Origin of the sequence: Mesorhizobium shangrilense (assembly GCF_040537815.1) — a bacterium.
Lineage (GTDB): Bacteria > Pseudomonadota > Alphaproteobacteria > Rhizobiales > Rhizobiaceae > Mesorhizobium > Mesorhizobium shangrilense.
The window spans coordinates 111,769-165,794 of sequence record NZ_JBEWSZ010000005.1 but is presented as its reverse complement, the minus strand read 5'-3'; the positions used below and the strand labels follow the sequence as shown (position 1 = coordinate 165,794).

Below are 54,026 nucleotides of genomic sequence, written 5' to 3'. Positions count from 1 at the left end.
ATGACGGCCATGATGCCAACCGACGTCCAAAGCAACCATTTGCGAACCGGCGATCCGACAAGGGCCCGCCAGATCGTCGCTACCTGGTCACGCAGGCTGGTTTCGATGGGCGTCGCGGCCGGTCGAACGTTCACCTCGTCCGGTTGGTCATCCATGGGCGGGCTTCCTTGCGATCAGAAACGGCGCGGGCAGCGGCATTGCGGTTGGCGGCGCGCGACGCCCGGGCAGTGAACGCGCCCTCGACAGATAGGCTGGCAAAGCCCCGAACACGCAAGACGCCACTCCGATCACGAACGTGTCACCCGGCGGATCGATGGCATCCCGGCCTCGGGTGCCCGGCCGAGGCGGGTGGCGCCATGCGGCGAGAAAACCGGAACGAAGACACGGCGCGACGCACGCTGGGCAACCGGCACACCCTGATAGAGCCGCTTCTGCGCCTCGACAACGATGACGCCGGAAAAGATCGGCCACAGCCGCCGGCCGGCGCGCTCGAGTATGTTGTGGAACCGCATCATGAAGCGTCGCCGTGACGGCGGGAAGAACAGCGCATCGGACCAGGCGGCCGGCGTGAAGTTCGCCTCGCGCAGCAATTCGGTGAGCTGCCCGCGCGAAAACGGGCGGCCATTGCCGAAGGGCGTATGTTCGAAGCGCGCCCAGACACCACGCCGGTTGGGCACGACGATGACGACGCGGCCAGCGGGTGACAGCACCCGCCAGATTTCGTTCAGCGTCTCGCGCGGATTTTCGACATGTTCGAGCGAATGGACCAGCAACATGCGGTCGATGCAGGAATCGACCAGCGGCAGTTCCTCGTCGAACACAAGTGCGGTCGCGGTCGGCCCGGTTGCCGGCCAGACCACGGCGCCTTGCGTTGCCGGCATGAAGGCGAAGACGCGCTCCGCGTCAGCACCGAACCGCTCCAGCCAGGGCAGCGTATAGCCGAGGCCAACCAGCCGTTCGTTGGGCACGGTCGCCCATATCGAAGACAGCGCCATGGTGATCGAACGTTCGGCGAACCGGCCGAGCGTTGTCGAATAGAAGGAGCGAAGATCGACGATGTCGGAATGCATGTGAGGGATGTAGCTGTGATATCGGCGGGTTTCAACAAAAGGCGCCCCGATGCTGCCGACATTGCGGATGACATCCGCGTGCCAGCGCCCTATGTCTGCGGCGACTCCTGCATCGGCCCGAAAATCGGTTTCGATTTCTGAAAGCACGATGCAGCAGATAAAAAGTGTTTGAGCGACCTTTGTGCGTCCAAATGGACGCACGGCGCTCTAACGGAGAGATGCGATGCCGGTCGAGATCGAACAGTTCATGTGCCGGACAGACAATTTCGGCGTGCTGGTCCATGATCCAATAAGCGGCCAGACCGCGATCGTCGATGCGCCGGAGGAGGCCGCGATCCTCGCCGCGATCAAGCGCACCGGCTGGACGCCGACGATGATCCTGACGACTCACCACCACATGGATCACGTCGAGGCCAATCTGGCGCTGAAGGAGCGCTTCAAGCTGCGCATCGTCGGGCCGGAGGCGGAGAAGGCGAAGATCCCCGGCATCGACGAAACCGTCGAGCAGGGTTCGGTCATTCACCTCGGCGACGAGAGGATCGAGGTCATCGCCACACCCGGACATACGGCTGGCCATGTTTCCTATTATCTGCCGGCATCGAACGTCGCCTTCACCGCCGACACGCTGTTTGCGCTCGGCTGCGGGCGGCTGTTCGAGTGCAAGCCGCCGGTGATGTATGAATCGCTGAAGAAACTCGCCGCACTTCCCGCCGATACCGTCGTCTATTGCGGCCACGAATACACGCTCGCCAACGCCCGCTTCGCCCTGAGCGTCGATCCAACCAATTCGGCGTTGAAGGAACGCACCCGGAAGATCGAGGCGCTGCGCGCCGACAACAAGCCGACGCTGCCGACCACCATCGGCGAGGAATTGTCGACCAACCCGTTCCTGCGCTGGCACGATCCGGCCATCCGCAAGCATCTCGGCATGGAGAAGGCCGGGGATGTCGAGGTGTTTGCCGAAATCCGCAAGCGCAAGGACAATTTCTGAGCATCGGAAACGGGGTAGAAGCCATGACCAGCTCCGCTGAAATCATCGCCACACTCGGCATGAAGCCGCATCCGGAAGGCGGCTGGTATGCGGAAACCTTTCGCGATGCAGCGGAGGGTGGGCGCGGCCATTCGACGGCGATCTATTTCCTGCTCGAGCAGGATCAGCTGTCCGCCTGGCATCGGGTCAAGGACGCCGCTGAGGTCTGGCACTTCTATGCCGGCGATCCGCTGGCGCTGTCGATATACGAGGAAGGCGGCACTGTGGCTAACCAGGTCATCGAGCAGGTGCTCGGAACCGGGCTGACCGCCGGCGAGCGGCCGCAGATTGTCGTGCCGGCAGGCTGGTGGCAATCGGCGCGCAGTCTTGGCGAATGGACGCTGGTCGGCTGCACCGTGGCGCCGGGCTTCGATTTCGCGGTATTCGAACTGGCTGAGCCTGGTTGGCAGCCGAGAAAGTCTTAGCCAAGCAGAAAGCCCAGGGTGATCCCCAGCTGGGCAGCGTAATACAGCACCCAGACCGCGTAACGCATCCACACACGATGCGGCGAGATGGCAGGCGCCAGGAATTTCTCCGCGGCCAGCAACCCGTCTGACGCCATGAACAGGATGGCGCCGCCGATGACCCAGAGATTGTTCAGGGTGAGCGCCGAAACGCCCATGCCCAGTATGGCCACGATGTAGACGCTGACCGGCACGCGCAGTTCGGGACCGACGCGACGCCACAGCGCCACCAGCATGACGAGCGCGAACAGCGCCATCGCCAGAGCGATCGCGCCGCGCCACGGCTCGGCGGCAAGCAGTCCAATGCCGCTGCCGGAGCGCACAAACAGCGCGACAAAAACAACATGAGCGGCGAGAAAACTGGCCAGCCCACCAAGAAAAGCCTTTTCGCCATCGCGCGACAGGAAGGCGTCGCCGATGGCGCTGAGCGCCAGTGCCGTAACCAGCAACAGCGGACCGCCCTGCAGCAAAGCCAGCACGGCAAGCATTGCCACGGCCAGCGTCTTTGCCGCCGAGCGGGCGAGCCTTGGCGGCATGCCAAGTGCAAAGGCGTAGATCACCGCCGCCGCCAGCGAAAACACCAGTGTCGCATTGGCGTTGGCGTCGATACCGCCCGGGAACGGCATCATGCCTCCGCTCCGTTCGCCGCCGGCTTGCGCAGGAACAACGACTTTGCTGCGAGCGCGGCGCCGCCGGTGATGAGCACGCAGGCAGCGAGGATGCGCAAGGACGGCTCGGCGACGCCCGCCGCGATCAAGACAAGCGTCGACAGCAGCGGCGCGGCATAACTCGCAGCGCCCAGCACCTGGATGTTGCCGCGCTTGACGCCGATATCCCAGGCATAGAAGGCCGCGCCCACCGGCATCAGGCCGAGACCGAGCACCGCCAGCCACTGGCCGGCGCCTTGCGGCAGCACGGTTTGCTCAAGCGCCAGATGGCAGGCGAGCGAAAGCACCGCTGTGGCGGCACAGAACCAGGTGACGATGCTGGTCGGCACCGAGGGGAACCGCCTAGACAACAGCGAATAGGACGACCACAGCACGGCACAGACGGCGGCCATCGCATAGCCGAAGGCGTAGCGCGCGTCGAAGGCGAGGCCGCCGCCCTTGGTGACGATCAGGACCGTGCCGGCAAGGCCGAGCAGCGCGCCGACGACATGGTTCCAGGCCAGGCGCTCGCCCGGCATCAGCGCCGAGCCCAGCACGATCAGCAGCGGCCACAGATAGGCGATGAGGCTCGCCTCCACCGCCGGCGCGTTGCGCAACGCGGTGAAGTAGAAGAAGTGGTAGCCGAACAGGCCGGCAATGCCGATGACCCACACCTGCGGCGGAATTTTCTGGTTCCTGTCGGCAGCCGGCATGAACAGCCGCGCGACAAGGCCGACGCCGGTGCCGATGGTGAAGGTGATCGCCGAGAGCAGGAAGGGCGGCACCTTGCCCGACGCATCCGTCAACAGGGCCAAAAGCGACCACATCGCGACCGCCGAAAAACCGATCAGTGTTGCGCGCCCCATGCCCCCTCCGGCGGCGCGCCATGGCGCCTAGTTCACAGCCTCGAACCGCCCCGCGCTGATGGTCAGTGTGCCAATCTGCGTTCCGACCGTAGCGTGGATCGGGGCATATACGCCGGTTTGGCCAAGCGGTGCAAACGTCACCATCATGCGGCTGTGGTTCTTGAGATAGTTCAGTGCCTTGCGACCCTTTCGGTAGCCCGCGACCGGCTCGAAGCCCATTCTGCAGGTGACCGTGTCGCCCTTGTAGCCGGGCACCGAGATCGTTCCCTTGGAATCGTAGGTCAGCTTCAGGTCGGCGCGCATCTCTCCATCGTAGATTTTCACCGTCCGCCCGCAGACCTTGTCGGGACTGTCGGCATGGATGACGGTAGCGGCCATCGGATCGAGGACGGATTTCAGATCGCTGGCGCCGAGAAACACCCAGTCCTTGGGGTCGCGCTTTTCTGGCGCGGGGATCACCTTGGTCGAGGTGACGGCGCCATCGGCAAAGCGGATATCGATCATCGATGCTTTCTTGCCGGATGTATAATCGGCGCGAAATGCCTGCGGCTGCATCTGTTGGCCCGCAATCGTGCCCTTGGACGAGATCGTGCCACGCGTATCGTCGAACAGCTTGGCCAGGCCCGCACTGCTGACGGTGCCGTCGATCGAATAGGCGCCGTTCTCATAGCGACTTGAGAATGTCGACTTGGCTATCGAGAGGCCAAGGAACGATACTGTGTACTCGCCCTTGAACGATTGCGGCGAGGCAGCCGTCGCGGCCGTCGGCAGCGCGATGGCTAGCAGGCAGGAGAGAGCACGTGACGCACGAAGCATGCGGGGATCGATCCTCGATTTTTCCGCCAGAGATTTGCGGCTCCGGCCTGGCATGTCTCTATGCGATCGCTTATAGGCTCAAATCCGGCGTTTATATGAAGTGCCCGTCATGCCCATAGGCGAGCCGGAGCTTGACGCACCGGCGAAATGCAACTATGGAACGCCAACTTTTTCCATAAGGCCGCCTGACCAGAACCGCGCGCCACCCGGCGTGGGCACAAAGGTTTGGCAAGTCCGAGAACTGAGGTTAGAAAATGTCCCGCACCTGCGAACTCACTGCCAAGGCAGTCATGTCCGGCAACAATGTGAGCCACGCCAACAACAAGACCAAGCGTCGCTTCCTGCCGAATCTCGTCAATGTGACGCTGATCTCGGAAGCGCTGAACCAGAATGTGCGCCTGCGCATTTCGGCCAACGCCCTGCGTTCGGTCGAGCATCGCGGCGGTCTCGACGCTTTCCTGGCCAAGGCCGATGCCAAGGAACTGTCGCAGCGCGCCCGTCTCCTGAAGAAGCAGATCGCCAAGAAGGTCGCCGAGCAGTCGGCCGCCTGATTTTCCGGGCAACCGTTCTTCGTATCGGGCCGGAAATCGCCTGGCGGTTTCCGGTCATTTCGTTGAAATAAACGACAATGGAGCGTGATCCGGCTTTCGGATGATGCTGCACTGGTTCCATTACCCAGGATAAAAAAATGACGTCCTTCTCGCGATACCTGCCCTTCGTGGTCGCCATGGCGCTTGTCGTCGTGGCATCGAACATCCTCGTCCAGTTCCCGATGCAGGGCCAGATCGGCGGCCTGTCTCTGGCTGACCTGCTCACCTGGGGCGCTTTCACCTACCCGTTCTCCTTCCTGGTCACCGACCTTGCCAACCGGCGCTACGGTCCGGCCGTGGCGCGCAGGATCGTCTTTGTCGGCTTCATGACGGCGGTGGTCTGCTCGATCCTCGTGCCGCCCTTCCTGTTTCGCCATGGCCTGATCGAATTCGACACGGCGGCCAGCCGGCTTGCGCGCATCGCCGCGGCTTCCGGCGCGGCATTCCTCACCGCGCAATTGCTCGATGTGACCGTGTTCAACCGGCTGCGCCGACAGAGCTGGTGGCGCGCGCCGATCATCGGCACGCTGGTCGGCTCGGTGTTCGACACCCTGGTTTTCTTCAGCATCGCCTTTTCGGCCGCCTTCGCCTTCGCGGGGCCGAACGACAGTTTTGCGCTGGAAACCGCACCGCTGATGGGCGTGTTCCATGTCGACACCATGCGCTGGGTCTCCTGGGCGCTCGGCGACCTCAGTGTGAAGCTGATCATCGCCGTCGTGGCGCTGATCCCCTACAGGCTGCTTGCCGCCCGCTGGAGCCAACCCGCGGTCGCGGTCTAGGCCATGATCCCTTGGGTCCAGCTAGACTCAGCGAAGACGCCCGACGGACAGCAAGAGCTTCGCCTGAAGCGGCGCGGCGCCGAATTCTCGATCATGCTGGGCACCAACGAGCTGATGAACAGCCGCCTCAGCGGCTCCGAGGAAGCGCTGGCGAAACTGTCCTGCCAGCGGATTGCCAACCATCGGCAACCGAAGATCCTGATTGGCGGGCTCGGCATGGGTTTTACATTGCGCGCCGCCCTCGCCGAGCTGAGCGCGGATGCCAGCGTCGTTGTCGCGGAACTGATCCCTGCGGTCGTCGCCTGGGCGCGCGGGCCGATGGCCGAGGTTTTTGCCGGCTGCCTTGATGATCCGCGCGTCAGCATTCGCGAAGTCGATGTCGGCCAGCTCATGCGGTCGCAAGCGTCAAGCTATGACGCCATCCTGCTCGATGTCGACAACGGCCCCGAAGGCATCGTCCACAAGGCCAACGACGCCCTCTACAGCGTGGCGGGCCTGAATGCCGCACGGGCGGCGCTCAAGCCGGGCGGCATGCTGGCGGTCTGGTCGCAAGGGCCGGACGCCGGCTTCACCCGGCGGCTCGGCCAAGCCGGCTTTGCCGTCGAGGAGGTCAAGACCCGCGCCAACGGCAAGCGCGGCGCGCGTCATGTCATCTGGATCGCGACCAACGGGCAGCGAACCGCAGCTGGCCGATAGCCATCCTGAATTTCCGATACGACAAGGCCTTCGACCTGGCAGGATCAGCAAGGGCCTATTTCGACTTCTGCAGGTGGCTGGCAAGCGTTTCAAGCAGGCCGCGGGTGCCCTCCTCGCGCCCTTTCACCGAATCGGCGCCATCAAAGAAAGCGCCCTGTTCGGTATAGGTCAGGCGCGTGCCCTCGCCCGACGGGGTCAGTTCGATCGTCGTCAGCGACGCCGACAGCGGCTGAGTGCCGATCGCCATCCTGTAGGAGAACACGATGCGCTGGTTGGGGACGATATCCTGGAACTGCGCGTCGAGCCTGATCTCCGGTCCGCCGCCAAAGCTGAAGCGCGACACCTCGCTACCGCCGACACAAAAGTCGAAGCTGAATTCGGCGATCGTAAAGCCATCGCCTTCGATCCGCCATTGCCGCACCATCGCCTTGTCGGCGAAGGCGAAGAACACGCGTTCGGGCGATTGCGGATAGGTTCGCTCAATGGTGAAGGTGGAATGGATGACGGAATGCTCGTCTTTGACGGGGGCGATCTGGTTCATTGCTTTTCGTCCTTTTGCTGGTCCTGACTTTTCGGGGGCGATGGGTCTGTCTCGGCCAGAAGCTGGCCAAGACGGTCGAGGTGGCGTTCCGCCGGTATGCGGCGCTCCGCGATCCAGTCGGCGAGCGGAGCAAGCCCGCCCGGCTCGATCCGGCAGGTCCGTACCCGCCCGATCTTTTCGCTGCGGATCAGCCCGCAGGCCTCCAGCGCCTGCAAATGTTGCAGAACGGCTGCGAAGGTCATGCCGAACGGTTCCGCCAGCTGGCTGACGGTTGCCGGTCCGCAGCTCAACCTTTCCAGGATCTGCCGGCGTGTCGGCTCGACAAGTGCGCGAAGGATGCTGTCGATCTCGGAATAGTTAAGCATGGACTTGAGTATCGCGTCGTCGGTGCCAATTGTCAAGTCTGGACTAAAGTATTCTGGCGAGCGTCGAGTGATGGCCAGTCGTCCCCCACTTCGTCGAGCTGCGCTCGCCACCTCTCCCCCGATCGACGGGGCAGAGGTGGCGCCGCGAAGCGATTCCGCTCGAACCCGCCGTTGAAAACCCTCAACTTCAGGTTCGCAGTTGGAGCGTTGATCAATCCTGATGCAGGATGAATTCCAGATAGAGATTGCGCTGCAGGATCGAGTGGTTGTCGTCGGAGATCAGCGACACCATCAGCGCGCCATCCTCGCGCGTCCAGATGTCGAGACCTTCCATATTGTCGATCTGGTAGCCCATGTCGGCTTCCACCAGCACCGGCCCATCGGCCACCGCGCCCTTCTCGATGCCCTCGCCGTGAATGCGCCGCAGCCGCATCTTGACCCCGCTGGCCATGGAAAAGCTGCGCTCGAGCAACAGCAGGTCGCCATCGGGCAGGAAGGCGCCATCCGTGATGTCGAAACCGCCGTCGCGCTTGACAGTGAAGACGCCCTTCTTCGGCCCTTCAAGGATGGCCGCGTAGACGTTGCCGGCACTGTCGAGGCTTCTCTCGGAGACGACAACCAGCGCGCCCTCCAGCCGTCCGTCCGGATTTGCATGGGCAATGGTTTCGAAGCCGCGATTCTGCCGAAGCTCCCGGGCCGGTATCAGGAAGTCCAGTTGCTTGAACGATGCCCTCATATCGGCTGGATCGATCGTGTATTGGGCGACGCGATGGTTGCGCTCGAAGCCGACAGTGGCGATGCCGTCCTTGACCGCGAGGCTTTCGGCGTCGACCTCCCATTTCTGCGCGAACGGCTTGCCGGTCTCGTCGACCATCTGCTGCATGCGGAAATTCTGGATGCCCGACGGGCGGCCGTCGGCATTGCGGGCCACCGTGCCGAAGAACCAGAAGCCGGTGTCGGCGACGCCGATGAAATCGCTGCCCGGCTTCAGGAACCGAAAAGCCGACAGTGCGCCGAAATCGCGCGAGCGCGAGGTCATCTCCAGCCCGCCGACGAATTCGAGCGGACCAAATCTGGTTTCCGGACGGCCGATATGGAACTCGGTGATCGGGCGGGCCGAGATTTCGACCGGCTGGACGGCCGCTGTGTCGGCGGCAAGCGCCGGCGCCAAGGCAATGCCGAACAACAGATTGGCGGCGCAGAAAGCTAGCCGAACACCGCCGCGCGAAAAAATCATCCGGCGCGTCGGATGCCGCCGCGCCGCGTTTCCCGCGCGCTTTCCTCACCGAACAGCGAGGCCAGCTGCTCAGTCATCGCGCCGGCGAGTTCCTCGGCGTCGACGATGGTGACGGCACGGCGATAATAGCGGGTGACGTCGTGGCCGATGCCGATGGCCAGCAATTCGACCGGCGAGCGCGTCTCGATCAGTTCGATCACCGCGCGCAGATGCCGTTCGAGATAATTGCCGGGGTTCACCGACAGCGTCGAATCATCAACCGGCGCGCCGTCCGAAATCATCATCAGGATCTTGCGCTGCTCGGGCCGCGCGATCAGGCGGTTATGCGCCCACAGCAGCGCCTCGCCGTCGATGTTTTCCTTGAGCAGGCCTTCGCGCATCATCAGGCCGAGATTCCGCCGCGCCCGCCGCCACGGATGATCAGCGGATTTGTAGATGATATGGCGCAAATCGTTCAGCCGGCCGGGGTTCGGCGGCTTGCCGTCCTTCAGCCACTTCTCACGCGCCTGCCCGCCCTTCCAGGCCCGCGTGGTGAAGCCGAGAATCTCGACCGAAACGCCGCAGCGTTCCAGCGTACGCGCCAGAATGTCGGCGCAGGTGGCGGCGACCGTGATCGGCCGGCCGCGCATCGAGCCCGAATTGTCGAGCACCAGCGTCACCACCGTGTCGCGGAATTTCGTGTCGCGCTCCTGCTTGAAGGACAGCGGCTGCATCGGATCGATGACGACGCGCACCAGCCGCGCCGGGTCGAGATAGCCCTCTTCGAGATCGAAATCCCAGGAGCGATTCTGCTGCGCCATCAGGCGGCGCTGCAGCCGGTTGGCCAGCCGGCCGACGACGCCGGACAGGTTGGCCAGCTGCTTGTCGAGGAAGGCACGCAGGCGGTCGAGCTCTTCCTCTTCGCAAAGCTCCTCGGCGCCAACCGTCTCGTCGAAGGCGGTGGTGAAGACCTTGTAGTCGATGTCCTTCGGCAGATTGGCGAAGGGATTGTCGTTGCGGCGCGCCTCGCCGGGCGTCTCGGCATCGGCGTCGTCATCGTCCGACAGATCGTCGGCGGTGGCGTCGGACGCCTCCGTTTCGGACGACTGCTCATCGTCGGCCGAAGACTCGGCATCCTCGGACTGCGACTGCTCGGAGCCGGAATCGTCCTCGCCGCCCTCCTCGCTCTGCTCCTCACCTTGCGGCTGGTTGTCGTCATTGTCCTCGGAGTCTTCCGTCTCCTGGTCGTCGCCGAGTTCCTCGGCCATTTCCATGGAGGCCAGCATCTCGCGAACGACCCGGGCGAAAGCCTGCTGGTCATCGAGCTTTGCCGAAAGTCCGTCGAGATCGGCGCTCGCCTTTTCCTCGACCCAGGGGCGCCACAGCTCGACCAGCCGCTCGCCGCTCTTCGGGATCGGACGGCCAGTCAGCTTCTCGCGCACCATCAGCGCCAACGCTTCCTCGATCGGTGCGTCGGCCTTGTCGCGGACGTCGGTGAGGTTTGCCTTGGTGTATTTGTCCTCGAGCATCGAGCCGATATTATCGGCGACGCCCTGCATGGCGCGGCTGCCGATTGCCTCGACGCGGGCCTGCTCGACGGCGTCATAGATGGCGCGGGCCGCCTTACCTTCCGGCGCCAGCTTGGTGTGGATGCGCGCGTCATGGCAGGCGCGTTTCAGCGCCATGGAATCGCCAAGGCCACGGGTGATGGCGATGTCGGTCTTCGATGCCTTCTTCGGCAGTTCAGGCAAGCGCGCGCGGCTGCCGGCGAGCGCCGGCCTGTCCTTGGCGAACCCAACCTCAAGTTCCTTGTCGCCGGCAATGGCGCGCATGCACACGGTTACGGCGCGCTTGAAGCTGTCGGCTTCAGAACCCGTCTTCGACTTGTTGCGCGTATTGTCGCCCGGACCCGCCATTATCTATCTCTATTTCGTCACTGGCTGTTGGCTAAGCTGAGTGCGTAGGAGGCCGACAATCTCTTCCACCGAGATTGTAAAGTAACCGCCCTTGCCACTGTCATATGCCTGTCTCCACAGACTATATCCGTGGTCAAATCCATCAGGAATTGGGCCAACTCCCTCAAGCCCAACCACACTTTCTCTCAGTACGTCAGCGGCTACAGGGAGGTGCGGAACCGTTCGTAACTGCTTTCCATCATCAGGTATCGGCGCATCGGTGACTGAAATCGAAACGATTGGGTGGCTTTCGCCCTCCAAGCTATCAACCGCGCCTATGATCACCCGCGATGAAAGTGGTATCGCTCCGTTATAGGTCCAAATCTGCCCAGGTTTGAATGGTTCGTTCTGGGCCATAGCCGCCTGACAGATACCGAAGCAGAAGATCGAAAAACTCCATAGGAACGTCCAACGCGTCGTTCCCATGGAGTGGTGTCACCCCAGCACGACGTTGGCAGCGCTTTCCGGCAGATCCTGGCCGAAGGCGCGCTGGTAGAACTCGGCAACCACCGAGCGCTCGAGCTCGTCGCATTTGTTGAGGAAGGTGAGCCGGAACGCCATGCCGATATCGCCGAAGATCTCGGCATTCTCGGCCCAGGTGATCACCGTACGCGGGCTCATCACGGTCGACAGATCGCCATTGATGAAGGCCGAACGCGTCATGTCCGCGACGCGCACCATCTTGTTTACGATGTCCTTGCCCTTGCCGTCGCGATAGTGCTTGGCCTTGGCCAGCACGATGTTCACTTCATTGTCGTGCGGCAGGTAGTTCAGCGTGGTGACGATCGACCAGCGGTCCATCTGCGCCTGGTTGATCTGTTGCGTGCCGTGATAGAGGCCAGTGGTATCGCCGAGCCCAACCGTGTTGGCGGTCGAGAACAGGCGGAAGGCTGGATGCGGACGAATGACACGGCTCTGGTCGAGCAGCGTCAGCCGGCCCGACGATTCCAGCACGCGCTGGATGACGAACATCACGTCCGGACGGCCGGCGTCATACTCGTCGAAGCAGAGCGCGACATTGTGCTGGTAGGCCCAGGGCAGGATGCCATCGCGGAATTCGGTGATCTGCAAGCCGTCCTTGACGACGATCGCGTCCTTGCCGACGAGATCGATACGGCTGACATGGCTGTCGAGATTGACGCGCACGCAGGGCCAGTTGAGGCGGGCGGCGACCTGCTCGATATGGGTCGACTTGCCGGTGCCGTGATAGCCCGACACCATGACGCGGCGGTTGTAGGCGAAGCCGGCGAGGATCGCCATCGTCGTCGCCTTGTCGAATAGATAGTCCGGATCGATGTCGGGCACATGTTCTGATGTCACCGAATAGGCCGGCACCACCATCTTGGACTCGAAACCGAATTTTTCCTTCACCGACACGGTGGTATCGGGCAGGTTGGCGATGTCGCGATCGACCTTGTTCATCTCTATCAACGTCTCCACGGGCGAAACGCCGAGTTTCGCCGGCAATCGATTTTGTTCGGGGGCGGTCTTAAAGCCTTTTCCAACCTTATGAAAGTTGGAAAACAGCCCAAACCCTAAGTTCGCTCAGCACAGGCCCGCCTGCTTGAGCACGCGATAGGCCTGAAGCACATCGCGGAACCGGTCTTCCGAACCTCTGTCGCCACCATTCGCATCCGGATGGTGGAGTTTCACCAGTTCCTTATAGCGCGCCTTGATATCCTTGCCAGTCGCCTTTGTATCAAGGCCAAGCGTTTCCAGCGCCTTGGCCTCAAGCGGCTTGGCCTTGCGCTCGCGCGCCTCGCGTGGATCCTTCGGGCCCTTGAACAGGTCGAACGGGTCGCGCATGCGGTTGTAGTAGCCGGCGCGGCCGGAACGCAACTGGGCCATATCGGGCGACGAACGCGTCGAGGCGCCGTTTGCCCCCATCTTCCAGGTCGGGCGATGGCCGGTCATCGCTTCCTTCTGGAAGCGCGCGACCTCGGTGTCCGGCACGCCGGAGAAATAGTTGAACCCCTTGTTGTACTCGCGCACATGATCGATGCAGAAGCGGAAATACTCGCCCTCCTTCATGCGCCCGACGGGCGCGCGATGCGTGCCCGCCTCCTTGCAGCCATCCCACTGGCAGATCGGCGAATGCGATTTCACCTCCGCATCCTTGTCGGGGCGGACGCGAATCTTTTCGAAATATTTGGGGTACGGCTTCATCTCACCCATTTATGGGGCGTTCGCGGATGCGAAACAAGAATTGACATTTTCGCGCTGATCGCCCTAACCGCTGAATCGCGGCTTAATGCAGGCGATTGACAGATTTTGTCGCGGGACGCGCGGCATTTTGATCGCGCATATGTGGTGAAGGGAGTTGGCGATGTCCATACAGGCAACGATGGAAGACAAGCTGAAGAAGGCGTTTTCGCCGGAACGGCTGGTCATCATCAACGAAAGCCACCTCCATGCCGGCCACCATCACCAGGACTCCGACCACCACGGCACCTATGACGGCACCGGCGAGACACATTTCCGCGTCCGCATCGTCTCGCCAAGTTTTACCGGCATGAGCCGCATCGACCGCCACCGTTCCGTCAACGAATTGTTGGCCGACGAGCTGAAAGCCGGCGTGCATGCGCTGGCAATCGAGCCGGCGGCGCCCGGTGAAGCGACGCGCTGGTAGATTCAAGCCGACTGCCGGCTGCCGAAGCCGGTCAGATCACCGCTTCGATGAGAAACGGCCCACGCCTGGACAGAGCGCTGTCCAGCAGCGCGTCGAACCGCTCGCAGGTATCGGCTCGTGCCGCTTCCACGCCCATGCCTTTGGCCAGGCAAACCCAGTCCAGCGCGGGATGGTCGAGGTCGAGCATGCGCCTGGCATTCTCGCCGATCGCATTCACGCCGACATTGCGCATCTCGCCATGCAGGATCGCGTAGGTCCGGTTGGAGAACACGATCGTCACCACGTCGAGATTTTCCCGTGCCTGCGTCCACAATCCCTGCACCGTGTACATGCCGCTGCCATCGGCTTCGAGATTGATCACCTTGCGATGGGGACAGGCGACCGCCGCTCCGGTCGCCATCGGAATCCCGCCGCCGATCGATCCGCCGGTGCCCATCATGTAGTCATGCGGCGCGGCAAAGGCGGACAGGGCGAAGAAGCGCCGTGCCGAGGTGACCGCTTCGTCGCAGACGATCGCATCCGCGGGAAGCTTTCGCGCCACCGACAACGCGATGGCATCGTCCGTCAGCTTGCCGCTCGGCGTTGATTCGTCAGGAAAGGCGGTTGCGAACACCGTCTGCTGCGACGGTTTCACGCCAAGCTCGTCGCGAAGCGCTTCCAGCGCCGCATGCAGGTCTTCGCCATGGGCGGCCAGCGTCAGCACCTGGCAGCCTTCACGCACGAGCCGGCCCGGCTTTCCCGGATAGGCGAAGAAAGCGACCGGCTCTCTTGCCCCGACCAGCACCAGCACGTCGATATCCTTGAGCACCGCGATCGCGGCATCGACCGGATAAGGGATGCGTGTCGGCGCCGCACGCCCGCGGCCACGTTGCATCCGCGCGATCAGAACCTCGCTGAACAGACGGACGTCACCGGCTGCCGATATCTGGCCGGCGATTTCAAGCGCATCGGCCCGCGCCGCGCGCCCGCTAACGATCATGCCGACACGGCCCGGAGCGGCACGGATAGCATCGGCAACCTTTCGCACCACGTCCAAGTCTGCAACTGGCGGCGGCGGCAGGACGACACGGCCCGGCGAAGCCGGGCTGGCGCCGCCCCAGGCTGCGTCCGCGGGCAGGATCAGCGTCGTGACGCCCGGCGGCGTGAGCGAGGCGCGAAAAGCCGCCTCCGTCGCCGGCTGGACATCGGCTGGCCCCTCGATGCGGCGAACCCATTTGGACATCGGCGCCGCAAGACCCTCTATATCGCTGGTGAGCGGGGCATCGAGCGGCAGATGATAGGACGCATGGTCGCCGACAATGTTGATCATCGGCGTCTTTGCGCGCCGGGCGTTGTGCATGTTGGCGAGACCATTGGCCAAGCCCGGACCGGTATGCAGCAGTGTCGCGGCGGGACGGTCGGTCATGCGCGCATAGCCGTCGGCGGCACCTGTCACCACGCCCTCGAACAGGCCAAGCACGCAGCGCATCTCCGGCTTGCGGTCGAGCGCCGCGACAAAATGCATTTCCGAAGTGCCGGGGTTGGCGAAGCAGACATTCACATCGTTCGCCAGCAGCACGTCACACAGGACATCGGCACCATTCATGAGAATTCTCTCCCGTCGACGATCAGGAACAATTCCAGGAAAAGTCTGAAGCGGCTTTCCGTCCGGAATTGCGTCAAAACAAACAGACGGAGCAATTGCACCCGCACATGCCCCAGCAGCAATATCCCGCCGGCACTTTTGGTCTGATCCAGCTCCGAGGCGCGGATCACCCCACCGTCGATTTCAGGAACGCCAGCGCGGCGGCCGTCAGCGCGTCGCCGTCCTTGCCGAAATCGCTGTTGATCGACATGTGCGTATAGGCGCTGCCATCGAACAGCGTGACCTTGGTGCCCGTGGCCCGCAGCCGATCCGCGAAGGCCCTGGAGTCCTCGCCGCGCCCCGACGCCCCCGAATAGGCTATGAATGTCGGCGGATGCTTGCGACCGTCGACATAGGTGGCCGGCGACAGTGCTACCCATTGCGCCGGATCGGAAAAGACACGGGCATAGGCCCGCACCATGCCGCCATTCTTGGAAAGTGCCGCGAGGTCATAGGCCCTTGTATCATCGAGAAGCAGCGCCGCGACGCCAAGCAGGCCGCCGCGCATGCCGGTCAAGGCAATGAGATGGCACCCGGCCGAATGGCCCATCGCCACGATGCGGTTCGGATCGCCGCCATGCTCGGCGATGTTGGCCCGCACATAGGCATAGGCCTTCTCGACATCGCCAGCCTGGGTGGCCACGTCGGCGTCCGGCAGCATGCGGTAGTCGATCGACACGAAGCAAAAGCCGTTGGCGAGCAGGAAGGCGGGCTTGTCATGAACTTGTGAGCGCTTGCCGAATTCCCAGGTGCCGCCATGGACGAAAAACACCACAGGCAGGCCGCGCGCGCCATCGGGTGCATAGATGTCGAGCTTTGCCGGCCCATAGTCGAAGGTCTGTGGGGTTGGAGACGGTTTGCCCAGGGCAGCGAACGCTCTAACCGGCAGCAGCGTCGTCATCGAAGCCAAAAGCAGCGTTCGCCTGTCGATCATCGTCATCTCCCGGCTATGCCCTCGGTGAAAATGCACCTTGGCGCCGCGAAGTTCCAATGAATGATTTGTAACGTACTGGCTGTCGTCCCTTATGCGACCGGCCTGATCCTCAGCCTGGCGATACGGTTCTTGTCGCGCTTCATGACGATGAAGCGCTTGCCGTGGAACGTAAAAGCCTGCTTCTCGTCCGGGATCGACTGCGTCTCATGGATCACAAGGCCGGCGATGGTCGTGGCTTCCTCGTCCGGCAGGTTCCAGTCGAGCGCCCGGTTGAGATCGCGGATCGGCACGGTGCCGTCGACGACCACCGAGCCATCGGCCTCCTGCTTGACGCCCTGGATATCGACATCGTGCTCGTCAGCGATCTCGCCGACGATCTCCTCGATGATGTCCTCCAGCGTCACCAGCCCTTCGACCTCGCCATATTCGTCAACGACGACAGCGAAATGCGCCTTGCGGCGCAGGAAGGCGTTGAGCTGTTCCTGCAAGGTCGTGGTGTCCGGCACGAACCAGGGTTTCGAGGCGATCTTCATCACGTCGATCCGCGAGAAATCGTTGCCGACATCGTTCAGTGCCCGCAGCAGGTCCTTGGCGTGCAGCACGCCCACGATGTTGTCGAGCGACCCCTTCCACAAGGGCATGCGGGTGTGCGGGCTCTGCAGGATCTCGCGCACCACCGCTTCCGGCGGATTGTCGGCATTGACCGAACGCATATTGGTGCGATGGACCATGATATCCGACACTTCGAGCTCGGCGAGGTCGAACAGGCCGCCGACACGGTCGCGGTCTTCCCGGACCACCTGGCCGTCACGCCGGAAATCGTCGACCGCGCCGCGCAATTCGGCCTCGCTCGAGCGATGTGGCTCGATGCGCAGCAATTCATATCCGAAGATGGCAAGCAGACGCGTGCGAAAGATGCAGGCCAAAAGGATGAGGCCGGCAAGGACAGCGACGACGATCCAGCCGGTCTCGTTCATCCCGGACAGCTTCCTTGCTGGCCCCTACGGCCCTGCTGGCCCGGATGGTTCTCTTTCAGGAAGGACAGCACTTCGGACGCCGGCACGTCCTTGGCGATGAAGGACTGGCCGATGCCACGCGTCAGGATGAAAGTCAGCGCGCCGCGCGACACCTTCTTGTCCTGGGTGATGAAGGACAGCAGCATCTCGGCGTCCGGCAACTCGCCGGGAATATCGGCCATGCGCCAGGGCAGCCCGACGGTGCGCAGATGCGCCTCGACCCGCGCCGCGTCATCGGGACTGGCCAGGTTGAGCCGTGACGAAAAGCGATGTGCCAGCGCCATGCCGATGGCGACGCCCTCGCCATGGACGAGGCGGGCGCCGTCATACTGCGTGGCGGCCTCAAGCGCATGGCCAAAGGTATGGCCAAGATTGAGCAGCGCCCGGTCGCCGGTCTCGAACTCGTCGCGGGCGACGACATCGGCCTTGGCGCGGCAGGCCTCGGCGATGGCCTCGACCCGCTCCGGCCCGCCGGCGAAGACTTTTGACCAGTTCTGCTCCAGCCAGGCGAAGAAATCAGGACGGTCGATGAGCCCGTATTTGGCGAGCTCGGCATAACCGGCGCGGAATTCGCGGATCGGCAACGTGTCGAGCACTTCGGTATCGGCAAGCACCAGCTTGGGCTGAAGGAAGACGCCGACGAGATTCTTGCCGCGCGGGCTGTTGATGCCGGTCTTGCCGCCGACCGAGGAATCGACCTGCGCCAGCAGCGAGGTTGGTATCTGCACGAAATTCATGCCACGACGCACGATACCGGCGGCAAAGCCGGTGAGGTCGCCGATGACGCCGCCGCCGAGCGCGATGACGACATCGCCGCGCTCCAGTCTGGCCGCCAGCACGCCGTCAACGACCTCTTCGAGATGCGCAAAGCTCTTGGTCTTTTCGCCCGGCGGCATAGTGATAACGGCGGGCTTGATGCCGCCCTTCGCAAGCCCGGCCTTCAATGTCTCGAGATGCGCGGCCGCGACATTGTCGTCGGTGACGACAGCGGCGCGCGTGCCCGGCAGGCGCAGTGAGATCTCGCTGCCGGCGCGCGACAACAGGCCGGGGCCGATCAAAATGTCGTAGGTCCGGTCGCCAAGCCCGACTTTCACGGTGACGGGTGTAACCTCGCTCATGACTCCACCTCACCAGTCGTGGCGGTTTCGGCAACGCCGAGATGGCTGCAAAGCGCGTTCACCACCTCGGCCGCGATGACCTCCTTGCGGTCGTCGCGGGTCGGCACGGTGAGATCGGCTGTCGCATAGACCGGATAGCGCTCGGCCATCAGCCGTTCCAGCACTGCACGAGGATCGGCGCTTTTCAAAAGCGGCCGGTTCTGCTTCTTGGACACCCGTTCCATCAACAGGTCGAGCTCCGCCTTCAGCCACACCGAGATGCCGTGAGCGGCAATGGCCTCGCGCGTCTGCGGGTTCATGAAGGCGCCGCCGCCGGTCGACAGCACCTGCGGGCCATTCTCCAGCACGCGCAGGATGACCCGTTGTTCAAGCGCCCGGAACTCGGTTTCGCCATAGCGCTCGAACAGTTCCGGAACGGTCATGCGCGAGACGCTTTCGATCTCATGATCACTGTCGAGAAAGGGCAGCGACAGCATCGTCGCCACCTTGCGGCCGATCGCGGTCTTGCCCGCGCCCATCAAGCCGACAAAGACGATGGAACGGTTGCCCAGCCGACCGAGCAGCGCGGCATGGCTCTCGCCAGGAGGATTTGCTGGTAGCGCGTTCATACGGGCCCTCTTTGCCGGCGTATCGACATCAAAAGCCTGTTTGCGTCAAGCGTCGTGCTGGCCACGCTTCGTCCTTGAATTGGCCGGAATGGCGTCCCATAAGGGCACAGGGTTTGGAAACACAGAACAAGAAGACGGGCGAAGATTGATGCCGACACTGTTCCGCTTTGTCGTGACAACAGCGATTCTGGCCGGCATTGCCTATGGCACGATGTTCGCGCTGGCCATGTTCGTCGAGCCGAAAAAGGCGGAGATGAGCGTGCGCATCCCGCCGGAAAAGCTCAATCCCAAGAAAAGCTGACAAAGAAAAGCTGATCCCGAAGAATGAACAGCGCCGCCCGCATCGAAGCCTTCCTGGAAATGATGAGCGCCGAGCGGGGCGCTGCCGAAAACACGCTGTCTTCCTATCGTCGCGACCTCGAAGACGCTTCGCAGGAGATCAAGGGCGGACTTGCAGGCGCCGCCTCCGACGATATCCGCGCCTATCTCGATGAGATCGCCGCGCGCGGCTTCGCTGCCACCTCGCAGGCGCGCAAACTGTCGGCCATCCGGCAATTCTTCAAGTTCCTCTATGCCGAGGGCCTGCGCGGCGACGATCCGACCGGCACGCTGGACAGTCCGAAGAAGGGCCGGCCGCTGCCAAAGACGATGAGCGAGGCTGATACCGGCAGGCTCATCGACCGTGCCGCGGCCGAAGCCGGCGACGCCTCATTGAGCAACAGCGACAGCCTCGCGGCCTTGCGCCTGCACGCGCTGGTCGAAGTGCTCTATGCCACGGGTCTGCGCGTTTCCGAACTTGTCGGCCTGCCGGTGACGGTGGCGCAGCGCGACGACCGCTTCTTCATGGTGCGCGGCAAGGGCGACAAGGAGCGCATGGTGCCGCTCTCGGTCAAGGCGCGCGTCGCGATGCGGGCATGGCTCACCGCCCGGGCGACGGTGCCGGCCTTCGCCAACAGCCCGTTCCTGTTTCCGGCCGCGTCCGACAGCGGCTTTCTCTCCCGCCAGGTTTTTGCCCGCGATCTGAAGGGGCTGGCGGCCAGGGCCGGTATCGCGGCCGCCAGGATATCGCCGCACGTGCTGCGCCATGCCTTTGCCAGCCACCTCCTGCAGAACGGCGCCGACCTGCGCGCCGTGCAGCAATTGCTTGGCCACGCCGACATTTCAACCACCCAGATTTACACCCATGTGCTGGAGGAACGGCTGGTGCGGCTGGTCAACGATCATCATCCGCTTGCCGACTAGACCTCATATCGCTATGTGAGGGCGACGTTCCACCGCTCGGAACCGCCAATTCCAGGTTCCTACAATCCATAGACTTCCGGCGTATCGGTCCGCTCAAGAATGTACAATTACCTCGATTTCGAAAAACCGGTTCAGGACCTTGAGGGCAAGATCCTCGAGCTGAAGAAGCTTGCCGAGAACGGCGAGGCCGTCGATGTCGGCGACGAGATCAGCCGCCTAGAGAAGCGTTCGCGCGATGCGCTGCGCGATGCCTACAAGGCGCTGACGCCATGGCAGAAGGTGCAGGTGGCGCGCCATCCCGACAGGCCGCACTGCGTCGACTACATCAAGGGACTGTTCACCGATTTCACGCCGCTGGCCGGCGATCGCAATTTCGGCGAGGATCAGGCGATCGTCGGCGGTTTCGCGCGTTTCCGCGGCGAGCCGGTGGCGATCATCGGGCAGGAGAAGGGCTCCGACACGGCCAGCCGCCTGAAGCACAATTTCGGATCGGTGCGCCCGGAGGGTTACCGTAAGGCGGTGCGGCTGATGAAGCTGGCCGACCGCTTCAATATCCCGTTGCTGACGTTGGTCGACACGGCGGGCGCCTATCCCGGTGTCAACGCGGAAGAGCGCGGTCAGGCGGAAGCTATCGCTCGTTCAACCTCGACCTGTCTCGGCCTGAAAGTACCGTCGATCTCGGTGGTCATCGGCGAAGGTGGCTCGGGCGGCGCCATCGCGATCGCCACCGCCAACCGCGTCTACATGCTTGAACACGCCATCTATTCGGTGATCTCGCCCGAGGGTGCGGCTTCGATCCTGTGGCGCGACACGACCAGGTCGAAGGACGCGGCGACCAACATGAAGATCACCGCGCAGGATCTCCTTGAACTGAAAGTCATCGACGCCATCATCCCCGAGCCGCTCGGCGGCGCCCATCGGGGCGCCGACACGGTGATTGCCGCCACCGGCGACCTCATCGCCAAGACGATGAAGGAATTTTCCGGCGCCAACACGGATTTCCGCGAGCAACGCCGCGAGAAATACCTGGCGATGGGCCGCAGCCTGTAGGCTGCGCCCCCGAAGCTCGAACCTTATCCATACGACAATGTGACGCGCACGCCCGGTCGCATCGCGGCCTGCCGATTGCAATGTGGCATCGCGCACCAATTTCGCCACAAAAATGCCGCCGCCTTCAGCTCAATGAGATTGCCGTTAGGGGACACGCTGGCGCTTGCGGTAAGGAATTTTCAAGGTTAACGAGCTTAAGGTCGTTAATGTTCAATGAAGCAGCCTGGTTTGCAGAAGCCGTGGCGCCAGACAAGAGACGATAGCGATACCCATGCTTGCCAAGCTTGCCCGCACCGGAATCCTGATCGCCGCGCTTGGCGTCGCCGGCTGCAACGACTCCTCGATGAAGAATTTCGCGCCAGAGGCCAACAAGCCGCTGCCGGACAAGATCCTGGCCGACATGAAGGCCAAGGGCATGGTCCGCACCTCTTCTGTGATGGCGCGCATCTTCAAGGAAGAGGGTAAGCTGGAGATCTGGAAAGCCAAGACCAACGGCCGCTACGACATGGTGGCCAGCTATGACATCTGCAAATGGTCGGGCAAGCTCGGACCGAAATACACCGAGGGCGACCGCCAGGCGCCCGAGGGCTTCTACACGGTCCGCCCGTCGCAGATGAATCCGCGTTCGAACTACCATTTGTCGTTCAACATAGGCTTTCCCAACGACTATGATCGTGCCAACGGCCGCACGGGCCAGAACCTGATGGTGCACGGCGCCTGCTCGTCATCGGGCTGCTATTCGATGACCGACGCGCAGATCGAGCAGATCTACGCTTTCGGCCGCGACGCTTTCCAGGGCGGCCAAACCGAGTTCCAGGTCCAGGCGTTTCCGTTCCGCATGACCGCCGCCAACATGGCGCGCTATCGCAACGACCCGAATTACGAATTCTGGAAGATGCTGAAGGTCGGCTACGACAATTTCGAGGTCACCAAGGTGCCGCCGAAGGTCGACGTCTGCGAGAAGAAATACGTCTTCAACCAGGTTGCCGCCGACGGCCAGACCTTCAACCCGACCGGTGCATGCCCGGCGACCACGCAGCCTGATTCGCTGAAGAGCGCCTTCAACACCTATCAGAGCACCTATGACGCGGCGTTCAACAGTGCGCTCAAGGCAAGCGTACCACCGCCCAAGCCGACAATTGCCGGCATCAAGGAAGCCAGCATCGTATCCGACTGGACGAAGAAGCGTGCCCGTGGCGAGCGCGTGCCGATCGATCCGCCGTCGCTCAATTCCGACGGCTCGGTGACCGAGACGGCGCGCATGGGCCGCATCGATTCGCCCGCCGGCCGCAAGATGGCCGCCCTTGACGCGGAAAAGGCGGCCAAGCAGAAGGCCGAGGAACAGAGGCTTGCCGCCATAGAGGCAGCCAAGGCCGCGAAGGAAGCCGCCAAGGCGCAGGCCCTTGCTGAAAAGGAAGCGGCCAAGGCCGCCAAGGAGGCACCTGTCGCCACCGCCACCATCGCCGCTCCCTCCGAAGCACCTGTGGCCGAAGCACAGTCAGCGAGCGCCGATGAGAGCCGAGTGACAAAGCTGAAGAACAAGCTGCTCGGCATGTTCGGCGGCTGAGGTTATCGCGTTGGCCGCGGATGGCATATACGACCTCAAGGGGCTGAACTGCCCCTTGCCCGTGCTCAAGGCAAAGAAGCGGCTGGCCGGGATGCGTCCGGGCACCCGGGTGTGGCTCGAAACCACCGATCCGCTCGCGGTTATCGATATTCCCGCGTTCTGTGCCGACAGCGGCCATCATCTGGTCGAAACATCAGCCGTTTCCGGGGGACACCGTTTTCTGGTCGAGCGCGGCGAGACCGTCTGAACTCGGCGCTGCCCCTCATCGCCCTGCCGGGCACTTCTCCCCGTATAGTGACGGGGAGAAGGACGCCTTCACTCCTGATTTCGCCAATCTCCAGCGTTACAAAAAAGGCGCTGAGGGCGCGACAGCTCCCTTCTCCCCGTCACTATACGGGGAGAAGGTGCCGGCAGGCGGATGAGGGGCAGTGCGGCATTTCGAGATCGAAAGCCCTACCGCCCGGCAATCGCCAGCGGATTGCTTTCCAGCGCCGCGCGGTCGGGCGTATCGATCGACGGCCGGTTGGCGAAGGCGGCAAACAGCCGGCGCACATAGTCTTCCGGCATGTCGAGCGTGATCAGCACCAGTCGCGTACCGCGCTGGCCATCCGGCCAGGACGCCAGTTGTACCGGCGGATGCAGGATCTTCTGCACGCCATGGATCACCAGCGGCCGCATCGGGTCTTCCCGCAATTCGATGACGCCCTTCATGCGCAGCAGGCGCTCGCCATGCGCGGAGCGCAACAGGTCGAGGAACATCTCGATGGCCGAAAATGGCACTGGTCCGTCATGAACCAGCGAATAGGACCGCACCCGGGTATCGTGATGATGGTGATGCCCATGGTCATGGGCATGATCATGCCCGTGATCGTGATGGGCTTCCTCGCCCAGCCAGCGCCGCACGTCGGCGGATTTGGTCGCCGGATTGTAGAGGCCGCAATCGAACAGCGCCGCCACGCCCGTTTTTCTATCGCCGGCATCGAGCACCTCGGCGCCCGGATTGAGCTGCCGCAGCCTGACCCGCAAGGCCTCGATGTCGCCGGGATCATCCGCCAGATCGGCCTTGGTCATCACGATGCGGTCGGCAACGGCCACCTGCTTGACCGCCTCGACATGGGCGTCGAGGGTCGCATTGCCGTTGACGGCGTCGACCAGCGTGATGACGCCGTCGAGCCGGAAAGCCTGGACAAGTGCCGGATGCGCCATGATTGACTGCAGCACCGGCGCCGGATCGGCGAGACCCGTGGTCTCGACGACGACGCGGGCGAGACGGGCGATGCGGCCGGTCTGCAGCCGATCGACGAGATCGGCCAGCGTGTCGACCAGTTCGCCGCGCACCGTGCAGCAGAGACAGCCGTCCGACAGCTGGATGATGCCGTCGGAGGCCTGCTCGACCAGCAGATGGTCGATGGCCACCTCGCCGAACTCGTTGATGATGACTGCCGTGTCGGCCAGCGCCGGGTCCTTGAGCAGGCGGTTGAGCAGTGTCGTCTTGCCGGCGCCGAGAAAGCCGGTCAGCACCGAGACGGGGATAGGAAAGCCATTGTTCATCGGCATCTATCGGGCCGTTTCAATTCTTGGCCGGCTGGTCGCCCTGCACCGCAACGGCGCCCGACACGATCGGATCGGCACCGGCCGGTGCCGGCCTGTCTGGCCGCCAGCTCGGAAGCGGCACATCGGCATATTCCTGGCTGGACTGAGCAAGCAGCGCCTTCGGCGCCGGGCCGGTTGCGCCGCCGAGACCGACGGCGACCAGCGTCGGCACATGGTCGAGTTTTTGCTGATAGAGCGACTTCGGCGCATCCTTCTTGGCGACCGGCGGCGGGGCTTCCGACTGCTCCTCGGCGGCCTTCTTCTTGCAGATCTCGTCCTGCATGTCGTTGACCGCGAGCGTATCGCCATAGGACGCCAGCGTGGCGACGGTGGTCGAGCCGGCGGTTGGCGTTGCAAAACCCTCGTCGAGCAGTTTGGCGGCGGCCTCCGCGCGGCTGACGGCGGATTTTTCGCCGAGCACCACGGCAACCAGCGTGCGGCCGTTGCGTGTCGCCGACCCGATCATGTTGAAACCCGAAGGGCAGACGAAGCCGGTCTTCATGCCATCGGCTCCCGGATAGCGGCCGATCAGCAGATTGTAGTTCGAGATGGCCTTCTTGCCGACGGCGAGACCCTCGATCGAGAACCACGGCGCATATTGCGGGAAGTCGCGGCGCAGTGCGATCACCAGCACAGCGAGATCGCGCGCCGTCGTATACTGTTCCGGCGAAAACAGCCCGTTCGGGTTGACGAAATGCGTACCTGTCATGCCGAGCCGCTGCGCCTCGACGTTCATGCGATCGGCGAAGGCCGACTGCGAGCCGCCGACATTCTCACCCACTGCCATGGCGATGTCGTTGGCCGATTTGACCAGCATCATCTTCAGCGCGTTGTCGAGCCGCATGACCGAGCCCGGCTTGAACCCCATCTTGCTCGGCGGTTCGCCGGCGGAGTGCTTTGTCACCTTGATCGGCGAATCAAGCTGGACCTCGCCGGCGGCGATGGCACGAAACGTCACATAGGCCGTCATCAGCTTGCTCAGCGACGCTGGATACCAGCGCTCGAAGGCATCCTGGTGCTGGATGATCTTGCCACTGTTCAAGTCGAACAGGATCACTGGATTGGCCTGCGCCGACCCGATCAGTGCCGGCAGCGCGACCGCGCCAGCAAACAATAGTTTCAGGAAATGCCTGTGCCACATGGTGAAATCCGAAATCGCCTCTTGCCGTAGTCGCCCCTGGCTCCGTAAGATTTCGTTACCGGATGGCCAGCATAGTGGATCCGACCCTCTCCGGATCCGTTGTTGCGGTGCTATTTATCCTATGTGACGCCAACATGGCAAAGCGCCTGACGATCACGATTACAAAGTGGCAAGCGGAAACCGCCTGCTCGAACAGTGAGATTGAATCATGCCAATCCTGAACCGCGCCGCCGAAATGCAGGACGAAGTCGCCGGCTGGCGCCGCCATATCCACCAGACGCCTGAATTGAACTTCGATGTCTTCAAGACCGCGGCCTTCGTCACCGAGAAGCTGAAGGAATTCGGCTGCGACGACGTGGTGACCGGACTTGGCAAGACCGGCGTCGTCGGCATCATCCACGGCCGCCGGGGCAAGGGTGCGACCATTGGCCTGCGCGCCGATATGGACGCGCTGCCGCTCAACGAGATCACCGGAAAATCCTATGCCTCGACCATTCCTGGAAAGATGCATGCATGCGGCCATGACGGCCATACCGCAATGTTGCTGGGGGCAGCGAAATATCTCGCCGAGACGCGCAACTTCGCCGGCTCGGTCGCGGTGATCTTCCAGCCGGCGGAAGAGGGCGGCGGCGGCGGCAATGAAATGGTCAAGGACGGCATGATGGAGCGTTTCGACATCGGCAAGGTGTTCGGCATGCACAATATGCCGGGCCTGGCGGTCGGGCAGTTCGCCATCCGTCCGGGTCCGATCATGGCGGCAACCGCCGAATTCACCATCACCGTCAAAGGCAGGGGCGGCCATGCCGCGATGCCGCACGGCACGATCGACCCGATCGTCATCACCAGCCAGCTTGTCGGCGCGCTGCAGACCATCGCCTCGCGCAGCACCGACCCTGTCGAGGCCGTGGTGGTCTCGGTGACGAAATTCCATGCCGGCGACGCCTACAACATCATTCCCGAATCGGCCGAGATTGCCGGCACCGTGCGAACCCTGAAGAAGGAAATCGCCAAGAAGGCGGAAGAGCGCATCCGCGCCATCTGCGCCGGCTTGAGCACTGCGTTCGGCGCCAAGATCGACGTCGACTTCCAGTCGAACTACCCTGTCACCTTCAATCACGCGGACGAGACGGTCTTTGCTGGCGACGTCGCCGCGGTGGTCGCCGGCGACAATCATGTCCACCGCGCCATCCAGCCAGTGATGGGCGGAGAGGATTTCTCCTACATGCTGGAAGCCCGCCCCGGCGCCTTCATATTCATCGGCAATGGCGATACGGCGGGCCTTCACAACCCGGCCTATGATTTCAACGACGAGATCATCCCACACGGCATGAGCTACTGGGTGAAACTGGCGGAGACCGCGCTCGCCGCGTGACAGGCAGCGCCGGTCAACGATAGCGGCCGGCGCAAACCTCCCCGGATATGACCGTATTCGGCCCGCCATGGCACCCGGGCCGAGGCATCGGACGTTAATCCCCGCGAAACAAAGGGCCTATTGCGTTCGGCCTGCCTCTTGGCGAAACGGTCCGAAGCGGCTATGTGTCGGGCCGCGTGGTCCCGTAGCTCAGTAGGATAGAGCGGCAGATTCCTAATCTGTAGGTCACAGGTTCGATTCCTGTCGGGATCACCACGTAACCCGCTGTTTTATAATTCATTTTCCGATAGATCGGCCGTTTCGTGCCGCTTTCCGTCATCACCAGGCAACGCAAACCTTGAATTAGACGCGTCTGGCCTTGGCCTTCATGCGCTGGAGGTCTCGCCTCGGTCTTGCGCCAGAGCGCGAGCAGCGTGTTGGGCGTAGCGCGCCTTTTGCTGGTCTTTCTTCGTGATTGGACCGCCCTGGCCATACGAGCGTACCGTCCCCGCATCGCTGACAACTGGCAAGGGCGTCGGCGGCAGAAAGAGACCACAGATGCTTTCGCCCCGGGAGGTCGAAAGCGATGTACGATCAGCAACCGCCTCAATCCATCCAATCCGTAGAGGTCGTCGACGCCATGGGCGAGTGGTTCGTCTTTATCTGCGAGGGCAACGGCGAACCCGTTGTCCAGCCATTCGGCATCGAGAGCTATGCGCGCGCCTACGCCGAGGGCCAGCGGATTCGGCTTGGGCTGGAACGTTTCACTACCATCTAGGCCGCATCAGGCCAGCAGCAGCAAGCCATAGGGACGCGTCAGGACGCGCTAGGCGCTTCGGCGCTGTAGGAGAACGGCCAGCGGGAACGCGCGCTGGTGAGGCTCTGATCACCATCGACACTTTGGCCATTCAGCGCGATACTTCTGAGTAGCAAGGTTCGGATGCCGCAGGAGGGTGCCATGCGAGAATTGCCGTCCAACGTCGATGCAGATGCCGTGATTGAAGTCGGCCGTTACTTGGATGATCACGCGAAAACCACAGCAGTTTCGATTTCTGAAGCGTTTCGTGTAGTCAGACGTCGCGTCACACCGTCGCGCGTCGGCGACACGCGGCTTGAGGAACTGATTGTGGAAAGCGCCGGTACCAGGCATCTGGCCGTCCTGATGGACAACCGCTAGCGCTTGATGACAGAGGCTGGACATTCCAATCGCTGATAGACGCAAAGATGACCGTGATGGCGCACTGCCACCATGGGCCGTGCAACCATAACCAGGCGCTCGACCTAGTGAAGCTCCGCCATCGGTTCGGACCTGGAAAGGGCGATTGAGGCGGACTACTTTGCTCGCAAATGCGGCATCACTAGAGAGGAAGCACTTAAGATCCTCGGGACGCCCGCACGTTAAAGCCCTTCACGAGCCACCCAGGTCGAGCAGAAGCCAGATAGCGACGCTAATTCCAAGGCTCGCTTGGAAGCGCCATCTGGGCGCAAGCGGCCGGATATATCTTTTTCAGCCGGCGGAACGTTTGTACCCGCCCGGCGTTATCGCAATGATCCCCGCATAGGGATCATAAAGGGCCTTGCACCCTCTCGGCCCTAGTTTGAGTCCGCTGTCTCCCGGAAGTGCCCAGCCTGCGCAACGTTTGCGCTTTTGGAGCCGTCGACAGCGGACCCGACGCATTTTCAGTGATCGCCAGGATCCTCGACGCGCAGCGTCATTTCATTGCCTGACGCCGGCAAGCAGGACCTGCTGAGGGTTCAATGTCCGCAGAGCCGTGGGGCTAGGAAGATTGCTTCGCCCGTATAGCCATCACTTCAGATGCAAGATGACCGAACCCTCGGCCAAGGTTGGCGGAGCAACACCGGTCCCTGACGCATTTTTCTTCACCCAGTCACGGGCTACAACGACACTCTCGTCGGTGCCTGCCTTGTCCTTACAGACTGTCACGGAAAGTCCGCCATTACCTGTTCTGATCAATGTATAACCGGTAAACCCCTTTACCTTCCGCAAAACGGCTTCGACGTCTCCCTTTTTGGCTTCGAGCAGGTCAAACAGTTCCTTCGCACCCGTACCACTAAACGTTCTGACCACGGCATGCATCTCACGGTCCTCCCTTGTTATTGTCTGTGACCGGGATCGGTTCGTCCGGCATCTCGGCACAGACGGTCGATCATCAAACAACTTAATGCCGATGGTTGCAAGAAATGGCTGACTCCCCCAGGTTCATTCGGGGAGGGCGAGGCCTGAGAAACCGGTTCCACTCAGCACCGCTGCCCTTGCGTTGCTGGATGATGCCAAGGCGGCGGTGGAGGGCAATGGGAGCGACTATGTGTTTCCGTCACCTCGATCAGTAGATGACCAGCCGTTGGACCGTCGGGCTTTCTCAAACAGCACATACCGGGCGTCACGAGGCGCGGCGGCATCGACGGTTCGCTTTGTCAGTTTGCTCTTGATCACCGAAACGCCATTTCGATCTGCGTCGTCGCCCGGGGCGTCACCAAAACCGACAACCCCAGGAAACAGGATGAAAGAACATAACGAAATGGAATTGACATCAATGGTTTGTGGATACACACGGAAAGAGGCGGAAACGTCGCGCAACTCGTGCCGTGAAATTCCTAATCTGTAGGTCACAGGTTCGATTCCTGTCGGGAACTACCAACAAAATCAAGAGTTTAACGCCTGATCGTTGGTGCACTCATGTTGCGCCATGTTGAAAATCAGTACCTTGATTTCCAAGGCGCCATCCGAACAGCCAAGGCGCTTGCCGGACAACATGCCGGTGTCTTAGCTTGGAGTCGGCATGCCGATCCGGCCCGGGAGGCCATTTCAAGGGCCATCGATCGTGCGACCATGGCGAAGTGCCGGATATGGAAGGAAGATGATCGACCCGCCCAAAGGCCCGGATGACGATCCCGATCGCCAGGAGGCCATCGAGCCACATTCTCAGGCAATCAAGGCGCGCAAGGTTCCATTGCCCGCCGGCTACCGACAGGGTGTCATCTCCGCGATCACCGTGCTGCTCGGATTTTCGCTTCTTTTCCTGCGCTACTGGAATTTCGAAGCTGAAGGCGAATGGTCGGTTGCCTCGATCCTGGCGACGCTCCTGCTGGCAATGGCCATCGTCCTTCAGCTCCTCGCACTGTGGCGGTCACTGCTCCCACGGGACGACGACGAGCCGGTCTATCAAGTCACGCTGCGCTGGTTCCTCGCCTCGATCATTGCTCTCATTGCGGGCGTGCTCCTGGCCGGGCTGATCGCGTCGCACGTCTTCAATATCTGATCGCTTCGGTTCCAGGCCGTGCGACCACTCGCCCCTTATGGCGTTCCCCATCAAATCAAGGCCAGTAGAACCCGAAATCCTCGCCAAATTCGATCACCGTCACCAGGATGACGTACAGGCTGGAGATCAGCACAAGCGTCATCACAGCGAAACGATCGAACCCCTGAAGTTTTTGTAGATTCCCTTTGTCGGCACGCATGGTGCCATCTCCCCGCCACCCAAACTGGCATCATATCCTATTTCGTGAGGAAACGCTAATGAACATCGATTGAGCCCGGCGGCGCTCCTAGGCGCCCATACGACGGTTGTCCGAGAAAGCCCGCGCCCTTACCAGCGCAATCCGGGCCCGCGCTTTCGCGCGGGCCTGGGGGCCATTGGCCGATCATTCGGCATCCAGAACCTGGACGACCTGATGGGTATCGGGGTCCACCAGCACCGTTCTTCCTTCAATGACGGTGTACCGGTATCTCTCGTTGGGCACCTCTCGAAGCTCGACCTTGTCATCAAGTCTTGTGCCGACATTCAATTCGACTCCGGGAAGCTTGATCGAGGCAAGCGGGTTCTTGTGGACATATTCCCGGTAAACCTTCTGGTCCTCCGGCTTGACGATGATGGTATCCGCCATTGCCACGCCCAAGCCTGACATCAAAATGGCGCCGGCTGCCAAGGTAATCATATACGTTTTCATAGTTATCTCCCTTGTTCGGTCATCTGGCGCTTACGTTAGTCGCCGGGAATATAAAGGGCTGGCTACGCCTTTGTTCCCGGAACAGAATCTAACTATTTGACTCCATATGTGAGGCCTCTCCGCCGGAACAAACCGCCAGAAGGGGCGTTCGCCGGCAACTGGCGTTAGCCACGTCTCTTGGATGCACTCTACCCCTGGCGGCGTTGAATGGACCGTGCATGGCGGCTGCGCAAACATAGCCCCAGCCCGTCTATCGCCGGATGAAAACAGTTTTGGTACAATGGGAAATGCACCCAGGTCGCACTGCAGGGAAGGCGTGTCTTTTCGCGCTGGTGTCGATGTTGGCGGGGGCGTCGGTCTCGTCCTTCGCGCAATCCTGGCCGGCCGAATCGGGAAAGGGCGAGGCTGAGTTTGCCATAACGGCGACCTGGGCGAGACATCTGCGAGGCCTCGTGACATTCGCCGACCTCCAGAAATCCATAGGCTCAGCCGGCCATCTCGAGTCGGTCGAGGACAATGGCTATGAGGAGCCCCGCGCACGCTATAGCTGGACCGGGCCCGGCGGCGCGGGGAAAATCGTGGTATTTCAATATCGGTCCGGCGCGTTCGCGGCGATTGTGAACCCGGTCGATCTGAAGGGAGCCATCGAGATCAACAGCTTTGGCGCCTTCGTCTGTCCGGCGTGCTCCCCACCCGTGAACGCGTGCGGCAGTAGACCCTCTTGGGTCTTGAAGGACATCCATTGGGATTCCTTCGACTGCCCGCGAACCGTGACCGGGCCGCAGGCGTCGATGGACTGACGGTCAACCGGATCTGGTGGTCCACGTCACATCGCGCTTACTTCACGCGCCTCTTTTCGAGCTTCCGCGCCAGCGTTCGCCGATGCATGCCCAGCCGCCGCGCCGTCTCCGAGATGTTGAAGTCGGTGTCGACCAGCGTCTCGTGAATGCGCTCCCATTCGAGGTTCTTGATCGACGTCGGCCGTTCGGTGAGCGGCACCGACGCATCACCCTCGACCTGGCCGAAGGCAGCCTCGATGTCGTCGGTGTTGGCGGGCTTGGCGAGATACTGGCAGGCGCCGAGCTTTATCGCCTCGACAGCCGTGGCGATGCTGGCAAAGCCGGTGAGCACCACGATCCGCATGTCAGGATCGTGCTCATGCAGCGCCTTGACGCATTCGAGGCCCGAACCGCCGGCAAGCTTGAGATCGACGACAGCATATCGGAACGCGACCGTGCCGATCAGCGCAAGCACGCAGTCGACGCTCTGGCAGGTATGCGTATCATAGTCACGTCGTTCGAAAGACCGGCGCAGCGCGTTTGCAAAGGCGATGTCATCCTCGACAATCAAGAGCGAGCGTTTAGTCGGCATTGTGCCCTCCTGGAGACAGAGCAGCCAGCGGCAGATGCAACGTGACCGAAGCTCCCCCCTCGGATCTGTTCCTTACGGTGACGGTACCCCCCAGCTTGCGGATGACGTTGACGACAAGGAACAGGCCAAGCCCGCTGCCGGGCCGGTTCTTGGTCGAACTGTAAGGCTTGCCGAATTCAGCAAGCATGGCTTCTTCAAATCCCGGCCCCGCGTCGACGACTTCGACGATGAGACTGTCCGCACGGCGGCTGACGATCAGCCCGACCCATAGAGGCGACGCTTCGAGCGCATTGTCCAGCACATTGAACATCACTTGCTTGAGCGCAGGATCTGACACGATCTCCTGATTGGTGCCGAAGCGCTTGGTGTATTCGAAATCTTGCGGCAGCCGTGTCACCTTCCATTCGGCCACCAGTTCCGCCAGGAAGGCATCAACGGAGGTGCGAACGGTTCCCTCGCCGCGCAACTCGCCCGACGACATCAGGATACCCGAGACGATCTTCTTGCAGCGGTCCAGCTGGCCCTGCATCACCTGGATTTCCTGTGCCATCTCCGGATCGGCCTTGAGGCTTGGCATGCGCTGCCAATCGTTGAGGATGACCGAAAGCGTGGCGAGCGGCGTGCCAAGTTCATGCGCGGCACCCGAGGCGAGCAGGCCCATCCGAACGATATGATCCTCTTCCGCCGATTGCTGGCGCAAATCCGCAAGATGGGCGTCACGGGTTCGAATGTTGTGCTGGACCCTGGTGATGAACAGCACCAGAAGCGTTGCCGCCAGCACGAAGCAGATGAACATGCCCTGGATGTGAAGGCTGAACAGCCCGGCGTCATGCGTATGCGGCAGGCTGATCTCGCGGTAGAAGGTGGTCAGCGCGATGAAGCACGCGCTGGCGATGAATACCAGCGCCCAGACCGACCACGTCTCCAGCAGCACCGCGCCCAGGATGACCTGGAGCAGGTAAAGCGAAATGAAGGGGTTGGACGCGCCGCCGCTCAGATAGAGCTGGACCGTCAAGGCGGCGACGTCGAGCAGAAGGCCGAGGAATATCTCGGTGTTGGTGATCGCGTCCTGGCTGGCATGCCGGCGCAGGCTGGCGATGTTGAGCGCGATCAGCAGCAGGATCACCACCGCCATCGGGATCAGCGGCAGGCCGATGCCAAGCGCGTAGCGAACAAACAGGATCGTCACGATCTGACCGCCGACCGCGATCCAGCGCAACTGGATCAGAAGCAGGAAATTCTGCTTGTTGGTCTTGTCGTGCAGGGTCATGCGGCCGGCAGGTCCTGGGCCATGGCTGAGCATGCCACTCAGGCGGTCGTACGATCCAGGCGCTGGCTGAGCCTGAGTGCCAGAAGCGTGCAGGCCGCTCCCGACAACAGATAGGCGCCCGACGATATCAACCCGAAATGGGCGGACAGGAACAGGGCGACGATGGGCGCGAAGCCAGCGCCGAACAGCCAGGCGAGATCCGAGGTCAGTGCAGCGCCGGTATAGCGATAGGTCCTGGAAAAATTGGAGGCGAGCGCACCGGAAGACTGACCGAATGACAGGCCGAGCAGAACGAAGCCCAGCACCATGAAGATGGACTCTCCGACGAAACCGCCGTCGAGCAGCTGCGGCGCGAAGCCGCTGAACACGGCGATGGCCACGGCGGAACCGCCGAGCAGGGGCCAGCGTCCGATCCGGTCGGCGACAAGGCCCGAGATCGCGATTGCGGCCAGACCGAAGAAGGCCCCGATCGTCTCGATGACCAGGAACCGTGCCGGCGCTTCGCGCGTGAACAGGAAGATCCAGGACAGCGGAAACACCGTGACCATGTGGAACAGCGCAAAGCTTGCCAGCGGCGCGAAGGCACCAAGCACCACGGTGCGCCCTTCCGCGCGCAATGTCTCGCTCACCGAGGTCGGCTCCAGTTCCTGACCTTCGAACAGCTTCGTGTATTCAGGCGCCATGACGATACGCAGGCGCGCGAACAGCGCCACGACATTGATGGCGAAGGCGACGAAGAACGGGTAGCGCCAGCCCCAGCTGAAGAAGTCTTCCGCCGACAGATTGCCGACAAAGTATGCAAACAGGGCGCTGGCGACGATGAGACCGAGCGGTGCACCGAGCTGCGGGATCATCGCATACCAGCCGCGGCGGTTTTCCGGCGCATTCAGCGCCAGCAGCGAGGCAAGACCGTCCCACGTTCCACCCAGCGCCAATCCCTGGCCGATACGGAACATCACCAGAAGCCAGGCCGAAGCCGAGCCGATATTCTCGTAACCAGGCACGAAGGCGATCGCCACGGTGGAGGTACCCAGCAGGAACAGCGCGATGGTGAGCCTGGCACTGCGCCCGAAGGCGCGGTCGACCTCGATGAAGATCGTCGTCCCGATTGGCCGCGCGATGAAGGCAAGCGCGAATATCCCGAAGGAGTAGAGCGTCCCCGTCAGCGGGTCGGCATAGGGGAATACGAGCTTGGGAAAAACGATGACGGAAGCGATCGCGTAGACAAAGAAGTCAAAGAACTCGGATGTGCGCCCGATGATGACCCCGACGGCGATTTCGCCCGGCCTCACCTCATGATGACGCGCATTGATCCGTCTTGCGTCGGCTTCGATCTTCGAAGTTGGGCTCACAGCATTCTCCGTTGCCCGGGAGGCATGACTCCCCTCGCATTCGCATGCGATCGCTTGCCATATGCGCGGGCCAGACGCTTTGATGGCGGTTGCCGCGTCATCGCGGCATTGGACAAATTGTCCAATGCCTTCATTGCTGCAGTGCAGCTAGCACTCGGGGGAACAACCGACAGGTCATAAATTGAACCGTCTCCGTACCCTTTTCCTGCTGCCCTTGCTGGCGTCGCTCGGCTCCTGCAGCATGGTCGTCATGAACCCCGCCGGCGATGTGGCCGCTCAGCAGCGCGACCTTTTGGTGGTGTCCACGGCACTGATGCTGATCGTCATCATACCGGTGATGGCCCTCACCATATTCTTTGCCTGGCGATACCGCCAGTCCAACCGCGAAGCGCGCTACGAGCCGGATTGGGACCACTCGACCCATCTCGAGCTGGTCATCTGGGCCGTGCCTCTGCTGATCATCATCTGTCTGGGCGCCGTGACCTGGATGGGCACGCATCTGCTCGACCCCTATCGTCCGATCGGACGTGTCGCCTCCGACAAGCCGCTGGCGCCGGACGTGCGTCCGCTTGAGGTCGAGGTCGTGGCGCTGGACTGGAAATGGCTGTTCATCTACCCGGAATATGGCGTCGCCCTGGTCAACGAGATGGCGGCACCCGTCGATCGGCCGATCAGCTTCCGCATCACCTCCGCCTCGGTGATGAATTCCTTCTACATCCCCGCTCTGGCCGGCCAGATCTACGCGATGCCAGGCATGGAAACCAAGCTGCACGCGGTCATAAACAAGGCCGGCGACTATGAAGGGTTCTCCGCCAACTATAGCGGCGCCGGCTTCTCGGGAATGCACTTCGCGTTCCATGGGCTGAGCGATGCCGACTTCCAGACGTGGATAGCCAAGGCGAAGCAGGGCGGCGGCAAGCTCGACCGGACCAATTATCTGCAGCTCGAACAACCCAGCGAGAAGCAACCGGTGCGTCGCTACGCTGCAGTGGATTCCGACCTCTACAAGGCGATCCTCAACATGTGCGTCGAGCCCGGCAAGATGTGCATGAGCGAGATGTCACAGATCGACGCCAAGGGCGGGCTCGGCCTGGCCGGCGTCCGCAACACCCTGCCGCTGCTCTACGACAAGTTCGCGCGCCGCGGCACGATATTCGGCCCCGCGCCATCCTATGTCGCCAGCATATGCACGACCGAGGAAGCACTGGCGGCTTCGAACGCGGCGCCACCCGCTGTGCCTATGACCTCGACCCCGATCCTCGGCGCCGGCCTGCAACGGCCAATGCCCCTGTCGATCCGACTGCCGTCCCCCCAAGCAACCGGCACGGTTCGCTCGCCCTCCAACTCCTGAGGCGCCACGCAAGACATGTTCGACAATCCCGCACTTCTCAAGGCGATCTTCGGCCGGTTGACGCTCGAGTCGCTCCCGCTTCACGAGCCCATCGTGGTCGTGACTTTCGCTGTCGTAGCACTTGGCGGCATCGCCCTTCTCGGCGTCCTGACCTATTTCAAGCTCTGGGGCTATCTCTGGCGCGAGTGGTTCACCAGCGTCGACCACAAGCGTATCGGCGTCATGTACATGGTGCTCGGCATCATCATGCTGCTGCGCGGCTTCAGCGACGCCATCATGATGCGCCTCCAGCAGGCAATGGCCTTCGGCGGCTCCGAGGGCTACCTCAACTCGCATCACTACGACCAGATCTTCACCGCGCATGGCGTGATCATGATCTTCTTCGTGGCGATGCCCCTGGTCACCGGCCTGATGAATTTCGTCGTCCCGCTGCAGATCGGCGCGCGCGACGTGTCGTTCCCGTTCCTCAACAATTTCAGCTTCTGGATGACCGCCGGCGGCGCGGTCATCGTCATGATGTCGCTGTTCGTCGGCGAATTCGCCCGCACCGGCTGGCTGGCCTATCCGCCGCTGTCGGGCATCGGCTACAGTCCCGATGTCGGCGTCGACTATTATATCTGGGCACTGCAGGTGGCGGGCGTCGGCACTCTGCTGTCGGGCGTGAATCTCGTCTGCACCATCGTCAAGATGCGCGCTCCCGGCATGTCGATGATGAGAATGCCGATCTTCACCTGGACCGCGCTCTGCACCAACGTGCTCATCGTCGCCGCCTTCCCGGTGCTGACGGCGGTGCTGGCGCTGCTGTCGCTCGACCGCTATGTCGGCACCAACTTCTTCACGAACGACTTCGGCGGCAACCCGATGATGTATGTGAACCTGATCTGGATCTGGGGCCACCCCGAGGTCTACATCCTGATCCTGCCGGCCTTCGGCATATTCTCCGAAGTCACCTCGACCTTCTGCGGCAAGCGGCTCTTCGGCTATACCTCGATGGTCTACGCAACCGTCGTCATCACCATCCTGTCCTACCTGGTCTGGCTGCACCACTTCTTCACCATGGGGTCGGGAGCGAGCGTCAACTCGTTCTTCGGCATCACCACGATGATCATCTCCATCCCGACGGGCGCCAAGATATTCAACTGGCTGTTCACCATGTACCGGGGGCGCATCCGCTTCGAACTGCCGATGATGTGGACGGTTGCCTTCATGCTGACCTTCGTGGTTGGCGGCATGACCGGTGTGATGCTCGCGGTTCCGCCGGCCGACTTCGTGCTCCACAACAGCCTGTTCCTGGTCGCACATTTCCACAACGTCATCATCGGCGGCGTGCTGTTCGGCCTGTTTGCCGGTATCAGCTACTGGTTCCCCAAGGCCTTCGGTTTCCGGCTCGATCCATTCTGGGGAAAGCTGTCCTTCTGGTTCTGGGTCCTTGGCTTCTGGTTCGCCTTCATGCCGCTCTATATCCTCGGCCTGATGGGCGTGACGCGAAGGCTGCGCACCTTCGATGATCCCTCGCTGCAGATCTGGTTCATCATCGCCGCCTTCGGCGCTTTCCTGATCCTGCTCGGCATCGTGTCCTTCCTCATCCAGATCTTCGTCAGCGTGCGGCGGCGCGAGCAGCTTCGTGACGACACCGGCGATCCGTGGGACGGGCGCACGCTCGAATGGGCGACGTCGTCGCCGCCGCCGGCCTACAATTTCGCCTTCACGCCGGTTGTCCATGATCTCGACGCGTGGGCGGACATGAAGAGGCGCGGCTACCAGCGTCCTCTGACAGGCTTCCGCGACATCCACATGCCCCGCAACACCGGAGCCGGCGTGATCCTGGCGGGGTTGAGCGTGGTGCTTGCCGTGGCGCTCATCTGGTACATCTGGTGGCTGGCGATCGTGAGCTTCATCGCCCTGATCGGCTACGCCATCGCGCATACCTTCAACTACGACCGGGACTTCCACATTCCGTCCAGCGACGTCACGCATGTCGAGGACGAGCGGACACGCCTGCTCGCGGCCAACGCCCAAGCGATATGAGCATCATGGCACACGCTGACACTGTGATCGACGACACGATCTTCCATCTGGAGGACGACCACGGGCATGCCGAGAGCGGCAGCAGCACCATGCTCGGCTTCTGGATCTATCTGATGAGCGACTGCCTCATCTTCGCAATGCTGTTCGCGGTCTATGGCGTTCTCGGCGGCAATTACGCCGCCGGGCCGGCGCCAAAGGACCTGTTCGATCTTCCGCTGGTCGCGCTCAACACCACCATGCTGCTCCTGTCCTCGATCACCTACGGCTTCGCCATGCTGGAGATGGCGAAGGGACGTGTGCGGTCCATGCAGTTCTGGCTGGTGGTCACCGGCCTGTTCGGCCTCGCCTTCCTCGGCATCGAACTCTACGAATTCGCGCATTTCATCCACGAAGGCGCGACACCGCAGCGCAGCGGCTTCCTGTCGTCCTTCTTCGCGCTGGTGGGAACGCACGGCCTGCACGTCACCTTCGGCCTCGTCTGGCTGGTGGTGCTGATGGTCCAGGTCTCCAGGCACGGGCTGATCGCCGCGAACCAGCGGCGCCTGATGTGCCTCAGCATGTTCTGGCACTTCCTCGACGTCATCTGGATCGGCGTCTTCACCTTCGTCTACCTGATGGGAATGTTGCGATGAGCGCCGGACATCACGCCGACACCAACGAAAACGGCCACGCGCATCATGGCGTCGATCACGGCTCGCTACGCGGCTATCTGACGGGCTTCGGCCTGTCGGTGGTGCTGACGGCCATTCCCTTCTGGCTGGTCATGACCAATGCGCTGGGCAACCAGATGGCCTCGGCGATCGCCATCATGGCCTTCGCGGTGGTGCAGATCGTCGTCCACATGGTGTTCTTCCTGCATATGAACACACGGTCGGAAAGCGGCTGGACCATGATGGCGCTGATCTTCACCCTCATCCTGGTGGTGATCGCGCTGACAGGTTCGCTCTGGGTCATGTACCACCTCAACGTCAACATGATGCCCGGCCACGACATGAGCCAGATGCCCTGAGAGGGTCAGCCTTGCACGAAGAGGCGCAGGCGCGACCGCGTTCCGATAGAGGCGACAGCCGAAAGGCTCCGCGTTCGAAATGGAAGCTGCTCGTGCTCACCCTATGCGGTGCCATCGGCGTCGCCGGTTTTTCAGCGCTTGGAATCTGGCAGCTGGAGCGCCGCGTCTGGAAGCTCGACCTGATCGACCGTGTCGAACATCGCCTGCAGGCGGCGCCCGTGGCCGCCCCAGGCCCCGCGGACTGGGCTGCGGTCAACGCGGCGGATGATGAATATCGCCGGCTTGTCGTGCCGGGCCGTTTTCTCGACGATCGCGAGACCCTGGTTCAGGCGGTGAGCGATCTCGGCGGCGGCTTCTGGGTGATGGTGCCGTTCCGCACGGATGATGGTTTCACGGTGCTGGTGAACAGGGGCTTCGTGTCGCCGGACAAGCGTGATCCGGCGACCCGTCTGGCCGGCAAGCCCTCAGGCGACCACAATGAAATTCACGGCTTGCTGCGTATGACGGAACCGAAGGGCGGCTTCCTGCGCAACAACGATCCGGCTGGTAACCGCTGGTATTCGCGCGATGTCCAGGCCATCGCCACGACACTGGGCATCGCGCAGGTCGCCCCCTACTTCATCGATGCCGGCGCGACGCCCAATCCGGGCGGATGGCCGGTCGGCGGCCTGACGGTCGTCTCGTTTCACAACAGCCATCTCGTCTACGCGGTGACGTGGTTCGCGCTGGCCTTGATGGTGTTGGGCGCCGTTGCCTATCTCTGGCGTCATGAGATGCAAGAGAGGCCACGGCGACCGGAACGAGTGGTATGATCGATCCTGCTTAGTGCCTGACCATCCCGGCATCGACATTCAGTGTCTGGCCGGTGATCCAGCGGGCGTCCTCCGAGGCCAGGAACGACACCACGTCGGCGATATGCTCCGGCTGACCCTTGCCCTTCATCGCCTGCAGCATCTCGACGAAGCCGAACGCCTCATTGTGCGGGCTCGCCTTGACGCCGTCGCTCTCGATCAGTCCGGGCGTCACCGCATTCGCGGTGATGTTGTACTTGCCGAGTTCCGTGGCCATTGCCCGGGTGAAGCCGATGACCCCGCCCTTGGCGGCGACGTACGCAGCCATGTTCGGCGTGCCGGCGAAGAAGGTGTTGGAGGCGATGCTGATCACCCGCCCGGCCTTGCCAGCCGCCCGCATCTGGTCGGTCGCCGCGCGGCTGACGATGAAGGTGCCGGTGAGGTTGACGTCGATGATCTTGCGCCAATGGTCGAGGTCGACATCGTCCCAGGCGATGAACGGCACGATGCTGGCGTTGTTGACCAGGATGTCGACGCCGCCGGTGAGTGCCTGGATCTCGGCAAACAGCGCCTTGACCGACGCCGGATCGGAAATGTCGGCGGTGATCGCCTTGGCCTTTCCGCCGATCGACGCAGCGGCAGCCTTGGCTCCGTCGGCGTTGATGTCGCTGACGATGACGGTCGCGCCGTCGGCGGCAAGCCGCGTCGCGATCGCCTTGCCGATGCCCTGTGCCGCGCCCGTAACCAGCGCCGTCTTTCCCGCAAGCCGTTCAGTCATGAAATTTCTCCCTCAATGCGCAATCTGATGATGTCTGTTCAGGCGTCGGCGTCGATGACGGCCAGCGCCGCGTCGATGCCCTTGCCGACCGCCAGCTTCTGTCCGGCCGCATTCATGGCGCCGCCAAGCGCCGTCAGTGCCGCGATCGCATAGATCGGCTGCGCCGTCGGCCCCATATGGCCGACGCGCGTCAGCTTGCCCAATGTCTCGCCGCGGCCCGACGAGAACACCACGCCGTAGCGGGCACGCGCCGCGATCCTCAGCGCCTTCTCGTCGACGCCGTCGGGCGTGCGCACGGCCGTCGTGCTCGGCGACGCGATCTTGTCATTGGCGGCCCATATCGACAGGCCCATGCCGACGACGCCCGCACGCATGGCTTTTGCCGTCAGCGCGTGGCGCGCCCACACGGCCTCGGGGCCTTCGTTCAGATAGAGGTCGAGCGCGACATCGAGACCGTTCACCTCGGCCACCGATGGCGTGAACGGAAACGGCTTGTCCCGCGACCAGGCATTTTCCCAGTCGACGATGCTCAACACCGACGCGCGGGGTGCTGCCTTGTTGGCTTTCATCTTGGCCCAGGCGCGCTCGCTGACGCCCATGATCGTCAGCGCCGGCGGCGCTCCCAGGCACTTGCCGGGGCCGGTCACATAGATGTCGGCCCTGCAGTCCTCGGGATGCGTCTTCATGCCGCCGAAGGAAGAAACCGCGTCGACGATCAGATAGGCGCCATGCGCCGAGACCAGCGCGCCGATGGCATCGATCGGGTTGATCGTACCCGACGGCGTATCATGGTGGCAGACGGATACGATGGTGATTTCCGGATGCGCCTTCAGCATATCGGCGACCGACTGCGGGTCGATGGCCTCGTTGTAGGGCACTTCGATTTCGAGCAGATGCGGCGAATAGCGTTTCGCCCAATAGCCAAAGCCCTTGCCATAGACGCCGGATGCGAGATTGAGCACAACGTCGTCGGGTGTGATCAAGGATGCAGCGGCGGCCTCGAGGCCCAGCACCGGCTCGCCATGCAGGATCAGCGGCTTGTTGGACAGCCGCATCGCCTTCTGCGCCTTGTCGACCACCTTCTCGTAGAAGAGCTGGAACGCCGGGTCATAGTCGTAGAGCACCGTGCGCGAGAGGCCGCGCAGCACTTCGGGATAGGCGTTCACCGGGCCTGCTGTCAGCGTGATGACCGGATCGGCGTGATCTGAATAGCGCATGGTCTTGTCTCCGGATTGGCGGCGGTTAGCCGTAGAACTGCGTGCCGGTCTTGTAGGTCTTGAAGTTATCCATGTCGTGCGAGTACATCAGCTCGGCGCCGTGGTCCTCGGCCAGCTTCTTCACCTTGCGCATCGAATTGACGCCCGCCACCGGGTCGATATGGAAGGCCGCCTGGCACAGCGTTTCAAGGCTCTTCTGCGTATAGGCGGCGTCGATGGTGAACATGATCGGCTTGCGCTTGGGGAACTCGACCAGCAGGCTGTAATGGCCGATCGAATGGCCGGGCGTCGAGATCAGCTTGACCCCCTTGGCAAGATCGATGTCGCCTTCGATCCCTTCGAAGGTCGAGTTGGCGCGCGTCGTGCCGGCCAACAGCTGGGCGGTCGCGCCACGCGCTTCCGCCGCCTCCGCCGAGAAGCTCAGGTCCGAATAGCCGAGATGTTCGAAGGGCTCGGGGTTGCAGGCCTGTGGCACCTCCGAGCGGTGGCAGATCTTCTTGGCGTGCGGAAAATACTTGTTGCCGCCGCAATGGTCGAAATGGAAATGCGAGTTGACGACGACGTCAATATCCTTCGGCTCGAGCCCGAGCAGGGCCAGCGCACCGGGAATGGTCTGGTGCTTTTCCTGGATCGGTTTTTCGAACGGCAGCACCTTCATGACGTGGTCGTAGTCGTAGCCGGTGTCGATGAGGAAGCGACCCTCGGCATGCTCGATCAGGATCGAATAGACGGGAAAGCGCACTTCGCCGCCGGGGCCGCGATTCCAGAACACATGATAGCCGTCGAGAACGAGCGAGCCGCCATCGAGCAGGTAGACCTTGGTATCCGACATTTTTTGCCTCCGTTTTGGCGCGGGTCCCTTCCGCGCATCGTTTCTTGTCAGCGCGCGCCGCGCTCATATGGAATGCCGAGCGCCGCCGGCAGGCTGGCGCGCCGCCCGAACAGCACCAGCATGATCATGACAGCCAGGAACGGCAGCATCTGGATGACGTCGGTCGGTATGTTGATGCCCGCCACTTGCATGGCGGTCGTCAGCGACAGGCAGACGCCGAACAGCAAGGCGCCGAACAGCACCCAGATCGGCCGTCCCCTCGCCAGCATGGCCAGCACGATGCCGAGAAAGCCGGCGCCGTTGGTGATGAAGGGAATGAACAGGCCCGCGCCCACATTGGCGAGATAGGCGCCGCCGAGCCCGGCCAACGCGCCGGTCGTCAGCACCGCGATGGTTCGGGTCCTGATCACATCGATGCCGGCGACGTCGAGCGCGGCCGGCTTGTCGCCGGCGGCCTGCAGATTGAGGCCAAGCTGCGTGCGCCGGTAGAGGTAGCCCATGCCGAACACCAGCGCGACCGCCAGATAGACGATCAAATGATGCTTGAAGAAGGCCGGTCCGATCACCGGAATGTCCGACAGCAGGGGAATGACGGTCGCATCCGCGGCCGGCAGCCGGGGATAGCTGCGCGAGAACTGGAAATGGTGAAGCAGCGCCGTCAGGCCTTCGAGACCGAGCGTCAGCGCGATGCCTATCACGATCTGGTTCAGCCCGATGCGCACGCACAGCAGCGCCATGATCAGCGCCACCGCGACGCCGCCAGCGGCGCCCGTGAGGAACCCCAGCCACAGCGACCCCGAATAGAAGGCGCCGACGAAGCCGAGATAGGCGCCGGCCAGCATCATGCCTTCGATGCCGATGTTGAGCACGCCGGCCTTTTCCGACATCTGCTCGCCGAGCCCGGCCAGCAGCAGCGGGATCGCCGCGGTGACGGCGCCGAACAGGAGCGCGCTGAGGAAGACTTCACTGAAGAGCCCGGTCATGCCCTAGGCCCTCCGCGACTGGTTGTACCGATGGTCGAAATATTCGGCCAGAGCGAGCACGATCAGCACGATGGAGACCAGCACCAGCGTGAAATGATTGGGTACGCCAAGCCGCCGCGCCGCACTCTCGCCGCCGATCGACAGCACCGAAAGCAGGAACACGAAGCCTATTGCCGCAAAGCCGTTCATGCGGGCGAGGAACACGGCCGGAATGACCGCCAGCCCGTAGGCGGGGTTCCAGTCGGCGCGGACATTGCCTTGCACGCCGATGATGTCGACCGCGCCGGCCAAGCCGGCGAGGCCCGCCGATATGGCGAAGACGGCAATGGTCAGGCCGGGCACGCCCAGCCCCGAATGAACCGCCGCGCGCGGATTGGCGCCGACGATCCGCAGCTTCAGACCGAACGCCGTGCGCGTCATCACCAGATGCACGATGATGATCGCCGCCAGCCCAAGCAGCAGGCCGCTGGTGATGGTGGTTTCGAACAGGCGCGGCAGCCGGTCTTCCACCGGCAGCGTGCGGGTCTGCGGCACGGTCGTGCTGGGATCGCGGAACACCAGCTTGACCAGCACATTGGCTAACGACGTGCCAAGGAACGTCATCATCAGCGTGGTGATGATCTCGTTGACGCCCTGATAGGCGCGCAGCAGCGCCGGCACCAGCGACCAGATCATGGCGACAACCATGGCGATGAGGAACGCGCAGAACAGGGCCAGCCAGGCCGGCATGATCTGAACGAACACCGGAGCACTGGCAGCCGCCGTCACCGCGCCGAGCAGGAACTGGCCGTCGCCGCCGAGATTCCACATGCCGGCGCGAAAGGCCACGATCAGGCCCGCGGCAAGAAACAGCAGCGGCGCCATGCGCGTCAGCGTCTGCTGGATGCCGAGCGGCGAGAACAGGCCCTTCTCCAGCACATAGCCATAATAGGCGAGCGGGTCGACGCCGACGGCAAGCAGGATGCAGCCGGCGATGACGAGAGCGGCAAGGATGGGCCCAAGTGTCATCAGCAGCCGATGCAGGATGTCGCCGCGCGTCGCCGCCCCGCTCGTGGCATCGAGGGCGGTTGCACTGGTGGTGGGTGCGGTGTCGATGCTCATGCGGCAAGTCCGATCATCAGGCGACCGACTTTGGTGCGGGCGTCGTCGGCATTGGCGACGGTGCCGACCAGCGCTCCATCCGCGATGACGGCGATGCGGTCGCACATGCTCAGTAATTCCTCGAGGTCGGTGGAGATCAGCAGCACGGCAAGGCCACGCGCCGCCGTGTCGCGGATGCGCTGGCGCGACGCCAATGTGTTGGCGAGATCGAGCCCATAGGTCGGCTTGTTGAAGATCACCACTTTCGCGCCTTCAGCCAGTTCGCGCGCCAGAAGCACCTTCTGGATGTTGCCGCCGGAGAGCCGGGCGACCGGCGTCTTCAGGCTTGGCGTGCGCACGTCATATTCGCGCACCAGCTGCGCGGCGCGCTTGTCGATCTCGGCGCGCTGTTCGACGCCGTTGCGCCAGAACGGCGCCGCGCCGACCTGCTTGAGGAAGAAGTTGATCGAGACCGGGAAAGTGCCGACGGTGCCCTCGCCCAGCCGGTCGTCGGTCAGGTAGCGAAGACCGCGCTGGCGGCGTTCGCCCACACTCAACGCCTCGATGGCGGTTCCCTCGAGCCGTACCGAACCGCTGGTCGCCGCGCGCTGGCCGGCCAAGGCCTCCGCCAGCTGTTTCTGGCCGTTGCCGTCGATGCCGGCGATACCAAGGATTTCGCCTGGGCGGATGTCGAAGGAGATCGACGACAGGCCCGGCGCATTGTCCGTCGGCGCGACAGCCAGGTCCGCGACCTGCAGCAGTGGAACGGCATCAGTGCGCACAGTACGAACCGGACGCTCGACGGCTTCCGGGTCGTCCTTCTGCTTGCCGAACATCAGTTCCACGATCTCCGAAATGATCTCCTGCTCTCCGAGTGCGCGAAAACGCTCGGGCGGGATCTCGCCGACCTTGCGGCCGAGTTTCAGCACCGAGATGCGGTCACCGAAGGCCGCTGCCTCCTTGAGCTTGTGGGTGATGAAGACGATCGCCAGTCCCTGCTCGACCAGGCGGCGCATCAGCGCGCCCAGCTCGTCGATACCCTTCGGCGTCAGCATCGAGGTGGATTCGTCGAGGATCAGCAGGCGGCTGTTGCGCACCATGGCGCGCAGGATCTCGACCTGCTGTTGCTCGCCGAGCGAAAGCTCCGACACCTTCGCATGCAGCTTCACCGTGATGCCCAGGCTGCTGGTGATCTCGGCGACACGCGCTGCCAGTTCTTCGGTCTTTGGCCGCTGCCACCAGGGTCCCCCAAGTAACAGGTTCTCGGCGACGGTCAGCGTCGGCACCAGCATCATGTGCTGGAAGACGGTTCCGATGCCGAGCGCCAGCGCATGGCGCGGCGAATTGATTGGCGTCGGTTTGCCGTCGACCAGGATGCGTCCCTCGTCCGGCTGCTGCAGGCCCGACAGCATGCCGATCAGCGTGGATTTTCCCGCGCCGTTCTCGCCGAGCAGCACATGCACCTCGCCCGGACGGATCGACAGGTCGATGCTGTCATTGGCGACGATGCCGGGAAACCGTTTGGTCACGCCTTCAAGCGCGACAATGTCGCGCCTGTCGACGGACGATGAAAAAGAACTGCTCATGAAAGCCCAGCACTGAAAAATGGGAATCGTCCGGAGGGGTGAACGGATCACCCCTCCGGCAGCCGACCTTGGTCGCCTTACTGGGCGACGCTTGTCATCAGCGCCCTGACGGCGGCCGCGTCAAACACCGGGTCGACCTTGATCTTGCCGGAGATGACGTCTTCGCGCACCGCCTGGATTTCCGCCCAGACATTGTCCGGGATCGCAGCGGTCTTCAAGAGCTTGACCGAGTCGTCCTTGAGGCCGATCGCATAGTGCTTGGTGCCGAACTGGTCAGCCTTGAGGTCGGCGATCATCGCCGCATAGACCGGCTCGATGTTCCACACCACCGACGACAGCAGGAAGCCCTTGTCGATCGGCGACTTGTCGCCGATGACGTCGATGAAATAGACCTTGCCGCCATCGGCCGCCTTGGTCGTCTCGACCGCCTGCAGCATGCCGAAGCTCGAACCATTGCCCTGGCCGAAGATGATGTCGGCGCCCGACGCGATCACGCTTTCGGTGACGCGCTTGCCGCCGGCCGCATCGCTGTAGGCAGCCGGCCCGATCACCGCATAGGTGATCTTGACGGCCGGGTTCTCCGCCTTGACGCCCTGCGCGAACGCGGCCGACTGCGAATTCCACGACGGCGGTTCGCCCGAGACGACAATGCCGACCGACTTCGAGCGCGACATCTTGGCGGCAAGACGGCCGGCGAGATAGGCGCCCTGGTGACCGCTCAGCGTGTAGTCGGCGACGAGGCCCTTCTCCAAGCCGTTCGGCGTGTCGACGATCGCCACCGGAACCTTCAGTTCCTTGGCGATTTCAGGCGCCGAGGTGTTGTAGCCGCTGGCATGCGCGATCAGCAGGCTGGCGCCGTCGGACGCAAGTTCCCGCAGGGTCGGACGAACGTCGCCATAGCCGAGGCCCTGGGCCACGACCACTTCGACGCCAGCGGCCTTGCCGGCGGCCTTGGCGGCGTCGATGCCTTGCTGGTTCCAGCCATAATCCGTGCCTTCTTCAGGCGTCAGGATGGCGATCGACTTGACCTCGCCGGCGAACGCGCTGCCCAACAAGACACCGCTCAATATAATTGCGCTTACACTGCTCTTCAGAAGCTTTAACATGTTACCCTCTCCATTTGGTTACCAACAAATATTCTTATTGTTATTGCGCAAAAGCGAGATAGACTGCCTGAACAATTAAATACGGAGCTCAGGCAAAGTGAAGATTCGTTATGTCCTTCCGGCGATTCTGGCGTTCACGTCCTTCGCCAACGCGGTTGAGTTGCACCACGTCATCGTCCGCACCGGAACTGACGGGCTCGACATGGTGCCGTTGACGATCTCGAATGCGGGCAAGGAAGGTCTGTCCTGCAACGCCGACTTTGCCCACTGGTATTCGGCCGGGATCGCCACGGTTGCACCCGGCAAGAGCGCCCGTGTCGAACTCTGGTTCGATGCGAAGACCGGCACATTCACGATCCTCAACGACAAGCGGGAGAACCTGCCCGTCGAGCGGCTATGGTGCGGCCTGTCCGGCCGCGCATATGCCACCCGAGTGCAGATCACGCTCGACCGCACTGATGCGGCCAAAGGCGAGCGCGCCGTGTCCTGCAACGTCGAGCAGGACAGCCTTGTCTGCCGATAGGCGCTCACTGACCTGCCCTTTCGAACATGGCGCGCGCCCTATTTCTTCGCCAGGAATGTGTCGGTGAATACGTCGTCCGGCGACAGGGCCGCCTTGAGCACGCCCTGGTCCGTGAGCGTCTTCAGGGTTTCCTCCCACTGCGTCTTCGTCATCCAGCCGAGACCGTGTCCCTTGGTGTCGGGGCTGGTGAAGGTCGAGGCGATGTCGGCATTGATCTGCGCCAACAGCACATCCTTCTTGTCCGCATAGCCGGGGGCTGCCTTGGCGGTGATCTCGGCGGCCTCCTCAGGGTGCGCCACGACATAGTCGAAGGCCTCCCTGTATGCCTTGACGAAGCGGGCGACGACGTCCGGCTTGTCCTTGATCATCTTCTGCGAGGTGAACAGACCCGAGCCATAGGCCTTCCAGCCATAGTCGGCGCCCATCATGATGCTGAGCGAGCCGGGGCCGCCGGCCTTGGCCTCCAGTTCGGGAACCTCGGCATCGACATAGCCGACAACCGTCTGGACGCGGCCGAGAAGCAGGTAGCTTTCATAGGGCGGCGAGACGCTGTTCAGCGTCATGTCCTTCTCGGTCAGGCCATTGGCCGCCAGGAAGCCCTTGAAGAAGAGATAGGTCGAGCCGGCCGGATGAATGCCGATGGTCAGGCCCTTGAGGTCGGACGGCTTGGCCAGCTTCACCGTTTTGGCCAGCGAAATGATCGCCAGCGGCGAGTGCTGGTTGACCGCCGCGAGCGCCACGACCGGAACATCCTGCGACCGTGCGACGGCGAGCGTGGGAAGATCGCCGAAGCCGAAATCGGCGTTCCCGTTGCCCACCAGACGCATGGCATCGGGCGAACCGGAGCCCTTGCGGATCTCGGCGACATCGATGTCGTTCTTGGCGAAGAAGCCCTTTTCCTTGCCGACGAAGAACATGGCATGGTTGCCGCGCACCACCCAGTCGAGCTGGACGTTGACCTTGTCCGCCGCCAGGGCCGCGTTCGAGAGGCCTATAGCACCGGCAAACGCCGCGAAGGTAGCGGCCTTGATAAGTGAGCGTCTCAGCATTGATCGATCCTCTTCACGTTGGCTGTCCCAGAAAACCTAGGCCTGGCTGAATTTCGGCGCCCACGGCACCACGATGCGTTCGAGAATTTCGGCGGCGTAGTAGAAGGCGATGCCGAGCACGGAAACGAGCAGCAGCGCCGCGAAGACCAGCGCCGTGTCGAGCTGCGTCGAGGCGAACTGGATGACGTAGCCGAGACCGTCCGACGCGCCGGCGAATTCGCCGACGATGGCGCCAATCACGCTGAGCGTCGCGGCGATCTTGGTTCCGGCCATGAGGTTCGGCAGCGAGTGCGGAACGCGGATCCTGAACAGGATCTGCGTTGGACTGGCGCCGACCGAATTCATCAGCGACAGCAGTGAACGGTCGACCGATTGCATGCCTGCCAGCATCGACAGCGTCACCGGGAAGAAGGCGATGACCAGGATCAGGCCGATCTTGGGCGCGAGCCCATAGCCGAACCATAGAATGAAGATCGGCGCCAGCGCCACCTTGGGCACATTCTGGAACAGCACCACCAGCGGATAGAGCGCGCGCCCCAGCCAGTCGAAGCGCACGATGACCAGCGCAATGGCAACCCCCACGACCACCGAGACAAGGAAGCCGAACAGGATCTCGCCCGCCGTCACCAGCGTTGCCTGCATCAGCGTTGCCCATTGCGCGACCAGCGATTTCGCGATCTCGGACGGAGCGGGAATGATGAAGGCGGATATGGCGAAGATCCGCACGGCTGCTTCCCACAGCACGATCGTGACCAGCAGCAGGATGACCGCCGGCAGCCAGCTGCCAGTCGAGGCACTCCAGCTGGAAGCGAGCCGTGGCTCTGAAATGTTCGTGACGGGTTGGTCGCTCACGATGCGCCTCCCGGCTGATGGCTGGCGCGCAGCATGGTCCGCAGCTGGACCACCAGCCTGACGAATTCCGGATCTTCCGTGACCGACAGGTCGCGTGGATAGGGCAGACCGATGTCGAGGCTCTCGGTGATCCGCCCCGGCTTGATCCCCAGGACATGAACATGGCGCGACAGATGGATGGCCTCGTCGATGGAATGGGTGACGAGCACGATCGTCTTGCCGGTGCGCTGCCAGATCTCCAGCAGCGACTGGCCCATCGAATCGCGGGTGATGGCGTCGAGCGCGCCGAACGGCTCGTCCATCAAGAGCACCGCCGGGTCGAGCGCCAGCGCACGGGCGATGGCGACCCGCTGACGCATACCGCCCGACAATTCGTTGGGCCGCTTGTGGGCGGAATCGCCCAGCCCCACCAGCTCCAGCATCTCCTGTCCACGCGCCCGCAAATCCGCCCGCGAGAGTGACTTGTCGGCGATGCCGAGCAGCATCGACGCATTGTCGACGGCATTCTTCCACGGCAGCAGATTGGCATCCTGGAAGACGAGGCCGATCATGCGCTTGCGCGCCGCTTCGACGGGCGGAAGCCCTGCGATCGAAACACTGCCGCTTGTCGGATTGACGAGCCCGGCCAGCACCTTGAGCAAGGTGCTCTTGCCGCAGCCGGAAGGACCGATAAGAGAGATGAACGACCCCTTCGGCACCGAAAGATCGATATTCTGGAGAACCAGCTGCCGGGCCATGACCACCGAAACACCCTTGGCGGAGATCAGATCGTCATGGCGGATATGTGCCGGTTTGCCGCCGGCCGCGCGAATGGTTTCAATGCGCATGGCTTGCCCCGCGCATTGTCTTCGACCGCGCCGTCTGGCCCGCGGAGACGCACTTCGCACAAACGACCACCCGGAGGAGCTCTCCAACCCGGTCAGCCTTGTGCACCAAGTGTACCATCGCCCTACTCCCGGCCTTCCAGAATACGCCGCACCGCGACGAGCTTGCGCGCCCGTTCGGCCTGCAGCGCCTTGGTCTGCTCTGGTGTGTAGGAGAACATGCCCTCGCCCGACTTGATGCCGAACTTCGACGCGCCGGTCTTCTCCAGAACCATCGGCGCGACATCGTCGCGATTGGAAAGATCGGCGTTGAGGAAGGACGAGACGGACTTGTAGATATCCAGTCCCGCCATATCGAGCAGCGCCATCGGGCCGATGACGGCGATCTTGTAGCCGATGCCCCAGGATACACAGGTGTCGAGATCTTCCGGCTCGATGACGCCGCGCTCGACCAGGTCGACCGCTTCGCGCAGCAGCGCATAGAGCACGCGGTTCTCGACGAAGCCGGGAACGTCCTTCTTCACCACCACCGGCAGCAGGCCGATCGAGCGGATCAGGTCGCGGATAACAGCCACGGTTTGCGGCGCCGTCTTCTCGCCGGCGATCACCTCGATCATCGGGATGATGTGCGGCGGGTTCGACCAGTGCATGCCAACCATGCGCTCGGGATGCGAGATATGCGCCTGCAGCTTGGTGATCGGAATGCCTGACGTGTCGGACGCAACGATGACCTCCGGACCGATAAGCGGATCGATGGCCCGATAGGTCTGTGCCTTGATGTCTATATTCTCGGGCACGTTCTCGATGACCAGCTCGGCGCCATCGACGGCCTCGGCGATCGTCTCCACGAAACGCACGCTGCCGGCACCAGCTTCGGGCGCCTTGATGTCGAGACGGTCGAGCACGCCGCCGGCGAGATCGAGCATGCCACGGGCGCGCTCGATGGCCGCCGGCGCAACATCATACGCCGTGACATCGAGCCCGCCACGCGACAGCCGCGCGGCGATGCCCGGACCCATCGTTCCCAACCCGATGAGGGCGGCACGCTTGATCATCATGCGGCCTTTGCGGGTGCGGCGGCGGTCGCTGCCTTGAAGGCCGGGCGCGCGGCGATCGCCGCCACCCAACGCTCAAGGTTCGGCATAGACGGCCGGTCGATCTTGAAGTCGACGCAGCGCTTCAGGATCGGTGCGCAGGCGATGTCGGCAAGGGTCAGCTTGCCGAGCGCCAGGAAATCCTTGCCGGCCAGATGGCCGTCGACGATCTTGAGTTGCGCGACGAGATCCTTGACCTGTTCCTTGTAGTCGGCGGTCTGTTCCTCCGGCGTCAGCTTGGCGCCCTTGAAGGCGGCCAGATAGCCGGGATTGACAGCTGCCAGCAGGAAATCCATCCAGCGCTCGACCTCGGTCTTCTCCGCCGGCGTGGCCCCGGTCAGCTGCTCGCCGCCGACAGCCGCGAGATAGCGCAGGATGGTGTTGGACTCCCAGATTACCGTGTCGCCGTCGACCAGCGTCGGCACCTTGGAGGTCGGGTTGAGCGCCTTGTATTCCGCCGTCTGCGTGTTCTCGAACTGGCGGCCGTAATCCTCGCGCTTGTAGGACGCCCCAAGCTCCTCGAGCATGAAGAGCACCTTTTGAACGTTGCCTGATGTCTGGCGGCCTAACAGCTTGTACATGTCGTCTCCTCGATTGTGTCCTGCCTACTTGTCGGCCGGCAGCGGCTTGTAGACGATGGCGTCCATTTCGATCTTGGTGTTGATGACCGCCTTTGCCTCGACGGTCGTGCGCGCCAGCACAGCGTCGCCGATGCCTTCGAGGAACGCCTTGTTGTAGCGGCCGAAGTCGCGCGTATCCTCGAGATAAGTGGTGATCCTGACCACATCCGACAGCGTCGCGCCCTCATCGGCGATGACGCGCGCAATGGTCTTCAGCGTCGCCAGGGTTTCCTCCTCGATCGTGCCGCTGATCATGTTGTTGTTCTCGTCCTTCGGCACCTGGCCTGAAACGAAAATGTAGTCTCCTGCCCGCACCGCCGGATGAAACGGCAGGTTCGGGTTCTTCTTGCCGATCGCATAGTGCGTCGCTGATTTTTTGCTGCTGTCGCTCAATGCCCACTCCTACAGAACAGTCGTCTCGATAATGTCCACCCCACGGATTCGGTCGATCAGATAGACGATGCCACGGTCGTCGATGGTCACGTCATTGGATGAGGAACGCTCGGCGCCTGCCGGTGCATCGGGCATGTAATGGCCGACTTCCTTCGGCGCGAACGGGTCGGCGATATCAACCAGCCGCAGCCCTTGAGCGAACCACGCAAATGGAATGACCGTGCCCTTGAAGCGCTCGGACGGCTGGTGGCAGCCGGTCATCTGTGGCTGCGGCGAGCCATCCACATCGAGTCCGGGCACCTGGAAGGTCGAGATCGGCAGCGGGTTGGTCTCGTCGGTGATGTCGTAGATCCAGGTGAAGGCCGGCGCCGATGGCCTGAGCTTGGCGACGTCCTCATCCGCAACCACCATGATGTTGCGGCCCTTGAGCGGCTGCGGGATTGGCAGGCAGGTATGGGTCGGATGCGGGAAGCTCGGGCTCGAATTGACGTGCGAGACCAGCTTCGGCTTCGTGATGTCCGAAATGTCGAGAATGAACAGGCCGTGGTGCCAGTAGCTGACATAGAGGCGGTCGCCCATACGCAGCGGATGGTGGCAGCGCGGCGTGACATAGTCATGCCAGGGATACTCTTCGCCGCCGCCCGTCCATTGGCCCGGAATCCACCAGCGCCCGACCTCGACCGGGTGCGCCGGATCAATGAGGTCGAGGATCATCACGATGTTGCCGACATAGCCGTCGGCCGTCGGCGAGATATAGGCGTAGCGGCCGTCGAAATCGTAACGATGGACGCCCTTGCCGCCGGTCACCCATTTCGAGATCAGCTTCGGCTGTGCCGGCTTGGTGGTGTCGTAGAGCGCCAGCCCGCCGCCGAAATCGGCCGGACCTTCATTGCCGAAGCGCTCGTGGTTGATGATCATCAGCCCGTCCTTGGCGCGCACCTTGTGCGAGTGCCAACCGGGCGGGACATCGATCGTGGTTATCTTGCGCGGATTGCGGGGGTCGGAAATGTCGACCAGGGTCGTGCCGCTCGGCGGCCGCA

At 62.8% G+C, this 54,026-nt stretch carries 61 protein-coding genes and 1 tRNA gene (2 of these 62 only partly in view); 23 read left to right on the top strand and 39 right to left on the bottom strand.

Features of this window, described 5'->3' with window-relative positions; genetic code table 11:
* Positions 1-155: the beginning of an ABC transporter ATP-binding protein/permease gene (locus ABVQ20_RS33020; RefSeq protein WP_354463973.1), read on the bottom strand. The gene continues 1,672 nt to the left of window position 1, outside the view; 155 of the gene's 1,827 nt are visible here — the first part of the coding sequence; its start codon is at positions 153-155; its stop codon lies beyond the left edge, outside the window.
* A 132-nt stretch (positions 156-287) separates the two neighbouring features.
* Positions 288-1,070 carry a class I SAM-dependent methyltransferase gene (locus tag ABVQ20_RS33015; RefSeq protein WP_354463971.1) on the bottom strand — a complete coding sequence of 261 codons (783 nt, stop codon included), beginning with the start codon at positions 1,068-1,070 and terminating at the stop codon, positions 288-290.
* Positions 1,071-1,293: 223 nt separating this feature from the next.
* Between ABVQ20_RS33015 and gloB the strand changes: the two genes are divergently transcribed.
* Together gloB and ABVQ20_RS33005 are read left to right on the top strand one after the other, a co-directional pair.
* Positions 1,294-2,061, top strand: coding sequence for a hydroxyacylglutathione hydrolase (gene gloB, locus ABVQ20_RS33010; protein WP_354463969.1), 768 nt, complete (start codon positions 1,294-1,296; stop codon positions 2,059-2,061).
* A 23-nt stretch (positions 2,062-2,084) separates the two neighbouring features.
* The gene (locus ABVQ20_RS33005; RefSeq protein ID WP_354463967.1) at positions 2,085-2,525 is read left to right on the top strand and encodes a cupin domain-containing protein; all 441 of its coding nucleotides are present in this window, start codon (positions 2,085-2,087) and stop codon (positions 2,523-2,525) included.
* Here the strand turns inward: ABVQ20_RS33005 and ABVQ20_RS33000 are convergent.
* From ABVQ20_RS33000 to ABVQ20_RS32990, 3 genes are read right to left on the bottom strand one after another with little or no spacing between them, the layout of a single operon-like run.
* Positions 2,522-3,193 carry a lysoplasmalogenase gene (locus ABVQ20_RS33000; RefSeq protein ID WP_354463965.1) on the bottom strand — a complete coding sequence of 224 codons (672 nt, stop codon included), beginning with the start codon at positions 3,191-3,193 and terminating at the stop codon, positions 2,522-2,524. The two genes, ABVQ20_RS33005 and ABVQ20_RS33000, sit on opposite strands and share 4 nt — an antisense overlap.
* Positions 3,190-4,077, bottom strand: a complete 888-nt coding sequence (gene yddG / locus ABVQ20_RS32995; protein WP_354463964.1) for an aromatic amino acid exporter YddG — start codon at positions 4,075-4,077, stop codon at positions 3,190-3,192. The genes ABVQ20_RS33000 and yddG overlap by 4 nt, the downstream gene beginning before the upstream one ends.
* 27 nt (positions 4,078-4,104) lie before the next feature.
* Entirely contained in the window at positions 4,105-4,893 is a 789-nt protein-coding gene (locus tag ABVQ20_RS32990) for a DUF3108 domain-containing protein (RefSeq protein WP_354463962.1), read from the bottom strand.
* A 254-nt stretch (positions 4,894-5,147) separates the two neighbouring features.
* Here ABVQ20_RS32990 and rpmB point away from each other — a divergent pair, with 254 nt between their 5' ends.
* From rpmB to ABVQ20_RS32975, 3 genes are all read left to right on the top strand, one after another.
* Positions 5,148-5,444 carry a 50S ribosomal protein L28 gene (gene rpmB, locus ABVQ20_RS32985; RefSeq protein WP_354463960.1) on the top strand — a complete coding sequence of 99 codons (297 nt, stop codon included), beginning with the start codon at positions 5,148-5,150 and terminating at the stop codon, positions 5,442-5,444.
* 137 nt (positions 5,445-5,581) lie between these two features.
* Positions 5,582-6,262 (top strand): queuosine precursor transporter, encoded by a 681-nt coding sequence (locus ABVQ20_RS32980; protein ID WP_354463958.1) that lies wholly within the window; start codon positions 5,582-5,584, stop codon positions 6,260-6,262.
* Between the two features lie 3 nt (positions 6,263-6,265).
* Complete coding sequence (locus ABVQ20_RS32975; RefSeq protein ID WP_354463956.1) at positions 6,266-6,958, top strand: spermidine synthase; 693 nt, start codon at positions 6,266-6,268, stop codon at positions 6,956-6,958.
* Positions 6,959-7,013: 55 nt separating this feature from the next.
* Here ABVQ20_RS32975 and ABVQ20_RS32970 read toward each other — a convergent pair whose 3' ends face one another.
* The 6 genes from ABVQ20_RS32970 to ABVQ20_RS32945 all read right to left on the bottom strand — a co-directional run bounded on the left by ABVQ20_RS32970 (position 7,014) and on the right by ABVQ20_RS32945 (position 13,210).
* On the bottom strand, positions 7,014-7,499 hold the full coding sequence (locus ABVQ20_RS32970; RefSeq protein ID WP_354463954.1) for an SRPBCC family protein: 486 nt from the start codon (positions 7,497-7,499) through the stop codon (positions 7,014-7,016).
* Positions 7,496-7,864, bottom strand: coding sequence for an ArsR/SmtB family transcription factor (locus tag ABVQ20_RS32965; protein WP_354463952.1), 369 nt, complete (start codon positions 7,862-7,864; stop codon positions 7,496-7,498). The genes ABVQ20_RS32970 and ABVQ20_RS32965 overlap by 4 nt, the downstream gene beginning before the upstream one ends.
* A gap of 211 nt (positions 7,865-8,075) precedes the next feature.
* The gene (locus ABVQ20_RS32960) at positions 8,076-9,101 is read right to left on the bottom strand and encodes an esterase-like activity of phytase family protein (RefSeq protein WP_354463951.1); all 1,026 of its coding nucleotides are present in this window, start codon (positions 9,099-9,101) and stop codon (positions 8,076-8,078) included.
* A complete protein-coding gene (gene cobT, locus ABVQ20_RS32955; protein WP_354463949.1) occupies positions 9,098-10,996 on the bottom strand; it encodes a cobaltochelatase subunit CobT in 1,899 nt (632 codons plus the stop codon). The genes ABVQ20_RS32960 and cobT overlap by 4 nt, the downstream gene beginning before the upstream one ends.
* Before the next feature lie 474 nt (positions 10,997-11,470).
* On the bottom strand, positions 11,471-12,457 hold the full coding sequence (gene cobS, locus ABVQ20_RS32950) for a cobaltochelatase subunit CobS (RefSeq protein WP_354463947.1): 987 nt from the start codon (positions 12,455-12,457) through the stop codon (positions 11,471-11,473).
* A gap of 123 nt (positions 12,458-12,580) precedes the next feature.
* On the bottom strand, positions 12,581-13,210 hold the full coding sequence (locus ABVQ20_RS32945) for a J domain-containing protein (RefSeq protein WP_354463945.1): 630 nt from the start codon (positions 13,208-13,210) through the stop codon (positions 12,581-12,583).
* A 151-nt stretch (positions 13,211-13,361) separates the two neighbouring features.
* Between ABVQ20_RS32945 and ABVQ20_RS32940 the strand changes: the two genes are divergently transcribed.
* Positions 13,362-13,664, top strand: a complete 303-nt coding sequence (locus ABVQ20_RS32940) for a BolA family protein (RefSeq protein ID WP_354463943.1) — start codon at positions 13,362-13,364, stop codon at positions 13,662-13,664.
* 31 nt (positions 13,665-13,695) lie between these two features.
* Here the strand turns inward: ABVQ20_RS32940 and ABVQ20_RS32935 are convergent, their stop codons facing one another.
* From ABVQ20_RS32935 to ABVQ20_RS32915, 5 genes are all read right to left on the bottom strand, one after another.
* Positions 13,696-15,249, bottom strand: coding sequence for an acetolactate synthase large subunit (locus tag ABVQ20_RS32935; RefSeq protein ID WP_354463941.1), 1,554 nt, complete (start codon positions 15,247-15,249; stop codon positions 13,696-13,698).
* A 166-nt stretch (positions 15,250-15,415) separates the two neighbouring features.
* Complete coding sequence (locus tag ABVQ20_RS32930; protein ID WP_354463939.1) at positions 15,416-16,222, bottom strand: alpha/beta hydrolase; 807 nt, start codon at positions 16,220-16,222, stop codon at positions 15,416-15,418.
* Positions 16,223-16,311: 89 nt separating this feature from the next.
* Complete coding sequence (locus ABVQ20_RS32925) at positions 16,312-17,199, bottom strand: HlyC/CorC family transporter (RefSeq protein WP_354463937.1); 888 nt, start codon at positions 17,197-17,199, stop codon at positions 16,312-16,314.
* Positions 17,196-18,356 carry a 3-dehydroquinate synthase gene (gene aroB, locus ABVQ20_RS32920; protein ID WP_354463936.1) on the bottom strand — a complete coding sequence of 387 codons (1,161 nt, stop codon included), beginning with the start codon at positions 18,354-18,356 and terminating at the stop codon, positions 17,196-17,198. The genes ABVQ20_RS32925 and aroB overlap by 4 nt, the downstream gene beginning before the upstream one ends.
* Positions 18,353-18,964 (bottom strand): shikimate kinase, encoded by a 612-nt coding sequence (locus ABVQ20_RS32915; protein ID WP_354463934.1) that lies wholly within the window; start codon positions 18,962-18,964, stop codon positions 18,353-18,355. Before ABVQ20_RS32915 ends, aroB begins: the two co-directional genes overlap by 4 nt.
* A gap of 148 nt (positions 18,965-19,112) precedes the next feature.
* On the opposite strand from ABVQ20_RS32915, the gene ABVQ20_RS32910 reads away from it, so the two are divergent.
* The 5 genes from ABVQ20_RS32910 (at position 19,113) to ABVQ20_RS32890 (ending at position 23,070) form a co-directional block, all read left to right on the top strand.
* Positions 19,113-19,265: a histidine kinase gene (locus ABVQ20_RS32910; RefSeq protein ID WP_354463932.1), complete on the top strand. Its 153-nt coding sequence runs from the start codon at positions 19,113-19,115 to the stop codon at positions 19,263-19,265.
* A gap of 23 nt (positions 19,266-19,288) precedes the next feature.
* Positions 19,289-20,206, top strand: coding sequence for a site-specific tyrosine recombinase XerD (locus tag ABVQ20_RS32905; protein ID WP_354463930.1), 918 nt, complete (start codon positions 19,289-19,291; stop codon positions 20,204-20,206).
* 99 nt (positions 20,207-20,305) lie between these two features.
* Positions 20,306-21,256 (top strand): acetyl-CoA carboxylase carboxyltransferase subunit alpha, encoded by a 951-nt coding sequence (locus tag ABVQ20_RS32900; RefSeq protein WP_354463929.1) that lies wholly within the window; start codon positions 20,306-20,308, stop codon positions 21,254-21,256.
* A gap of 271 nt (positions 21,257-21,527) precedes the next feature.
* Complete coding sequence (locus ABVQ20_RS32895; protein ID WP_354463927.1) at positions 21,528-22,823, top strand: L,D-transpeptidase family protein; 1,296 nt, start codon at positions 21,528-21,530, stop codon at positions 22,821-22,823.
* 10 nt (positions 22,824-22,833) lie between these two features.
* Positions 22,834-23,070 (top strand): sulfurtransferase TusA family protein, encoded by a 237-nt coding sequence (locus ABVQ20_RS32890; RefSeq protein ID WP_354463925.1) that lies wholly within the window; start codon positions 22,834-22,836, stop codon positions 23,068-23,070.
* Positions 23,071-23,276: 206 nt separating this feature from the next.
* On the opposite strand, the gene ABVQ20_RS32885 is transcribed toward ABVQ20_RS32890, so the two are convergent.
* Positions 23,277-24,374 (bottom strand): CobW family GTP-binding protein, encoded by a 1,098-nt coding sequence (locus ABVQ20_RS32885; RefSeq protein ID WP_354463924.1) that lies wholly within the window; start codon positions 24,372-24,374, stop codon positions 23,277-23,279.
* A 19-nt stretch (positions 24,375-24,393) separates the two neighbouring features.
* Complete coding sequence (locus ABVQ20_RS32880; RefSeq protein ID WP_354463922.1) at positions 24,394-25,557, bottom strand: D-alanyl-D-alanine carboxypeptidase family protein; 1,164 nt, start codon at positions 25,555-25,557, stop codon at positions 24,394-24,396.
* Between the two features lie 208 nt (positions 25,558-25,765).
* On the opposite strand from ABVQ20_RS32880, the gene ABVQ20_RS32875 reads away from it, so the two are divergent.
* The 4 genes from ABVQ20_RS32875 to ABVQ20_RS32860 all read left to right on the top strand — a co-directional run bounded on the left by ABVQ20_RS32875 (position 25,766) and on the right by ABVQ20_RS32860 (position 28,085).
* Entirely contained in the window at positions 25,766-26,929 is a 1,164-nt protein-coding gene (locus ABVQ20_RS32875) for a M20 aminoacylase family protein (protein ID WP_354463921.1), read from the top strand.
* A 178-nt stretch (positions 26,930-27,107) separates the two neighbouring features.
* Positions 27,108-27,184: transfer RNA gene (locus tag ABVQ20_RS32870), tRNA-Arg, on the top strand.
* 310 nt (positions 27,185-27,494) lie between these two features.
* The gene (locus tag ABVQ20_RS32865; protein WP_354463919.1) at positions 27,495-27,686 is read left to right on the top strand and encodes a hypothetical protein; all 192 of its coding nucleotides are present in this window, start codon (positions 27,495-27,497) and stop codon (positions 27,684-27,686) included.
* 180 nt (positions 27,687-27,866) lie between these two features.
* A complete protein-coding gene (locus ABVQ20_RS32860; protein ID WP_354463917.1) occupies positions 27,867-28,085 on the top strand; it encodes a hypothetical protein in 219 nt (72 codons plus the stop codon).
* A 630-nt stretch (positions 28,086-28,715) separates the two neighbouring features.
* Here the strand turns inward: ABVQ20_RS32860 and ABVQ20_RS32855 are convergent.
* Both ABVQ20_RS32855 and ABVQ20_RS32850 read right to left on the bottom strand, forming a co-directional pair.
* Positions 28,716-29,006, bottom strand: coding sequence for a hypothetical protein (locus tag ABVQ20_RS32855; RefSeq protein WP_354463915.1), 291 nt, complete (start codon positions 29,004-29,006; stop codon positions 28,716-28,718).
* A gap of 225 nt (positions 29,007-29,231) precedes the next feature.
* Positions 29,232-29,540, bottom strand: coding sequence for a hypothetical protein (locus ABVQ20_RS32850; RefSeq protein WP_354463913.1), 309 nt, complete (start codon positions 29,538-29,540; stop codon positions 29,232-29,234).
* 247 nt (positions 29,541-29,787) lie between these two features.
* Between ABVQ20_RS32850 and ABVQ20_RS32845 the strand changes: the two genes are divergently transcribed.
* Complete coding sequence (locus ABVQ20_RS32845; protein WP_354463911.1) at positions 29,788-30,189, top strand: hypothetical protein; 402 nt, start codon at positions 29,788-29,790, stop codon at positions 30,187-30,189.
* Between the two features lie 55 nt (positions 30,190-30,244).
* On the opposite strand, the gene ABVQ20_RS32840 is transcribed toward ABVQ20_RS32845, so the two are convergent.
* The gene (locus tag ABVQ20_RS32840) at positions 30,245-30,388 is read right to left on the bottom strand and encodes a hypothetical protein (RefSeq protein WP_354463909.1); all 144 of its coding nucleotides are present in this window, start codon (positions 30,386-30,388) and stop codon (positions 30,245-30,247) included.
* Between the two features lie 183 nt (positions 30,389-30,571).
* Entirely contained in the window at positions 30,572-30,877 is a 306-nt protein-coding gene (locus ABVQ20_RS32835) for a DUF1236 domain-containing protein (RefSeq protein WP_354463908.1), read from the bottom strand.
* A 452-nt stretch (positions 30,878-31,329) separates the two neighbouring features.
* Here ABVQ20_RS32835 and ABVQ20_RS32830 point away from each other — a divergent pair, with 452 nt between their 5' ends.
* On the top strand, positions 31,330-31,677 hold the full coding sequence (locus ABVQ20_RS32830) for a hypothetical protein (protein ID WP_354463906.1): 348 nt from the start codon (positions 31,330-31,332) through the stop codon (positions 31,675-31,677).
* A gap of 37 nt (positions 31,678-31,714) precedes the next feature.
* On the opposite strand, the gene ABVQ20_RS32825 is transcribed toward ABVQ20_RS32830, so the two are convergent.
* From ABVQ20_RS32825 to ABVQ20_RS32815, 3 genes are read right to left on the bottom strand one after another with little or no spacing between them, the layout of a single operon-like run.
* Entirely contained in the window at positions 31,715-32,248 is a 534-nt protein-coding gene (locus tag ABVQ20_RS32825; protein ID WP_354463904.1) for a response regulator transcription factor, read from the bottom strand.
* On the bottom strand, positions 32,238-33,518 hold the full coding sequence (locus ABVQ20_RS32820; RefSeq protein WP_354463902.1) for an ATP-binding protein: 1,281 nt from the start codon (positions 33,516-33,518) through the stop codon (positions 32,238-32,240). The genes ABVQ20_RS32825 and ABVQ20_RS32820 overlap by 11 nt, the downstream gene beginning before the upstream one ends.
* Before the next feature lie 38 nt (positions 33,519-33,556).
* Entirely contained in the window at positions 33,557-34,870 is a 1,314-nt protein-coding gene (locus ABVQ20_RS32815; protein ID WP_354463901.1) for an MFS transporter, read from the bottom strand.
* A gap of 181 nt (positions 34,871-35,051) precedes the next feature.
* On the opposite strand from ABVQ20_RS32815, the gene cyoA reads away from it, so the two are divergent.
* The 5 genes from cyoA to ABVQ20_RS32790 all read left to right on the top strand — a co-directional run bounded on the left by cyoA (position 35,052) and on the right by ABVQ20_RS32790 (position 40,070).
* Entirely contained in the window at positions 35,052-36,221 is a 1,170-nt protein-coding gene (cyoA, locus tag ABVQ20_RS32810; RefSeq protein ID WP_354463899.1) for a ubiquinol oxidase subunit II, read from the top strand.
* A gap of 15 nt (positions 36,222-36,236) precedes the next feature.
* Positions 36,237-38,249, top strand: coding sequence for a cytochrome o ubiquinol oxidase subunit I (gene cyoB, locus ABVQ20_RS32805; RefSeq protein WP_354463898.1), 2,013 nt, complete (start codon positions 36,237-36,239; stop codon positions 38,247-38,249).
* 5 nt (positions 38,250-38,254) lie between these two features.
* Entirely contained in the window at positions 38,255-38,881 is a 627-nt protein-coding gene (cyoC, locus tag ABVQ20_RS32800) for a cytochrome o ubiquinol oxidase subunit III (RefSeq protein ID WP_354463896.1), read from the top strand.
* On the top strand, positions 38,878-39,258 hold the full coding sequence (gene cyoD, locus ABVQ20_RS32795) for a cytochrome o ubiquinol oxidase subunit IV (RefSeq protein WP_354463894.1): 381 nt from the start codon (positions 38,878-38,880) through the stop codon (positions 39,256-39,258). Before cyoC ends, cyoD begins: the two co-directional genes overlap by 4 nt.
* A gap of 92 nt (positions 39,259-39,350) precedes the next feature.
* Positions 39,351-40,070: an SURF1 family protein gene (locus tag ABVQ20_RS32790; protein ID WP_354463892.1), complete on the top strand. Its 720-nt coding sequence runs from the start codon at positions 39,351-39,353 to the stop codon at positions 40,068-40,070.
* A 10-nt stretch (positions 40,071-40,080) separates the two neighbouring features.
* Here ABVQ20_RS32790 and pldH read toward each other — a convergent pair whose 3' ends face one another.
* The 7 genes from pldH to ABVQ20_RS32755 all read right to left on the bottom strand — a co-directional run bounded on the left by pldH (position 40,081) and on the right by ABVQ20_RS32755 (position 47,631).
* Entirely contained in the window at positions 40,081-40,827 is a 747-nt protein-coding gene (pldH, locus tag ABVQ20_RS32785) for a pyridoxal 4-dehydrogenase, SDR-type (RefSeq protein ID WP_354463891.1), read from the bottom strand.
* 38 nt (positions 40,828-40,865) lie between these two features.
* Positions 40,866-42,044: a pyridoxamine--pyruvate transaminase gene (gene ppaT / locus ABVQ20_RS32780; RefSeq protein WP_354463889.1), complete on the bottom strand. Its 1,179-nt coding sequence runs from the start codon at positions 42,042-42,044 to the stop codon at positions 40,866-40,868.
* 25 nt (positions 42,045-42,069) lie between these two features.
* Positions 42,070-42,876: a 4-pyridoxolactonase gene (gene pldA, locus ABVQ20_RS32775; protein WP_354463888.1), complete on the bottom strand. Its 807-nt coding sequence runs from the start codon at positions 42,874-42,876 to the stop codon at positions 42,070-42,072.
* Between the two features lie 47 nt (positions 42,877-42,923).
* Positions 42,924-43,859: a putative B6 ABC transporter permease subunit 1 gene (locus ABVQ20_RS32770; RefSeq protein WP_354463886.1), complete on the bottom strand. Its 936-nt coding sequence runs from the start codon at positions 43,857-43,859 to the stop codon at positions 42,924-42,926.
* Positions 43,860-43,862: 3 nt separating this feature from the next.
* Positions 43,863-44,960, bottom strand: a complete 1,098-nt coding sequence (locus ABVQ20_RS32765) for a putative B6 ABC transporter permease subunit 2 (protein ID WP_354463884.1) — start codon at positions 44,958-44,960, stop codon at positions 43,863-43,865.
* Positions 44,957-46,525: a putative B6 ABC transporter ATP-binding protein gene (locus tag ABVQ20_RS32760; RefSeq protein ID WP_354463883.1), complete on the bottom strand. Its 1,569-nt coding sequence runs from the start codon at positions 46,523-46,525 to the stop codon at positions 44,957-44,959. Before ABVQ20_RS32760 ends, ABVQ20_RS32765 begins: the two co-directional genes overlap by 4 nt.
* A 77-nt stretch (positions 46,526-46,602) precedes the next feature.
* A complete protein-coding gene (locus ABVQ20_RS32755; RefSeq protein ID WP_354463881.1) occupies positions 46,603-47,631 on the bottom strand; it encodes a putative B6 ABC transporter substrate-binding protein in 1,029 nt (342 codons plus the stop codon).
* Positions 47,632-47,728: 97 nt separating this feature from the next.
* Here ABVQ20_RS32755 and ABVQ20_RS32750 point away from each other — a divergent pair, with 97 nt between their 5' ends.
* The gene (locus tag ABVQ20_RS32750; RefSeq protein WP_354463879.1) at positions 47,729-48,154 is read left to right on the top strand and encodes a hypothetical protein; all 426 of its coding nucleotides are present in this window, start codon (positions 47,729-47,731) and stop codon (positions 48,152-48,154) included.
* 38 nt (positions 48,155-48,192) lie between these two features.
* Here ABVQ20_RS32750 and ABVQ20_RS32745 read toward each other — a convergent pair whose 3' ends face one another.
* The 7 genes from ABVQ20_RS32745 to ABVQ20_RS32715 all read right to left on the bottom strand — a co-directional run.
* Complete coding sequence (locus tag ABVQ20_RS32745; protein WP_354463877.1) at positions 48,193-49,203, bottom strand: ABC transporter substrate-binding protein; 1,011 nt, start codon at positions 49,201-49,203, stop codon at positions 48,193-48,195.
* Positions 49,204-49,239: 36 nt separating this feature from the next.
* The gene (locus ABVQ20_RS32740; RefSeq protein WP_354463876.1) at positions 49,240-50,055 is read right to left on the bottom strand and encodes an ABC transporter permease; all 816 of its coding nucleotides are present in this window, start codon (positions 50,053-50,055) and stop codon (positions 49,240-49,242) included.
* A complete protein-coding gene (locus ABVQ20_RS32735; RefSeq protein ID WP_354463874.1) occupies positions 50,052-50,882 on the bottom strand; it encodes an ABC transporter ATP-binding protein in 831 nt (276 codons plus the stop codon). The genes ABVQ20_RS32740 and ABVQ20_RS32735 overlap by 4 nt, the downstream gene beginning before the upstream one ends.
* 122 nt (positions 50,883-51,004) lie before the next feature.
* On the bottom strand, positions 51,005-51,934 hold the full coding sequence (fhmpcd1, locus tag ABVQ20_RS32730) for a 5-formyl-3-hydroxy-2-methylpyridine 4-carboxylate 5-dehydrogenase (protein WP_354464102.1): 930 nt from the start codon (positions 51,932-51,934) through the stop codon (positions 51,005-51,007).
* A complete protein-coding gene (locus ABVQ20_RS32725) occupies positions 51,934-52,554 on the bottom strand; it encodes a glutathione S-transferase family protein (protein WP_354463872.1) in 621 nt (206 codons plus the stop codon). The genes fhmpcd1 and ABVQ20_RS32725 overlap by 1 nt, the downstream gene beginning before the upstream one ends.
* Positions 52,555-52,578: 24 nt before the next feature.
* The gene (locus tag ABVQ20_RS32720; RefSeq protein WP_354463871.1) at positions 52,579-52,986 is read right to left on the bottom strand and encodes a RidA family protein; all 408 of its coding nucleotides are present in this window, start codon (positions 52,984-52,986) and stop codon (positions 52,579-52,581) included.
* 9 nt (positions 52,987-52,995) lie between these two features.
* Positions 52,996-54,026: the 3' portion of an LVIVD repeat-containing protein gene (locus ABVQ20_RS32715; RefSeq protein WP_354463869.1), read on the bottom strand. 127 nt of this gene lie beyond the right edge of the window; the window shows 1,031 of its 1,158 coding nt (coding positions 128-1,158); the start codon falls outside the window, past its right edge; the stop codon is at positions 52,996-52,998.

Excerpts from the sequence above, each read along its gene's own strand:
- ABVQ20_RS33015 (WP_354463971.1), bottom strand. The coding sequence starts at position 1,070 with ATGCATTCCGACATCGTCGATCTTCGCTCCTTCTATTCGACAACGCTC.
- gloB (WP_354463969.1), top strand. The coding sequence starts at position 1,294 with ATGCCGGTCGAGATCGAACAGTTCATGTGCCGGACAGACAATTTCGGC.
- ABVQ20_RS33005 (WP_354463967.1), top strand. The coding sequence starts at position 2,085 with ATGACCAGCTCCGCTGAAATCATCGCCACACTCGGCATGAAGCCGCAT.
- ABVQ20_RS33000 (WP_354463965.1), bottom strand. The coding sequence starts at position 3,193 with ATGATGCCGTTCCCGGGCGGTATCGACGCCAACGCCAATGCGACACTG.
- yddG (WP_354463964.1), bottom strand. The coding sequence starts at position 4,077 with ATGGGGCGCGCAACACTGATCGGTTTTTCGGCGGTCGCGATGTGGTCG.
- ABVQ20_RS32990 (WP_354463962.1), bottom strand. The coding sequence starts at position 4,893 with ATGCTTCGTGCGTCACGTGCTCTCTCCTGCCTGCTAGCCATCGCGCTG.
- rpmB (WP_354463960.1), top strand. The coding sequence starts at position 5,148 with ATGTCCCGCACCTGCGAACTCACTGCCAAGGCAGTCATGTCCGGCAAC.
- ABVQ20_RS32980 (WP_354463958.1), top strand. The coding sequence starts at position 5,582 with ATGACGTCCTTCTCGCGATACCTGCCCTTCGTGGTCGCCATGGCGCTT.
- ABVQ20_RS32975 (WP_354463956.1), top strand. The coding sequence starts at position 6,266 with ATGATCCCTTGGGTCCAGCTAGACTCAGCGAAGACGCCCGACGGACAG.
- ABVQ20_RS32970 (WP_354463954.1), bottom strand. The coding sequence starts at position 7,499 with ATGAACCAGATCGCCCCCGTCAAAGACGAGCATTCCGTCATCCATTCC.
- ABVQ20_RS32965 (WP_354463952.1), bottom strand. The coding sequence starts at position 7,864 with ATGCTTAACTATTCCGAGATCGACAGCATCCTTCGCGCACTTGTCGAG.
- ABVQ20_RS32960 (WP_354463951.1), bottom strand. The coding sequence starts at position 9,101 with ATGATTTTTTCGCGCGGCGGTGTTCGGCTAGCTTTCTGCGCCGCCAAT.
- cobT (WP_354463949.1), bottom strand. The coding sequence starts at position 10,996 with ATGGCGGGTCCGGGCGACAATACGCGCAACAAGTCGAAGACGGGTTCT.
- cobS (WP_354463947.1), bottom strand. The coding sequence starts at position 12,457 with ATGAACAAGGTCGATCGCGACATCGCCAACCTGCCCGATACCACCGTG.
- ABVQ20_RS32945 (WP_354463945.1), bottom strand. The coding sequence starts at position 13,210 with ATGGGTGAGATGAAGCCGTACCCCAAATATTTCGAAAAGATTCGCGTC.
- ABVQ20_RS32940 (WP_354463943.1), top strand. The coding sequence starts at position 13,362 with ATGTCCATACAGGCAACGATGGAAGACAAGCTGAAGAAGGCGTTTTCG.
- ABVQ20_RS32935 (WP_354463941.1), bottom strand. The coding sequence starts at position 15,249 with ATGAATGGTGCCGATGTCCTGTGTGACGTGCTGCTGGCGAACGATGTG.
- ABVQ20_RS32930 (WP_354463939.1), bottom strand. The coding sequence starts at position 16,222 with ATGATCGACAGGCGAACGCTGCTTTTGGCTTCGATGACGACGCTGCTG.
- ABVQ20_RS32925 (WP_354463937.1), bottom strand. The coding sequence starts at position 17,199 with ATGAACGAGACCGGCTGGATCGTCGTCGCTGTCCTTGCCGGCCTCATC.
- aroB (WP_354463936.1), bottom strand. The coding sequence starts at position 18,356 with ATGAGCGAGGTTACACCCGTCACCGTGAAAGTCGGGCTTGGCGACCGG.
- ABVQ20_RS32915 (WP_354463934.1), bottom strand. The coding sequence starts at position 18,964 with ATGAACGCGCTACCAGCAAATCCTCCTGGCGAGAGCCATGCCGCGCTG.
- ABVQ20_RS32910 (WP_354463932.1), top strand. The coding sequence starts at position 19,113 with ATGCCGACACTGTTCCGCTTTGTCGTGACAACAGCGATTCTGGCCGGC.
- ABVQ20_RS32905 (WP_354463930.1), top strand. The coding sequence starts at position 19,289 with ATGAACAGCGCCGCCCGCATCGAAGCCTTCCTGGAAATGATGAGCGCC.
- ABVQ20_RS32900 (WP_354463929.1), top strand. The coding sequence starts at position 20,306 with ATGTACAATTACCTCGATTTCGAAAAACCGGTTCAGGACCTTGAGGGC.
- ABVQ20_RS32895 (WP_354463927.1), top strand. The coding sequence starts at position 21,528 with ATGCTTGCCAAGCTTGCCCGCACCGGAATCCTGATCGCCGCGCTTGGC.
- ABVQ20_RS32885 (WP_354463924.1), bottom strand. The coding sequence starts at position 24,374 with ATGAACAATGGCTTTCCTATCCCCGTCTCGGTGCTGACCGGCTTTCTC.
- ABVQ20_RS32880 (WP_354463922.1), bottom strand. The coding sequence starts at position 25,557 with ATGTGGCACAGGCATTTCCTGAAACTATTGTTTGCTGGCGCGGTCGCG.
- ABVQ20_RS32875 (WP_354463921.1), top strand. The coding sequence starts at position 25,766 with ATGCCAATCCTGAACCGCGCCGCCGAAATGCAGGACGAAGTCGCCGGC.
- ABVQ20_RS32865 (WP_354463919.1), top strand. The coding sequence starts at position 27,495 with ATGTACGATCAGCAACCGCCTCAATCCATCCAATCCGTAGAGGTCGTC.
- ABVQ20_RS32860 (WP_354463917.1), top strand. The coding sequence starts at position 27,867 with ATGCGAGAATTGCCGTCCAACGTCGATGCAGATGCCGTGATTGAAGTC.
- ABVQ20_RS32855 (WP_354463915.1), bottom strand. The coding sequence starts at position 29,006 with ATGCATGCCGTGGTCAGAACGTTTAGTGGTACGGGTGCGAAGGAACTG.
- ABVQ20_RS32845 (WP_354463911.1), top strand. The coding sequence starts at position 29,788 with ATGATCGACCCGCCCAAAGGCCCGGATGACGATCCCGATCGCCAGGAG.
- ABVQ20_RS32840 (WP_354463909.1), bottom strand. The coding sequence starts at position 30,388 with ATGCGTGCCGACAAAGGGAATCTACAAAAACTTCAGGGGTTCGATCGT.
- ABVQ20_RS32835 (WP_354463908.1), bottom strand. The coding sequence starts at position 30,877 with ATGAAAACGTATATGATTACCTTGGCAGCCGGCGCCATTTTGATGTCA.
- ABVQ20_RS32825 (WP_354463904.1), bottom strand. The coding sequence starts at position 32,248 with ATGCCGACTAAACGCTCGCTCTTGATTGTCGAGGATGACATCGCCTTT.
- ABVQ20_RS32820 (WP_354463902.1), bottom strand. The coding sequence starts at position 33,518 with ATGACCCTGCACGACAAGACCAACAAGCAGAATTTCCTGCTTCTGATC.
- cyoB (WP_354463898.1), top strand. The coding sequence starts at position 36,237 with ATGTTCGACAATCCCGCACTTCTCAAGGCGATCTTCGGCCGGTTGACG.
- cyoC (WP_354463896.1), top strand. The coding sequence starts at position 38,255 with ATGGCACACGCTGACACTGTGATCGACGACACGATCTTCCATCTGGAG.
- cyoD (WP_354463894.1), top strand. The coding sequence starts at position 38,878 with ATGAGCGCCGGACATCACGCCGACACCAACGAAAACGGCCACGCGCAT.
- pldH (WP_354463891.1), bottom strand. The coding sequence starts at position 40,827 with ATGACTGAACGGCTTGCGGGAAAGACGGCGCTGGTTACGGGCGCGGCA.
- ppaT (WP_354463889.1), bottom strand. The coding sequence starts at position 42,044 with ATGCGCTATTCAGATCACGCCGATCCGGTCATCACGCTGACAGCAGGC.
- pldA (WP_354463888.1), bottom strand. The coding sequence starts at position 42,876 with ATGTCGGATACCAAGGTCTACCTGCTCGATGGCGGCTCGCTCGTTCTC.
- ABVQ20_RS32770 (WP_354463886.1), bottom strand. The coding sequence starts at position 43,859 with ATGACCGGGCTCTTCAGTGAAGTCTTCCTCAGCGCGCTCCTGTTCGGC.
- ABVQ20_RS32765 (WP_354463884.1), bottom strand. The coding sequence starts at position 44,960 with ATGAGCATCGACACCGCACCCACCACCAGTGCAACCGCCCTCGATGCC.
- ABVQ20_RS32760 (WP_354463883.1), bottom strand. The coding sequence starts at position 46,525 with ATGAGCAGTTCTTTTTCATCGTCCGTCGACAGGCGCGACATTGTCGCG.
- ABVQ20_RS32755 (WP_354463881.1), bottom strand. The coding sequence starts at position 47,631 with ATGTTAAAGCTTCTGAAGAGCAGTGTAAGCGCAATTATATTGAGCGGT.
- ABVQ20_RS32745 (WP_354463877.1), bottom strand. The coding sequence starts at position 49,203 with ATGCTGAGACGCTCACTTATCAAGGCCGCTACCTTCGCGGCGTTTGCC.
- ABVQ20_RS32735 (WP_354463874.1), bottom strand. The coding sequence starts at position 50,882 with ATGCGCATTGAAACCATTCGCGCGGCCGGCGGCAAACCGGCACATATC.
- fhmpcd1 (WP_354464102.1), bottom strand. The coding sequence starts at position 51,934 with ATGATCAAGCGTGCCGCCCTCATCGGGTTGGGAACGATGGGTCCGGGC.
- ABVQ20_RS32725 (WP_354463872.1), bottom strand. The coding sequence starts at position 52,554 with ATGTACAAGCTGTTAGGCCGCCAGACATCAGGCAACGTTCAAAAGGTG.